This is a genomic window from Streptomyces sp. NPDC058877, assembly GCF_042742855.1.
Lineage (GTDB): Bacteria > Actinomycetota > Actinomycetes > Streptomycetales > Streptomycetaceae > Streptomyces.
In genome coordinates this window covers 1-50,993 of record NZ_JBHYMF010000035.1, presented here as the reverse complement: position 1 = coordinate 50,993, position 50,993 = coordinate 1, and the positions used below count along the sequence as shown (strand labels likewise).

Sequence of the window (50,993 nt, the reverse complement as noted above, 5' to 3'; positions counted from 1 at the left end):
GCGGTGAAGTCGCGGTCGACCAGGTCCGGCGGACGCGGCGCCGACGGTTCCGGAATCGTGGTCCGGCGCCGCCGGCCACGGATGACGCCCTCCAGGCCCAGCTCGGCCATCAGCCGCTCGACGGTGCAGCGGGCCACCCCGTGGCCCTTGCGCCGAAGCGCGCGGGTGATACGGCGGGCGCCGTAGGTGCCGCCCGATTCCGTGTGGACCTCTTCGATCAGCGGCATGAGCTGCTCGTCCCGGAGCCGTCGGGCCGACTTCGGCCGCTTCTTGCGGGCGAAATACGTCGACGGCGACAGCTCCAGCACCCGGCAGACGGGATCGACCCCAAGGCCCCTCTCGCGCAGGTGGTCGATCACCTGCTCGGCCTCGTCCGGGGACGGTCGATCTCCTGGGCAAAAAACACCGAGGCGGCTTTCAGGATCTCGTTCGCCCGCCGCAACTCCGCTACTTCTTTACGGAGTTGCTTGAGCTCGTCCAGCTCGGCGGTGGTGAGCCGGTCGTCCCGCTCGCCGCGGTCGGCCTCGGCCTGGCGGACCCAGCCTCGCAGGGCCTCCTTGTGGATGCCCAGGTCCTTCGCGACGTGCGCGATCGGGCGGCCGGTGGTGCGGACCTCGCGGATCGCGCGCTCGCGCAGTTCGTCCGGATATTTACGGGGTGCTGCCATGGTGCTGGTGGATCTCCTTCGCCAGGACCGTAACCCTGGCATCAGGGACTCCACAAATCTCAGTACAGCTCATCCTTCGCGCGCCAGCCATTTAACGCCTGGCGGCCACCTTCTCGCGCGACGCGCACAGCCCGGCTTCTCCCTATGGGAGGGCCGGGCTTCTTGCTGCTCGCGCCCCGTGCCCAGGCGCCGCCCGGTCAGGGCTGGTCCTGGTGCTGGTCCCGGCGGCATGTGCTGTTGAGCGTGTTGATCAACGCGAGGATGCCCCCGACGAGCAGGTCGGGGGCGTCCGTGGGTTAGTGCCGGTCAGGTGGTCGCTGTGGCCTTGGCGAGGGCCGTGCCGAGGTGGCGGTCGACCAGTGCCGGCGAGCCCGAGACGATCAACAGCAGACTGCCGTCACGGATCGCGGTCTGCTTCACCACGGTGCTCCGTCCTCCGGCGGTGAACGTCAGGAGCTGGCTCCACTGCTCGTCACCGAGACCGTGGGGCGCGGGCAGCTTCCGCGTGGAGACGTCGATCGGGGTCCCACCCGCGACGACCTGATAGCTCGGGCAGCCGGTCATGGCGTCGGAGATCCGGCTTATGCCGTCGGACAGCTTGTTCGCGCTGTCGCTGTACAGCTCCTCCGAGAGTTCGGAGGAGCCGTCGGCGTAGGTGAAGGCGGCCTTCGCCTTGCGCGGGAAGGCGAGCGTGCCGCCGGTCGCCGCGTCGCCGCCCAGCTTGCTCAGGGCCGGGCAGCCGACGACGGTGATGTCGTCGTGCTGGGCGGCGCGCTCCGGCTTGTGCACGTAGCCGCCACCGAGATCGCTCTCGTCGAGCAGGCGCCTCTCCAGGATGTCCGAAGACAGCAGAGCGGCGTTGCGGTCGGAGAGGGCCGGCTTCTCGGAGGGGACGGAGGAGGGGGTGTCGGACTTCGTGTCGGCGGTGGTGCTGGAGCACGCGGACACGGCGAGAAGAGCGGCGGTGATGCCGAGGGCGGTGGTGGCGACGCGAACGCGCATGACGGAACTGACCCCTTGGTGCTAGGCGACGGGTGGTCAGTGCGGGCCCGTGGGCCCGGTGGGGTTGTAGGGGTGGGGGTCAGTGGCCGAGGTGGCGCAGGCAGTCCTCGAACGTGGCATGCGTCGCGTCTGCGGGCCCGGCACTCCGGTTGTACCAGGCGGTGTCGAGGCGGTTCTCCTGCTGCTGGTGGCCCGCCGGGCAGCGCAGCCAGATCTGATCGCGGGTGGACAGGACGAGCCAGTTCCGGTACGCGCCGCACTCGGTGCAGGCGACCATCTCGTCGTCGAGGACGAGCGGCTGCTTCCAGGGCATCATCCTGCCGTCGAGCTGGTCGTGGCTGGGCACCCGCAGGTCCGGCGGAAGGAAGTCGTCCATCGGGGCGGCCTGCTCAGCGGGCTCGGGCTCGGTCGGCGGCCCCCCGATGCCCGGCGGGACCTGGTCCTGCAGCCGCGCCGACATCTCGAAGAATCGGCGCTGCGCCTCGCTGGGCTCCGCCGCCCGGCGGCGTATCCGGTGAAACATCCTGACGTCCTCCTCTGCCTCGTCCTTCTCGCGTCATGATCGTGCCCCACGCCGCCGGGAGGTTCAATTCACAAAGTCTCCAGTGGCCTGGAGGCGGCGGTGGCCCTGTTGCTGGCGGTGTGCTGGCACGGCGGTACGGCATGTGCTGGAGGGTTCACCGGGTCTTTCCGGCGGTGCCCTCCGCGCTGCGACGCCGGCCAGGGGCAGAGGGTCGGGATGCCGCCCGGCTCGTGGGGGACGAGCCGTCTGTTGTGCCGTACGCGGGCAGGTCCGAGGCGTCGGCGGGCAGATCGGCCATCCGCCGCATCCGCCAGACCAGCACGTCGCTCACTGACTCCGCGGTGTCGAGTTCGCGGCGCTCGACCGCGTTGGACAGCAGGGCGGCCGGGTCGTGGCCGGCGGCTTCGGCGTCCGCGATGGTCGCGGCCAAGGCGTACCAGCCGGGTTCGGCGAGGATCTGCTCGGCCAGGGCGGGCAGTGCCTCGCGTAGCACGACCGTCTGTCGCTGGAGCAGGGGCCGGTTCAGGCGCCGGCCTCGCTGGTAGAGCACGCCCAGGGGGTGGGCGGCGGCGGCCTGGTAGGCGGAGCGCAGGTGCTCGGCGGCCCGCGCGGCGGCGACGGCCTGCTGCGCGTGGCCCTTCTTCGCGTGCCAGTGGGCGGCGGTGGTGATCAGGAAGAACAGCATGTCGATGGCCATGGCGGTGGTGGCTCCGTCCTCGCCGCGGCCGAGGGCCGGACCGCCGTGGACGAGGTCGCGGGCGGCCTGGCGCAGGGCGCGGTCGTGCCCTCGCACGGCGCGGACGTGCGAGCGTGAGGCCCGTTCGAACGCGGTGGCGGCGTCACGCAGTTCGCTGCGGGTGTGAGCGGCAGACGTCTTCGCGAGGGCGTCCAGGATCTCGCCGGCCGCGGCGATGTGGGCGGCTGCGACCGCGTCGTCACCGTGCTCGATGACGAGCACGGCCTGCCACGCGGCCGATGCCGCCCGGCGACGGGCGCTAGCCGGGGTGCTCGACCCCGAAGGAGCCGCGTCCTCGCGTCGGGGAGCGGCGGCGTCCTGGGCGTCGCCGGACCAGCGCTCCCGGATACGGGGCAGTGAGAGGTCGGGGGCGAGGCGGGCACCGGGGTAGAACACCGGCTCGCCGTCCTTGTTCCGGTCGTCGGGCAGCGCGACCTTGTACCCGAGGAGGTCCCCGGAGGGCGCGGCGCGCTTGCGGATCAGCAGGCCGGCGTCGGCGAGCCGGTCGAAGAACTCCTCCTCGCTACTCGCCCCGGCCACCGCCCGCCGCACCGTCTCACGGAGTTCTTCGCGGGCGGTGCGCTCACGGCCCTGACGCTCGGCCTTGTGGCGTTCGGCGCTGGTGGGCCGCTGAGCGGCGGTGCCGTCCCCGGGCGCGACCTCGTGAAGGCCGAGTTCCTTCTCGATGAGCCGGGCTTCGGCCTGGGCGCGGGTGCCCGAGCGGAAGTCGTCGGGGCGTCGGCCGTCCTCGGCCACGAGCGTGGCCACGATGTGGATGTGGTCGTCTGCGTGCCGCACGGCGGCCCAGCGGCAGCCGGGCTGTCCGTCGCCGGGGTCGATGCCGGTGGCGGCGACGATCCGGCGGGCGATACCGGCCCATTCCTCGTCCGACAGCGTCCGGTCGCCGGGGTCTGCGCGTACGGAGGTGTGCCACACGTGCTTGGCCGGGCGGGCGTGCCTGGGGAGGGCTTGGACGGGTTGGTCCAGGAGCTGCTGGAGGGCCTTCAGCGTGGCGTTCGGGTCGCGACCGGGGTCGGGGGCCATGCCGTCGAAGGAGGCGACGAGATGCGGGTCGATGTGCTCCTCGTGCTTGCCGGGGCCGTAGAGGTAGGCGAGCAGGCCGATGGTCCGGTCGCCGGGGTTGTTGACGCTGGGGATCATGTTGCCTGCCGCTGTTCGAGGACGGCGGTCGCGGCGGCGTGCACGGCGTCGGCGGCCCGCCGTACGGCCGCGAGGCTTGCCTCCAGCTGAGGGATGGTGGCATCGGCACCGGTATTGAGGGCCTTCGTCATCTGGTTCAGGTTGCTGCCGGCCCAGCCGAGCTTGCGCCGGCTGTCGAACAGCGCGGTCAGGACATCGCGCTCGGTGGCGATCTCTGCGTCCGTTCGATCGAGATCTCGGGCCGCGGCGAGCGCGGCACGAGCGAGGAAGCCGCCGACGGTCAGGTTGCACTGGGCGGCGGCGGAAACGATCAGAGCGCACTCGGCGTCGTTGAAGCGGGTTGTACGCAGGTGACGGCGCTTCTTCTCGGGCGGCTGACGTGGACGCTGACGGGCAGAACGCTCGCGAGGCTCACGATTCGACTTGCGTTCCCCCTCAGGCTTCGATCCGCCCTCGGTCGAAGCCTCCAGGACCTGCGCCCCCCGGTGCAGGTCCTCTCCCGCCCCTTCAGGGGCGGGCTTGGCGGAAGTACTACTTCCGCCCCAACTTGCTCGCCCCGAGACCGAGTTGTGGTCGCGAGCAGGTTCCGGGGTGGTGCCGTTCTGGATCGGGTACGTCATCGGGATTCGGGCCTCGTGGAACGGATGTGGAGCTGGATGGCGGCGGCCAGTCCGAGGACGTCGGCCGGTCCCGCAAGGACGCGGACCGGGCCGTCGGGACGGCCCTGGACGAGCCACTGGCCGGTGGGCACGAGAGCAGCGGCGTGCACGAGCCGCCGACGGACCAGGACGTCCGCCCAGGCGCCGGCCTCGGCGACCGTGGGCTCGGATGACCGAGGAGAAGGCGGAATCACGGCGTACCTCCATAAGCGGGGCGGTGGCCCGGCGCGAGGCCGGGCCACCCATGGCGGATAGGGGCGTTGAGCTGCGTCTTTGCAGGCTCAACCGCACTCGGGGCAGCGCCCGACATGACCGCTGAGGGCCCGGGCCATCCGCTGCTTCGCCGATGCGGCCTGCTTCGCGCTGGACTTCGCCGCCGGACTGCCCTCGTGCCGCTTGGAATGGGCGAGCATGAAGCCGATCTCCCGCTCGAACTGCGTACGCATGCGGGTGAAGTAGTGGCAGGTCTTCATCGGACGGTGCTCCTTGTCGTGGTGACGTCTTCGGTGCGCAGCTCCTGCAAGACCAGGCCGAGCCGGTCGTTCCCGACCCCCGTCAGGCCCTGGCGGCGGATGATCTCGCGCAGCTGCACTCGGGTGATGGCTCCGTTGCCGTCGCGTTCGAGCAAGGCAGGGACATGGGGGCGCACTTCGTGGACGAGCTGGCGCTCGGACTCGCCCAGCTCACGTGCCGGGGGCTGCGACTGCTGGAGGCGGGTCCGGGCCCGCTTCTCCTTCACCTTGGTCCGGGACTTCCGGGTCGGCTTCCGACGGAGTGGGACCTTGTGTCCTCGGTCCTGGGTGGTGTCGGTCCCGGACCGGGGGGTGGTCGGTCCTCGGTCCTGGGTGGTGTCGGTCCCGGACCGGGGGGTGGTCGGTCCTCGGTCCTCGGCGGTGTCGGTCCCGCACTCCGAAGGGCTCGGTCCCCGGTGAGAATCTGGGTCCTGAGCTGCAGCTTCTCGTGCTGGGGCATCGGGACCGGCGGATTCGGTCCTCGGGACCGCGCCGTCTTCGGACGGCTCGGTCCCCGCGAGTGTTTCCGTTTCGCCGCCCGCGGTCCTCGCCCCGGGTTTGACGTCCCGGTCCGCGTTGCAGGGGACCGGTCCCCGAGAAGTCTTCGGTCCTCGGTCCCGGACCGGCTCGTCGGGACCGTGGCCACAGACCGACGCATTCGATGCTGGCTGTGCGGGGACCGTCGCTGCCGCCGTGCCGCTGTCCACAGCGGACCAGGGAGAAGGAAGCGGGACCGTGGCGAGCGCGAGCGCGTGTCGCCGAGCGGCGAGCTGGTCGAGCAGCTGTGCGCGTTGGAGGGGGTCGGTACCCACCGAGGCCCTGTCGATCGCCTTCGACAGACGCCGGGTCAGCCGCCGGCCGCGACGGCTGGCCTGCTGCTCTGGGGTGCGCTCGGCGAGACGGGCAGCGAGAGCGACTGCGCGGGAGGTGGCCCGGTCCCGGGTGATCTGCGCGGCGTCGCGGTCCCGAGCGGCGACGCCCAGCCGAGACAGCAGCCGCTCGCGTGCCTCTCGGCTCAGGACGGCGAGCACCCCGTTTGAGGCGGCGCCGGGGGTGTGAAGACGCAGCTCGATGCCCATGGCGAGGTGCCACAGCATGGCCGCCATGACCGGGCCGACGAAGGCCCGGACGGTACCGCCGATGGGACCGCTCTCGGCATAGGCGGGGATCACCTGCACCCCGGTGATCACCCAGACCAGGGTGCCGGGCAGGCCGGGGGCGCCCTGGGTGGCCAGGTTCTGGCGTGCCATGAGCGCGGTCGCGAACAGGGCCAGTTCCGCGGCGGCGAACATGCCGGCGCGCTCGGCGGTGCCGGCCATGTTGAGGTAGTCGGCCGCGAAGCGCCAGCTCGTGTCGGCGCTGTAGGCGGTGCAGCCCAGGGCAGCGAGGGCGGCGACCTTGACCGCCGGGCCGCCGAGGCGCTTTCGCGGGCGGCTTCCCCGGCGCCGGATCGTCCAGGTGATCAGCACCAGGGCGAAGGCGGCGGGGACGCCGGCGACGAGCAGGAGCGGGAAGTCCAAAGGGGCCCCCAGGGACAGGACGGGGTGGGTCATGCGGCCTTTCCGAAAGAGGCGGACGTCACGGTCGGCGCTGCCTGGCGGGGCACCGGCCGCCGGGTGCCGGGCTTGGCGGATACAGGGCTGCCTACTGCCGGAGCGGTCTTCTTCCGCTTCTTCTTGGGGCGGGGCACATCGTAGGTGCGGTCGCGGTCGAGGACCTTGTTGGCCGATTGCCGGAGGAGGTCACGGGCGTGCTTGGGGCTGATCTGCAGGCCGGCGGCGAGCCGGGCGGGTCGCCAGCCGCGGACGTAGGCGTGGTCGATGACGACCTGGCGCTCGGCCTCGGTCAGGTGGACGTCGCGGCCCAGGAAGAATCCAGTTATGCGCCGGTAGTCGAGGCGCTTGGGCAGCCCGTCGTGCCACGGGCGGCGCTCTGCTTCGGTGAGTCCGCCCCAGATGCCCTCTTTGAGGATGTTCTCCAGGGCGTAGTTGAGGCAGTCGCCGCTCACCGGGCACCAGCCGCACAGCTCCTTCGCCTCGGCGATGGCCTCGTGGTCCCGGGGGAGTGGGAAGAACACGGCGTCGGCGTCCTCGACGTCCATGCCGTGGCACGCCCCACGGGTGTGCCAGCTGGTGTCTGCGATGCCGCGCAGGCCGGAGGCCGGCGCGTCGTGGGTGGTGATGTTGCGCAAGGGGTTCTCCGATGTGCTGCCGCGTCTGCGGGCCAGGGCGGTGCCCGGCGGGCGCGGAGTCGGGTGCGGCGCGGGAGCGTGCGCCGTAGCCGAGGAAGGACGGTGGTGGCCGGTGGCGTAGGGAGCGGGGTGCGCCAGTCATGTACGCCGGTCAGGCCATGGCCGGCTGTTGCGCCTGCTGGGCGGCGGCGAGGTCGATCCGGCCGGGGTGCGGGGTGGCACGCGGGGCGATTCCCCGCACGCCGCTGTCCGGACCGACCCGGCGCCGACGGCAGGGCTCACCGGGCTGCGCCAGGCACCAGCTGCACCGGACGCCGAGAGGATCGGGCAGTCCCTGTGCGACAGCGGCCTCGCGTGCGGCTCGGGCGGGCCGGTAGGGCGCGAGGGCTGCTCGGGCGGCGGGCGGTATACAGGAGCCGATCTCCTGCAGCCGCGCCTTCAGCGCCGGCTCGATCCCGTCGCGACCGCTCGTGATCGCCCGGGCCTGCGCGGGCTGCGCGAGACCGGTGGCGACGGCGCGGCGGGCACCGATCAGCTCGGCGGTCCAGGCGGCCTGGTCGTCCGGGTCGACGGAAGGCGTGGGGTCGGAGTGCCGGGACAGGCGGTCGCGCCGGTAGCTCTCCCAGGGACGGGCCACGTCCGCGGGCAGGATCTGATACGGCGAGGTGCGGATGTGCTGGCGGGCGGCGACGCGGGCGTCCCAGCCGTGCGGAGTGGCCATCGGCACGTCGCCGAGCAGCTCGTGCCACTGGGCGAGCTGGTCGCGGGCCTCGCCCGGGTCGGTGCGGATGGTGCGGGGGTCGAGTCGGCCGATGTAGGCCAGCAGGGCGGCGGTTTCGCGGCGGTCCACGGTCAGCCCTCCGTTCCGGTCGGCTCGTCGAGGGCGGCGAGAAGGGCGGCGGTGTGGGCTTCGGCCCGCGTCATGCCGCCCGGGGCGGCAGGGGCTCCGCCAGGCACGGCGTAGAGGTTCGGACGGCTGGGGGCGTGCTCCCGGGCGACCCAAGAGCGCCAGTCGACAGCCCAGGCATCCGCCGGCCTCGGCTTCAGCGCCGCCCGGTGGGCGCGCCACTTCGCGTCGGCTGCCTGCAGACCGTCCTGGCCGAGGCGGTCGAGGTGCCCCTGCTGGCGGATCCAGGTGTGGGTGGCGGGGTCGACCTGCCACTCGCAAGCCGAGATGACGGCAGCACCACTGCTGTACCTACGGTTCAAAACCGGTTCACTACGGTTCTGTGTGCCGGTTTCCGGTACATCGCTGTGCCGGTTTCCGGTACGGCGGGGTGCCGGTTTCCGCCGGGGCCTGCCGGATTCCGGTACTGCCGGTTTCCGGTCCCTCGCGGGGGATTCCGGTACCTCGCGAGGCCGGATTCCGTACCGCCGCAGGACCGAGATCCGCAGGGCAGAGGCGGCTTCGGGCTCGCCCTCAGGCGCCCGGTCGGCGTCCCTATCCGCGTCCCGCGCGGTCTCTGCCACGGCCTGGGCGGCGAGGGGCAGGCGGTAGACGGTGCTGCGCTGCGGGCCGGTGAGGTCGTCGAGCTGCTCCAGCTCGCCGGCATGGACCAGGCGGTCGATGGCCTCGCGCACCGTGGAGACGGAAGCGCGGGTGCGCTTGGCGAGGCTGGACAGCGAGGCCCAGGAGACGCACTGCTCGTCGGCCACCCGGTCGGCGATCGACAGCAGGACCAGGCGCGCGGTCCCTCGGCTGGAGCTGTGCTCCCACACCCACTCGCGGGCTTCGCTGCTCATCGGCCGCTCCCGGTCACGGGGCGGCTCTGTCGGCTCGCCGAGGCCGGCATGAGGTGCTCCCGCCCGGGGCCCTGAGGCACCGGGGCGGAGATGGTTGCCGCGCAGGCCAGGCGAAAGGGCCTTTTGCGCAGGGCAGGAGACATGCGATACTCCTCGTTGCAGTGTTGCCACGCTGAAGCGCCCCTCGGAAGGACTCAGCGTGGTGATGGTGGGCAACCTCCGCCCTTGCCGGGGCGGACATGCCACTTAGCGTTCGGCGTCCGTGAGTTCCCGCTCTCGGGCGCCGTCGCTGTATGCGGACCTACACGATCTGCCGTGCTCCTCAGGTCCGACGTGCCGGGCAGGGTGCCCGGGGGACGACGAACATACGCACGGACCCGTGTCAAGATCCAGACTTGGTTCTTAAACTCTGTACTGGTTGCAGAGAGTCACGGGATGGCGCGCTCCTGTGCCTATTTGGGAGCGGGGGCTCATGCAGCGTCCGTCCGAGAGTTGCCGCTCTCGGCCTGACGGCCCCTTCTTGCCCCGCCGGGCGTGGCGCCCCTCGGCTGGGTGGCATGCCGGCACACCATGTGGCGTGCAGCTGGCGTGCGCGCATCGCCCCCATCCCCCTCTTTGACGTCATACTGGACATTTGGTGTAGCTTTGAGGTCTCGCGTTCGCCCCGCTGGCTCGGCGCCGAACGTGACGGCCGCTGGTCATCGGTGGTACTCCTGCTGGCCAGGCCGTTTCCTGTGGTGCGTTACGCAGTCGACGACGCGCTGTGCACACAGGAGCCCCCAGGCTGATGCCGTGGAGGGGTGAACCTCGGCCAGCTAGTGCGATACGAGAACGTACGCCAATTGCGAAGCCGTATCAACCCTGGGCTACAGTTACGGTAGACGCCGCCCCATCGCCGCCCCCGCAGGAGTTCATGTGCCACGTCAGTTCGACGGCAGACGCGTTCGCGCTGTCCGGCGAGGCAAGGACCTCCATCAGAAGGAGCTGGCCGAGATGGTGGGCGTCAGCGCCCCCTCGGTCGCGCGATGGGAGAGCGGCCAGGACTTCCCCAAGGGCGAGAAGCTCCCGGCCATCGCGGCTGCACTTGACCAGTCGCTCGACGTCCTTTTCCCCCACGACGGCCCGGTGGACCTGCAGCTCCTGCGCTGCGATGCCGGCCTTAGCGTGGCAGAGGCCGCTGCCATCATTGGTGCGAGCCGCGCGCCAGTGAGTAACGCCGAATCCGGCCGACGCCGCCTCAGCGATGCTTACGTGCAGCCGCTTGCACAGGCATACGGGGTGACCGAGCAGGAGCTGCTGGACGCCCAGAACTGCTCGTTTGGGCTTCGCTCCAGTGCCTCGCGCGACAGGCAGTCGTCAGCGCCCCGCACGGTCGGAGAAAAGATCAACTATCTCTTGGAGTACGGGTACGTCGGTCAGGAAGCGCCCTCTGAGGAGGAAATCGCCCGCCTCGTCAATGAGCATGCGGGCGTGACGGCCGTCACCGCCGACGGCATTGCTGCTCTTCGCGCGGGTGACACGACGGAGGCTTCCGATGTGGTGCGCGCCGGCCTTGCCCATGCTTTCCAGGTCGACATGCCGCTCTTCCAGGACGACGCCCAGGTCGACCCCAAGGTCCGCGAGTTCATGGAGGCGCTCCGCTTCCTCTCCTCGATTCACCGAGGGCAGATCCTTGGCCTGGCGGCCCGCGGTAACAGCCAGGGCCTGTCAGCCGAGATGATGGCCCACATCAACCAGCTCGTCGGCGAGCTCAAGCACAAACTGCCCGAGGCGCACGGCGGGGAGTAACACCGCTCAACGCTCGGGGTCGGGACGGCCACGACGTTTCCGCTCCGCCGACTCGGCGACCATGTGTGGGGCCAGACCGGAGCGGGCTGCTGCGCAGCGGCGGCGGTGGCAACGACAGCGAAGGGATACCTCGACGCCTCCTGCCGAGCCGTCGACGTATCCCTTCCTTGGTCCCCGCCACGGCGCTCCCAGGTCAAGGGCGGAGGCTGCTCTCTCAACGATCGCCGGCACCGTGACCGGCGGCGCCTGTGCGCAACGTCAGGGGTGCGCCGGTCCGCGACAGCCGCTCCCCGAAGGCGTCGTGGCCGGCATCCGGCGATCTTAGGGCGGCCAGCTGCCCGGCGATGCTCGCCCGCGCCTGGACATGATCCACGACGCGGAGGTCCCCGTGCTCGTCGCGTCCGGAGACCATGCGGCCGTGCTTAAGTGGACCTGCGATGCGCTTGCGGCTGCGCTACGCGGCGTGCCCCCAGCGCTGGGCACTTCGTTGCCGGGAACCAGGGTTCGTCGAACGGCTGGAGGGCTTCATACACACGAATGCCGTGTGGTCGCCCTCTTCCCGCAAGCGTGTACGGCTGCCGGACTAAGACGCGGCGAGGTCCACGCCGAGCAGCTCGGAGACAGCAGCCACCGTCTGCCGGGGGTCCTGGTTGTGAACGCCGGCGAGACCGAGCTGCTGTGCTGCCTGGACATACGCTTCGGTGTCGTCGACGAAGATGCACTCCTCGGCCGGCAGATCCATCAGCTTGAGCGTGATCTCGAAGAGCTCGGGGTCGGGCTTGCGCAGCAGGTGCTGCTCGGAGATCACGACGACGTCGTACAGTCGCTCAAGGTCGTAGCCGTCGTACAGGTCCCACGGGGCAAGCCCTACGCTGTTCGACAGGATGCCCACCTTGATCCCGGCCCGCCGCGCTGCAGCAGCCGCATTGATGATCACCGGCTCGGGGCGAAGGCCGCCGAAGATGCGGCCCATCAGGTTGTCGGCAGGCACTCCCAGCATCTTGCCCGCGAATTCGTTCCACTCGGTCTGGGAGACCGCTCCGCGCTCCAGGTCACTGGTGATCCGGACGCCCTCCTCGTCCTTGTACAGGGCAGCGAGGCAGGCACCTTGCGGGAGGCCCTCACGCTGCTCGAACGCGAGCACTGCCGGCAGCAGCGGAGTGGTGAGAACGCCTCCGAAGTCGAGAACGAGGCCCGTGCGGCGGTTGGACATGCGTGAACTCCAGATTGCTGAGACTTCGAACGCCTATCCAGACCGGATAGCGTCACGGCCCGGCTACATGGCGCGACGCAGATAGCTGTGCGTCGCGGGCCGGGATGCACTTACAAGGCGGAGCAAGACCGATCAGTCCGCATGACCCACGGTACCAGCCCAGCCCATTCGGTGGACGGTGCCAAATCTCACCCGCTGACCCGCTCCAGGATCGATGTGTCGCCTATCTTCCCGACCGAGGGGAGAGCAGGCCAAGGGTGAGATGGCGTAACACATTGCTGCCTACCGATGCGGCTCTGATTCCAATCGGCCGACGTTCAGGAGAAGCTCCCGAGCCTGATCCCGGGTGCCGCACGAGTAAGCCGTGCTGACTCTTGCAAGCCAGAGGGCTTCGCTATAAGAGTCAACGAACGGCTTGTCTCTCAGTGGTGTGGTGGCGCAGGCGCTAGCGGGCGTGCTTTCAGCAGATAGGAGCGCGGCTCTAATCCAATAGGCTTCGGCGGCCGGCTCAGGGTCGGAGTGCGAGGCGGTAGTGTCCTCCGCGGCGAACATCAAGTCTTGTGGAGCGTAGTAGCGCAGCTTCTCGCAGGCATCAGCAATATCCTGAGTCCAGCGGTCCAGTCGGACGTCGATGGGGACTCGTATGTGCCTGAGCTCCGCTAGGCGCCGGCCTGGTGGATACAGGCTCGTCCCAGGAAAGGCTTTCACTAGATCGAACCAGAGCGGATGCATTGTGTACAGGGTGCGCCAGGTTTTCCAGCGGGCCATCGCAGCGCGAGTGGTGGGGATGCTCGCTCCTACGGCCACGATCAGGAAGAGCAAGTTCATCCAGATCACCGTGGCATCTATGAGGAGCTGCACCGTGGAACGGCTCAGTGGAAAAGCAACTGCAACCCAAAGGATGGTGATGCGCGCCAACGTGTGGGTAAGCCCCATCCACATCGAAATCCCCATCAAGCGCAGCCCAATGCGCATACTTGTGCTCTCGGCCTGTCGTGCAGCCCTCGTCCACTGGTACCCGCAGACTGCGGTGGTGACAAGCGGGAAGAAGTAGAAGACGGTCATGTAGACCGCGACTCCCCATTGTCCAGCGTGGTCGATCAGGAAGTTCTGACTCGGTGTGCTGCGGTCCACCACGGTGAAGAATAGGACCGTGAGGAGAGCGACGCCGGCCGCACCCGCTGCATAGGAGGCGCGGGCGATCCAGCGAGACACTGCTACGTGTCGGGGCACAGCTGCTTCCGAGCTCCTCCCGTAACTGATGGCGACGTAGGTCAAGGCAGCCATGATCGCCGCAGTGCTGGCGAAGTGCCTCAGGAGGGCACTCAGATCTACCACTGGAATGCGATTGGCCGCATGCATTGCTGCTGGCGTGTAGAGCCACAGTGCTACGGCGAACCCCGCGTAGCCGCCCCAGAGCGCCCGGCGGTGGGCGTCGGCGTACCGGACCGCGGGGAATCGCCATATGACGATGACGGTCATTACCGCCGCGGTTAGGTATTTGAGATAGTCGAACACGTGATTAGTGGGTTTCTGTATCGGCTGCGCGTTATGACGTGCCGGTCGGCGGGTTTATGGCAGTCCTGGAATCGGTGGGTGGAATGTGCGACGATGCGGAATCCGCCCCCTAACGGGCTGCTTCTGTGCGCCGGACGCTTGATCGCGGCTAACGTTGACGCCGCGGAGGAGCGACTGGGTGGGAAAGTGATACCTCCAGGAGGCTGATCATGTCGTCCCCTGCAACGGACTGGCGCCGCGCCAATCGCTTTATCAAAGACGCTGAAAGCTCGGCCTGTCGTTCCTCGGGACTGTGAAAGTCGACACGTCCCTGAACCAGGGGCGAAGGGAACCTCCGGAGTATCTCCTCCCGAATGCGTTCGGGGACGTACCGCTCTATCTCGGCGGCCGTCAAAGAGGTTCCGTGATTCAGCCATTCGTGCACGAGTTCATGGAGGATGATGTGCTCGGTCTGATTTCGACTCGAGCGGCGGCGATAGAGGATTACCGTGAACTCGGGCGCCTTTACTCGCAGGCCGCATGCCGCACCCAGGCCCCTGTCGGGATCATCCAGGGGAACTAGCCGGATCTCGCGGCCCAGTGCGTTCTCCATGTTCTGCACCAGCGCCTCAACGCTGAAAGGGGCAGGTATGGGCAAGTCGGCGAGTAGTCTCTCGCATTCCTTCACGAGGGCGCGTCGTGAAGAGTCCCTGCGCCAACGCATGGTCGCTCCAGTGAGGTTCCGCTGAGATGTTTACAGCCAGCCCCAGTCCCGCTGCTCGTGCATCAGATGCCGGTGATCCGGAGCATGCGCCCGAGGCGTGCGGTGGTCAGCCGACAAGCCGTGCCCATTGATCGTACAAGGCAAAAAACGTGATCTTTGCGGAATAGGGTGTCGTGAAGGTCACGGCGCCTACGGCCTCGATTTCAAGATCGAAATTCGGTAATTGAACTCTGAATTTCGCTGCACGGGGAGGGTTGCACTCGCTCGTGCCGCACGTCTTCCAGAGAGCGCAGCACGATCGCCAGGCCCCGGGGGGCGGGGGCTGGACTGCAGTAGTGGCCCGGCCGATCGCGATCTGCGCGGCGTCGAAGCCGGCGCGGAGGCATGCCTCCTGGAGGGCGGGCTGGGCAGGGCCACTGAGGCTTGGCGGATGAGCTACGAGGTGGCCGTCCAGGGCGGTCTGGAGCCGTACGGGACAGGGGTGCGGATGCATGGAGTGCGGGCGTTCGTGATCGGGTCAGAGCAGCCTGGGGTCGTCATCACCCGATAGGCAGCGAGGTCTGTTCCGCCGCCGGCCCCAGGTAAGTGAACTCGGTCGACCGTGCGATGCCCACCGAGTCGAGCCGTTGCCGGAAGCGGACCCGGAAATGGACGTTGTCCCCGAGTCCGGGATGCATACGTAGCAGCTCCTCGGCGTCCTCGAAACGGACGTTGTACGCGGGGGCGTTCTTGGCGGGGGCGGTCTTGACCTTCACCCAGCCGCTTTCGCGGAGTTCCGTGATGCGACCGGAGATCGTGATCTCCTGGTCCCTGTCCTGTGTCCGCCTGAGCCGTTCCACATGGCATCGACCACGTTCGGTCAGCTGGGCGCGGCGCGTGCCGCCATTGGCGTCGTACCAGGTCAGACCAAGGTCCAGCCGGAACTTGCCGAGGGCTCGGGAGAGCGAGTCCACGGCATCGAAGAGCGATGCCCACTCACGGACGTCGCCTTCGGCCTCCAGCGCCCTCAGTAGTTCGGTGAGCGCGCTCAGTCCTGTGCTAGCCGCTGACGTGGCTGGTACGTCGAGGACGTCCGCTTCCGCGGAAAGCACAGGGACGACCGGTCGGGCATGTACGACGGTGCTGCCCGCCGAGATGCCCGTGACCTCCAGCTGGACCGGGGTGCCGGCGGCGGCCGATACGGCGGCCTCCATTGGTTGCAGGAGCGCGTCGCCCCACTGGAACCGGAGCGCGCCGCCCGCAGTGTCCGGGCCGGTCAGACGGAGCCGGAGCTCCTCGTCGAGGCGGGCGTGCGGGCTGTACTCGCGAGCCGCCGCGAGGCGACCGGCCCGATGATCGGCCTCGATCTCTTCGTCGTCCCGGTCCTCGGTCCCCAGTTCGTCGAGAAGCCGAGACGCCCTCGCCTTCGCCACCGGGTCGCCGCTGAGGAGCGCGCGCCTGCGCACGCGCCAGCTGTCGCCGGTCACAGTCGCACCTCCAGATAGCCGCGTGCCGGGACGGCACTCTGTTCGGACGGTGAGCGGTCCGTCTGGTCGGCCAGCCGACAACGCTGCCACCAGTCGTCCCAAACACCTCTTTCTGTGAAGTATGTCCGCTCTTCCGGGGTGAAGCGCTCCGGCTCGAATACATGGGCAACACGGCGATACCCGATACGGACCGGCGAGACACCGAACTTCTCCCGCATGCTCTGCCGACTCTTGAAAGCGGTGGTCAGCCATTTGGAGCCTGGCCGGCCACGCACCGCACGCTCGGCGTCCGTGTCGATCAAGAGCGTCGCATCGATGTTGCCGGGGTCGCGCTTCGCGCTGACGAAGCTGCCGCCGAGCCACAGCCTATGGATGAGCGACATGCCAGCGAGGGCGTCCGCGTACTGCTCCTCCAGCTCGAGGAACGGGTCGAGGTAGTCGAGCAGCCCGTCCCACAGAGCCCTGCGGGACGTGGAGTCCTCGAATTCCGCCGCGCTGACCAGCATGGACTCGGCCTCGCTGAAGGAGACGGAGTGCCGACCCAGGGGGAGGAATCCGTCGGTGGCGAAGGTGGGCACCACGTGAGGTCCTCTCGTCTGTAGGCAGAGCGTCTTCTGGTCGGGCGGGCTGAGGCGATCCGCATCATCTTGCCGGGAAAGGTTCCGGGGCGTCGAGGCTTTCGCCGATTACCCCACTGATGTGCGTCCGCCGCAGGTGCCGGGTCCCGGTGCGCGAAAGGCAAGGTCGCAGACGTCGCAGGTCTGGAGCGAGTGTCGGACGGACAGCTCCTTGCGGGGGCGGAAGGGCAGTAGAGGCGGGAGCCAGGACGTGAAGTGGTGGGCCAGGAGGGCAACGGGGCGCTGGAGAGGCTTGGGGGCGTCGGTCAGGACGCGATGGACGGCTTCGGCAGGGACGCCCCGTTCGAGCCAGACGGCGACGCCCGGGGCCAGGCGGTCGACGTCCTTGGCCGAGAGGGGCTCCTTGCCGTTGTGCCTGAGAGTTGCCGCTCATCGGGCGTGCCTCTTCTTGGTCGAGTGGTAGCTGGGGCGCTGGAGGGCGGGCGCATCCTCTGTCTCGCGTCTACAGGCGTGGACGATCTGACGGGCGGTGCGGAACATCTCGGCGCCGTGGGCCTGGACGGGGAAGCGTTCGACGACGCGGTGATGCACGTGCTGTCGGTAGGCCAGTTCGGTCAGGCCGCTGAAGACCCTCATGTCGAGCTGCTGCTGGGAGGCGAAGCAGGCCAGTGCCGCCCGCTTGGCGGCCAAGAGGCCAGGGGTGCCGACGAAGTAGAGGTTCGGCTCGAAGTTGCGGCTGTAGGGGGAGCGGAAGTGGATTAGGTCGGCGGCCTCGCGCATCGCGACGGTGGTGGCCTCCTCGCCGGTGACGGCGTGGTCTAGGTGCTGGTCGTCGGGGTAGTGGGTGTAGACGACATCGGGCCGCTCGGCCGCGAAGGCGTCGAACAGGGCCGTGTTGATCGCGCCGCGGTGGTCGGTGAACCGGGTGTCGGGGATCCGAGAGAAGGTGTAGCCGCCGATGCCGAGGATCTTCGCGGCGGCTCGACACTCGTCGCGGCGCGCAGCGCCGTCGTCCATGCCGACGCGCCCAGCGCTCAGGCAGTGAACACGGACGCGGTCGCCGGCGAGGACGTGGTCGCGTATGCGCATGCCCATGGCGAGCTCAGCGTCGTCGGGATGCGCGACGACGACCAGGACGGACCGGGGAGTGGTCAACGGGACTCCTCGTTGGGGCTGATCTGCAGAGCGCTGTGCAGACGGCGGCCGTCGAGGCCCTGCCAGCGGAAGGGCTCGTGCTCGTGGCGGGGCCAGCGCAGGTAGTGGAGGCTGCCGATGGCATCCACTGGTCCGCGGCCGTGCCGGTAGGCGATCTTGGAGGTCTGGCCGCCGTCGAGGTGGAACACTGCCGTCGGGTCGTGGCCGGCCCGCTCGCACAGTTCGGCGGTCTCCTGGACGGTGACGCCCTGGAACGTGGGGGCGAGCGGTGCGCCGTCCAGGACGGTCAGGGTCAGATGCCGGCCGTCGAGGGCGAGCAGGGTGCGGGCGTAGCGGGCGTCGGGGCGGAAGGGGCTTGTGCCCAGACTCTGGTCCCAGGCGGTGGTCAGGCCGGTGGCGGCGTCGGCGGCGGACGGCCCCAGGGAGAGGGCGCTGCCGACGTCGGCGGTGGCGAAGGCGTCGATGGCCGTGACGTTGACGGGCGCGCCGGGGACGAGGTGGTCGGGCCAGGGCCGGTGGCTGCGCAGGACGTAGGCGCCGGCAAACAGGTCGGCGCCGCCGCCGGGGTGCACGGCGGTGATCCGCGCCCCGGCAGGGGTGGGAGCGACGGTGCAGTCGAGGGCAGCCGGATCGCGCGGTGTGGTGTTGGCGGCCGGGTTGACGTCACGGCGAAAGCCCGTGCGGGGGTCGTTGTGGTAGCGGATGCGACAGTTCGCCGCGCCGTACACGGTGAGGTGGCCGGGCGGGGCCGGGTGCGGAGGAGGTTGCTTGGAGCCGGTCCAGGTGTGCGGGTGGCCGGCGACGGTGAGGGTGCCGGTGGCGGGCAGGGTGCGTACGACCAGGCGGCCCTGGTGCATGAGGAGGGCGGGCTTGGTGACGGTGGGCAGGCTGGCGGCGTGGTGGTCTCGGACAGCGAGGTCGAGGCAGGGCTCGGCGGGCTGGTAGTCGGGGTCGTCGGAGATGTAGGCGAAGGCCCCGGAGACTGCGGCGACGACGGGGTCGGCGACGAGCTGGCGCAGGTGGAATCCACATGGAGAGGACACCGGCTGGCACAGGGCGCGGTCCAGGTCGACGGTGAGGGTGTAGGCGTTGGTGAGGCAGCCATAGCTGAGGTCGATCGGACGGGCGGTGAGGACGACGCCCGGTGCGAGGTGGCAGGTCCAGGTCGATGTGGGGCGGGCGAACGGGCTCTGGTCACAGGCCAGCGACTGGATGCTGGGTGCGTGGATGCCGCGGGCGCTCAGTTCGGCGAGCGGGACCAGGTCCGGATGCTCACCGGGAGGGGTGAAGGGGACGTTCATGCCGTCACCGGTCCGGCGGCGGCGTCCAGCAGGTCGGGGACGGTGAACGGTCCGGTGTCCAGCAGTTGGCGCAGGGTGTGGCGCAGCCGGTCGCAGGTGGCGGGCGGGGCGGTCGCCGGGTAGGGGACGGTGCGGGCCTCCAGCCGGTACAGCAGCACTCCGGCGGTCACCGTCGCGAGGAGGTCGTCGCCGCGCCAGGGCCGGGCGGGGCCGGGAGGGGTGTAGGCGTCGAGGAACGCGGAGGCGAGCGGGTGCAGGAGTTCGGGCCGGGCCGCGTGGTGCAGGACCACGTGCGCGAGGAGGTAGGCGAGATCGAACAGCGGCGCGCCCGTGTGCACGTTGTCGAGGTCGACGAACGCGGTGCGGCCCGCCGCGAGGCTGAGGTTCTTCGGGCAGACATCGCCGAGGACCAGTTGCCGGCCGGGCAGGGTGTCCAGGCGGTGGCACGCCTCGTCGAGGGCGCGGTGGCCGCAGGCGCGCAGGCAGTAGCCGTAGGCGTGTTCGGCACGGAAGAGGTCGTCGCCGTCGCCGTCGCCGTCGCGAAGCGGCGGCAGGCCGGCCGTGGCGTGGTGGATGCGGGTCAGGGCGGTGCCCAGGCGCGTGCACTCCTCGACGGTGGCGGCGCGCTGGTCGAGGTGCTCGCGCCAGGTTCGGCCGTCGGGGAAGACGTCGGTCATCACCATGGCGTGCGCCTCGGGCAGGAACGCCAGGACCTTCGGGAAGAGGTCCGGCAACAGGCTGTGGTGGATCGCCAGGGCACGGTGTTCGACCGAGATCAGTGCCGGGTCGGTGGCGATGTGCGCGATGCGTGCGAAGCGGCGACCGCGGATCTTGACGATGACGGTGCCCGCCTCGCCATGGAGGCGGAACACGTGGCTGACGCTTCCGCCGGTGCACGCCTCGATGCGGGCGGGGCGTCCGGTGTGCGGCCGGCAGGCGGCGAGGACCTGGGGCAGGTGCGTGCCGAGGACCGTTCGCAGGTCGGGCTCGGCGTGGTCGGTGGCGAGAAGGCCGGTCATCGCGTGGCTCCCAGGGCGGCGAGGGTGCGCGGGGTCGGGGCCGGGGCTACGGCCGGGTGGAAGTCGAGCACGGCGGGGGCGGCGGGCCGGTCGGCAGCGGACCATCGCCGGGACATCGACAGGTAGGCGCCGGCCATCAGGCGCGCCGGGCGCCGGTGGTCGTCCAGGTCGGAGGCCATCTCCGTGCGGGGTATGTGTCCGGCGAGGTAGGAGAGGAACTCGGTGATGGCGCAGGTGCGTGCCGAGCGCTGGGTCGGGAGCACCGCGGTCTCGCCGCTGCCGTGGACGAGGTCGGCGAAGCCGAGCGCGCGGTGCCGCTGCCAGTCGGGTCGCAGCCGGTTGTTGCGGAAGACGTGGAGTTCGATGTGGTCGGCGCCGCCGGCCGCCTGCCTGTCGATCCCGTCCTCGTTGCCGTGGAGGGTCTGCAGGACGTGCAGGTGCAGGGCTTGGAAGGGCCCTTGCTGGATGATGTGGGTTTCCTGTCCGATCCGGCCGTTGCCCTTGTAGAGGCCGCCGGGTACGGGGTGAAGGGCGCTGCGCTGGGAGAAGGTGGTGTGGGCGAGGTTGTGGCTGCCGAGCGTCAGCACCCGCCCGCGGCTGCGGTAGGCGACGTTGAGGAACACGTCGACCTCGCCGAACCCGGCGGTGAGCCGGTCCAGGTCCTGCCCGGTGTACGGGTTGCGGTCGGCGAAGCCGGGCAGCAGCCGGGCGTGGTCGGCGACGGTGAGCTGGGCGAGGAAGTCTGAGGGCCTGGTGCACGCGGCGTGGACCTCGATCTCGTCGATCTCCTTGCCCGGACGCTCGCCCGCGGCCAGCCACCACGGCACGATGTCGAAGTGGTGGTACCCGGAGTGCGCGGCCTTGCCGTAGCCGCGGTCGAAGCCGTGGTAACCCAGGTCGACGAGTTCGTCCGGCAGCCGCCACTGGCCGTCGCCGTGGCTGGACTGGACGGAGGTGACGGCGCAGTTCGTGGCGTCGGCGACCTCGGCGATCAGCTCCCGCACCCGGCGGAAGGCGGGGTGCCAGCGTCGCTGGCTCAGAACGCTGACCACCATCTGCGGATCGCGCCGTCGTGCCGCCCTGTAGGCGTTCAGCAGGGCGTCGAAGTCGTCGGCGACCGCCTGCGCGGCCTCCGGGTCGGTGGACGCGCCCGGATGCACGGTCAGCGGCTTGTCCAGCAGCACTGGCAGGCCCCGCTCCATCGCCCACAGGGCGTAGGGCAGGTGCACGGACGGTGCGGTCGCCACAACGACCGCGCCGATCCGCTCCCGCTCCACCACGTCCTCCAACACGCGCCGCACCCCGTCGGGCAGGGACCGCCGGGAGACGGGGAACGGCTGGACGGGAACGACGGGCATCCGCCGTGGCCGGCCGGGCGTGCCGTACTCGACTGCGGTGGCAGCCACGTCGGGCAGGTCGGCACCGGTGACGGTGCCGGCGAGGCCCGCGTTCTGCGCGACGGCCAGCGCGGGCAGGTGGTTGAGACGGGTGTGCGGGCCGACCCCGACGACCAGCACGTTCACGGCACCGCTCACCTGCCCACCACCGCGCGGCCGATGCCGGCGCCGAGCAGCGGCAAGACGCCCTCGCCGACCTCGTACGCCTCTTCCAGGTGGGGGAACCCGGACAGGATGAACTCCGTGATGCCGAGATCCGCGTACTCGGCGATCCGGTCGGCGACCTCGCGGTGCGAGCCGACCAGCGCGGTGCCCGCGCCGCCGCGCAGCAGCCCCACCCCCGCCCACACGTTCGGCCACACCTCCAGGTCGGAAGTCCGGCCGCTGTCCCGGAAGGCCGCGTGCAGGCTGCTCTGCCGGGCCTGCCCGGTGGACTGACTGTCGGCCAGAATGGTCTGCACCCGCGCGACGTGCTCCGGGTCGATCCCTGTCAGCAGGCGCTCGGCGGCGGCCCACGCCTGCTCGCTCGTGTCACGGGCGACGACGTGGAACCGGATCCCGAACCGCGGTGCGCTGCGCCCGGCGTCGGCGGCCAGGGCGCGGATGCGGTCCAGCTTGGCCGCGACATTGGCCGGCGGTTCGCCCCAGGTGAGGTAGACGTCCGCGTGCCGGGCGGCGACCGGGGCGGCCTCGGCGGAGGAGCCGCCGAAGTACACGCCGGGCAGCGGGTCGGGAGGCGAGAACACTGCTGCGCCCCGTACGTCGTAGTGCGCACCGGTGAAGTCGAACGGCTCGGGGGCCCAGGCGCCACGCAGGACGGTCAGCCACTCGTCGGTGCGGGTGTAGCGGGCGGCCTTGTCGAGGTGGTCGCCGAAGCGGGCCTGCTCGGCCTTATCGCCGCCGGTGACGATGTTCAGCAGCAGCCGGCCCCGGGTCTGTCGCTGGAACGTCGCGGCCATCTGCGCGGCGAGGGTCGGGGATATCGAGTCCGGGCGCTGTGCGACCAGGAACTTCAGGCGCTCGGTGGCCTGGGCGAGGGCGGCGCAGGTCATCCACGGGTCTTCGTTGAAGGTGCCGGCGGGGGTGAGTATCGCGTCGAAGCCCATGTGCTCGGCGGCCTGTGCGATCTGGGTCAGGTAGGGCAGGTCGGGGGCGCGGTGCCGGTCGGCGCCGGGGCCGGCTGCCGTGGTTGTGTCGTGGCCGGGCCCGTGGACCCCGCGCATTCCGGTGGTCAGGGTGCGGCCGTCGCTGCCGGTCGGCAGGAACCAGTGGAACTGCAAGCGGTTCAAGGGGGTCTCCTGGTGGTCAGTCGGAGGTGAAGTCGCCGGCCGCGCGGGCGGACAGGCGGGCGAGGAGCGGGCCGGGGACGGGGACGGTGCCGACTCGGCGGGCGGCGGCTTCGCGGGCGCGGCCCTGGTCGCCGGGGACGCGCCAGGTGCCGTCGGCCGCCGCTGCGGCCCGCAGCTGGTCCGCGAGGCGTGTGTTCGCGGCGGCCGGGTCCTTGTCGGGTGCGGCGAAGGTGGGGTCGAGGGCGATGAAGGCGTAGCCGGTGGTCCAGGTGGAGTCGACGTCGCTGCCCATGGGGAAGCCGAACAGGGAGCCGGTCAGGGACTGGACGAGCAGGGAGAGCGCGAGGCCGCGGTGCTCGCCGAAGACGATCGCGGAGGAGGCGGCGTGGGGGTCGCGGGTGGTGCGGCCGTCGGCGTCGACGAAGCACTCCTCGGGCAGAGGCCGGCCCGAGCGGCGGTGCTCCCACAGCACGCCCATCGGCGCGAGGGTGGTGCCCATGTCCGCGCTCAGGGGCTCGCCGAGCGTGGGCAGGGCGAAGGAGAGGGGGTTGACGCCGAGTACGGGGGTGGAGCCGCCGGCTGGGACGGCTTCGGCCCGGGAGGTGTTGGCGGCGATGCCGACCAGGCCGTGTGCGGCGATGGCCTCGGTGAAGGTGGACAGGACGCCGTAGCGCTGGGTGTTGATGATCCCGACCAGACCGACGCCGAGACGGCGGGCCCGCTCGATGGCGGCGGCGGTCGCGAAGTCGGCGCTGAGCGGTCCGATCTCGCGGTGCGCGTCGACGACGGCGAACGCCCCGCGCTCGCGGACGATCTCGGGCGCGGCCTGCCGTTCGGGGAAGAACCGGGATTCGAAGGCGAACTTCGCCAGCCCGTGGGAGGGCTTGCCGCGCAGTTCTCCGGTCAGGAAGTGCTCGGCCACCCGGCGGGCCGCGCTGTCGGGGACGCCCACGGCCTGGCAGGTCCGGGCCATCAGGTCCCCGAGTTCGGCGATCGGCACCGGCACGCGTGCCGGTTCGGCCGGCGCGGGACCGCGGGTGGAGATGGCGGTGTTGGACATGGTTCTCCGTTCGACGGTGGCGGGAGAAGGTGGGGAAGGAGGGGGGTGGTTCAGGTACGGGTGCGGAAGCGGCGCCAGGTCATGACGGAGCGCATCTGCCCCTCCCGCTCGGCGCGGCGTGCGGGAGGGCAGGTGGCGGCCTGCTCGGCGCGTCGCCGGGTGAGCGCGGTGACAAAGGTGTCGGCTGCCTCGGTAGGGGCGGAGGCCCAGCTGGGCAGCGCCCGGCGGGCCCACGCCTCGGCGTCGGCCGCAGGGGTGCCGGCGTCGATCAGCTGCGCGAGCAGAAAACCGGCGCTGAGCCACCCGGCGCCGCGCCCGGGCCAGGCCCAGTCCAGCAGGACGGCACTGCCGTCGCCTCGGACGAGGATGTTCCCCTCGTTCAGGTCGGTGTGCACGAGCCGGTCGCCGGCCAGCAGGCCGAGGTCCAGGTCGGCGCCGAGGTGCGCCCAGCGGTCCTCGACCCGCACTGCGGCGGCGGGGGCCGACAGGGTCGCGAGGCGTCGCAGCGCGTGGGCGGCGGCGTCACGGTCCGCCGAGCCCGGGGACAGGTCGGCGGCCCGGCCGGGGACGTGCTTGAACAGCAGCCACCGCCAGGCGCCGGCGGTGCCGTGGTGCAGCAGCCTGGGCGCGAGCGATCGGACAGCGGGTGCGAGGCGTGCCTCGGTGTCCAGGGTGAGCGCCTGGCGGTGGGACAGCGGAGTGGCCTTGAGGAACAACCGGCGCCCGGGGACGTCCAGGGACAGGCGCAGCCGGGCGGTCCTGCCCTCCGCGGCCTCGACGGCGTCGAGGACGGGGCCGGCGGCGGCTTCGACGGCGGCGCGCAGCGGCTGCGGGACGCCGCTCCACACGGTGGTCGCGGCGAGGGCGGGCAGGTCGGGGGTGAGAGTCATCGGGCAACTCCTGATCCGGATCGCTGCGGCAGGGGAGGACGCGGACCCGGCCCCAGGGCCGTGCCGGATCCGCGCGGGGTTTGTGCTAGGGCTGGCGGGCGGCCATCCGGTCCAGGACGAGGTGGCCGCGCGTCACGAGCTCGTCGCGGTCCTTGGCCAGGCCGTTGCGCAGGTAGGACACGCCGAGGCGGACGGTCAGCAGATGCAGCAGGCGGTCCTCCTCGGCCGTCAGCGGCCGGCCGTAGCCCGTGAAGTACGCCTCGCGCAGCTCCGGGCGGACGGACCAGACCGCACCGCACAACCAGGCGAACTCGGATGCGGCGACGCCGTGCGCGGCCATCGCGAAGTCGATCAGACCGTGACGACCGGTGGCCTCGTCGTACATCCAGTTCCGGGTCTCGTAGTCGCCGTGTCGGTAGACCAGCGGCAACTGCTCGGCGAGGCCGGGGAGCTCCTTCGACGCGGCCTCGACCAGGGCGAGCCGGTCGGCGGCCAGGTGCGGCGCGACATCCTCCAGGCAGTCGGCGGCTTCGTGGGCTTTGGCCTCCATGTCGGAACGAACCGCGGCGCGGTCCGCGTCCGTGCCGGGCTCGGACGCGTCGTGCCAGCGGCGCAGCAGCCGCCCGGCGTCCTCGTACAGGCGCAGCTCGGTGTTGGTTTCCAGGGGCAGGTCCCGTACGACGCGGCCGGGCAGCGGCGTGCTGAGGATCGCGCGCAGGCCCGGGTCGCAGGCCAGCAGCCGCGGCGCCTCCGTCTCGCTCAGGTGCGCCGCGGTGAAGGCGTATCCGGCGACTTCGCGCTCGAAGTCGAGGTCACTGGGACTGATCTTCACGTAGGCATCCCGGCTGGCCGCGCTCACGCACCACACGAGGGAGGTGCTGCGAGGCCAGGAACGGTCTTCGTTCGCGTCCAGGCCAGAGAGGTGGCCGACGACCCAGTCGCGCAGCTCGGGCGGGAAGGGCTTGGTGGGCTTGGCGGTCGTCATGAAGATCGGTCTCCGAACGGGGGTGTAGCGGGTGGATTAGGTGGGGCCGTGCACGCGGGTGCGAGGGGCGCGCTGCGGTTCCCGCCGGTTCAACGGCCGGATAACGGGCGGGGTGCGAGGGTCAGAAGTAGTCGGCGAGCCACGGCTCCCGGTCGGCGGTGGCGGCGAGCAGGCGGGCGAGGACGGAGTCCTCCCCGCGCAGGCCCGCCAGTGCGGCGGTGGCCGGACTGCGGTAGCCGCCGGCGTACCAGAGCGAGAACTGCCCCATGGTCAGCGTGACGTCGGCGGTACGGCCGCGCTGCGCGCCGCCGGGGAGGAGGCGGGCGCTGCCAGCACTGATACTCAGGGTCTGGCGGCTGAAACCGGCGCCGTTCAGGTCGGCGAGGTCGAGCACGAACTCGTCGTCCACGTGCTCGGGCCAGCCGCGCAGTTCGACGGCACGGGCGGGTTCGAGGACGCGCAGCATCCACGGATGCCAGGCTCTGGCCGTCGCCGTGCCGACGCTCGCGAGGCGCTGCTGCAGCAGCGGGCCGGGCGGCAGCCCGGTGCGCTCGAACATCACCGTGGGGATGCGGCCGTGGTGCCGTCCGAGGAAGGCGAGCATCGCGTCCGTGGCCGGCGCGTCGGCGGCCCAGAAGTCGTGGACGACCAGCTGTCGGCCGCCCGGGGTGCGCTGCGTCGCCGTCGTCAGGACACCCCTCGTCTCCCGCCCGTGCGCGGCGAACGCGTACGTCTCCAGGTCCGGATGCCGTTCCTGCTGCCAGGTGCCCCACCAGGCGGGCCGCTGCCACGGCCCGTTCCACCGCCCGGCCAGCCGGTCCCGCAGGTCCGCGAGCTGCGCGGTGTCGCCGTGGGTGATCTCCATCGTGTCGGCGGCGGCCTGCTTGAGGGCGGCGGTGGGCACCGTCCAGGAGAACACCTGTGCCGGGGCCTCCCAGCCCAGCCGCCGCACGTAGCCGTTGGAGGCCGTCCACAGCGTGGCAAGGACCGCGCCCTGGTCCTGCAGGGCGCGCACCCTCTCCTGCACGAGGTGGGCGGCGAGTCGGCCGCCGCGCTCCTCCGGGGCGACGCAGCCGCAGCCCATGCTCGCGGCGGGCACCGGCCGGCCGCCGAACCACTGCGGCACGAGCATGCCCATGCCCCCGGCGACGACCCGGCCGCCGCGCAGCGCCACCCGCCGGTCCGCGTACGGTCCCAGGCGCGTGATGTCGGGCACCGGCTGGCCGTAGGCGCGGCGGGCCAGAGCGTCGTACTCCTCCCACTGGGCGTCGTCGGCCTCGGTGAACTCCACGTCCATGGTGGCTCCCCTTCTTCTAGTAGCCGGTGGCGTCGCGGACGACGTCCGGGTCGGCGGGGACGAAGAAGGTGCGGGTGCCGGTGACGACCAGCTCGCCACGCTGGTTGAACCCGTCGACCCGGCAGGTGACGATGCCCTGGTCGGGGCGGCTGTTCGAGCGGCGGGCGGACAGGACGGTGCTGCGCGCGGACAGGGTGTCGCCGACGTGGACGGGCTTCTTCCAGCTGACCTCGTCCAGGGCGAGGTTGCCGGTGGTCATGCCGCTGGTGGTGCGGACCGTCATCCCGAGCACGATGTTGAGGGTGAGCATCCCGCACACCAGAACCCGCGGGTGGCCGGTACGGCGGCAGTACTCGGTGTCGGAGTGGACCGGCGCCTCATTGCCCATCAGCGCGAGGACCTGCACGTGCTCGGCCTCGGTCACCGTCCGGGCCGGCCGGTGCTCGATGACCAGGCCGGGCACGAGGTCGTCCAGGCCCAGGCCGACGACCTCCCGGAGGCGGCCGTCCTCCACCTGGCGGAACCCAGCCGGGACGGATGACGGGGGCTGCTGCTTCTGCATCATCAGCTCGCTTTCGTGACAGAGGTGGTGGTGACGGCGGGGCGATGGCCGGCTCGGCGGACGACGGCGAGGGCGGCCTCGACGAGCGGCGGCCCCACCATCACGCCGTCCGCCGTGGTGATGGCGCCGCCCGCCTTGGCCACCGCGGAGGCCGCGTCGAGCACCGCACGAGCCGCCTCGAGCTCGCGCGGGCTCGGAGCGAACGCCTGCGCGATGACGCTCAGCTGGCGCGGGTGGACAGCGACCTTGCCCGCGAAGCCCAGCTCGACCGCCTCCAGGGCGTCCCGGCGCAGCCCGTCCTGGTCATCGAGAGAGAAGAAGGGCGAGTCCACGGCCGGAATCCCGGCAGCGGCGGACGCAGTGACGAGCTGAGCGCGCGGGTACCACATCGCCCGGGACGTGAGCTGGCACCCAGCCGCCGCCGCGTAGTCGGCGGCGCCGAAGAGCACGCCCGCCAGACCCGGTGACTGCACGATGCAGGACAGTTCGACGATTCCCCGCGGGGACTCGATCAGCGCCCAGACCTTCGGCGCTGTCTGCGCCCCGCGCGCGGCCTGCACGACGGCCTCGATCTCGCGGCCCGACTCAACTTTGGGCACTACGACGAGGTCCGGCCGCAACCTCCCTTCGTCCATGGCGGCAAGGTCCCGCAGGCCCTCGGCGCCGTCCACCGCGTTGATCCGCACGCCCAGCAGCGGCCCGCCGGCCCCCCGCGTGCGGGCACCGGCGAACGCCAGGACGGCCGCTCGGGCATCGGCCTTGGACCCGGCCGGCACCGAATCCTCCAGGTCGAGCAGCACCACATCGGCGCCGGAGCCGACCGCCGTGTCGAAACGCGCGGGCGCGATACCGGGAGTCACCAGCCAGGTCGGCCCACTGGGCCCGGCAGGGTAGGGCGGCGCGGAGTTCGCCCGATTCAGCTGCACGTCGATCTCCTCTCGAACGGTCGACCGGCCCGGTCGCTGCCCGTACGAGCACGACGGACCGGAAGCAGGAACAGGGATTCGGGCAACGGCACCCGGGCGGTCGGACATCGAGCGGGGGTGGCAGTGCGCTGTGCGCTCTGGCCGATGCCCCGAACCATCACTCGCGGCTCAGCTCGCCGAACTAGCCTAGGAAGACCGTGTTCTGAAGAAGACTCACTCCCGGTACGGGTTTGTCTGCGCGGGCGGGCAGGGGGCACAGCCGGGGTCGACCGGAAGGAACCGACATGGGGACCGGGAGCCGGAGCTGGGCCGCTACCGGCGTGGTCTCGGGGTTCATCCTTCGGATACTGCGCGAGAGCATCCCCCTCCCGCAGACCGTCCTGGCCGAGCATCTGGATATCGACCTCGGCACCGTCCAGGGCTGGGAGAGCGGGCGCCGGCCGCTCGGCAACGTCCGCACGATGGACCTGCTGCAGTTGCGCCGCCGCCTGGCGCTCCTGGGCGCCGACGGATCCCTGCTCGGCTGGCTGGAGGCCGCGATGGACGCCGACCGGATCCTCACCGCCGTGCTGCACCCGCCGGCCGACCCCGCCGACCACCCGCTGGCGGGCTGGGTGCAGTCCCGCGAGACGGCGCACCTGGTCGCCTGGGCGGTACGCGGCATCATCCCGCCCGCCCTGCGGTCGCGCGCCACCCGGACGCGCCGCGGCCCCGTCCCCGCCGGACCGCAGCTCTCGGCCGCCGACCGGGCGGACTTCTTCGCCCAGCTTCGCCGGACCGCGGAAAGCGCCGACCGGGCGGGGGAGCGCGGGCTGCTCCTGCGCCGCCAGAGCCTCTACCTCGCGTCCTACGATCCGGCCCCCGACGCCGGGGACTGGGCTGAGGCGGCGCTGCGCACCATGCGCCCGGCTCTGGCCCTGCGCGACTACACGCCGCGCTGGATCGAGGCCCGCACCGCCGCGACGGTCGCTGCCCGCCAGGGCGACCCGGTTCCCCTGCGCGACTTCGTCGACGCCATGGCCGACGACCAGCACAGCGAGCTCGCCAACCTCGCCTACTGGGCCTACTGGCTTGGCTCCATGCCGCCCACCCAGCCGGACGACGGGTTCCTCCACCGGCCGGATCCGACCGCGTGGAGCCCGGTCCACCTGTTCCAGCAGCTGGCCGGCTCGCTCCACGACGCGCCCGGCACCGTCGACCTGTACGTGCACTCCCTCCACACCCTGCTCCACCTTCACCCCTGGCTGCCGCTCGCCGACCCCGCCGCCGCCCGGCGTCTGGGCGGGCGCGCTGTCGAGCTCCTCGACGCCGGGGTCCTGTCCCCGGTATCGCGACGCGACTTCGAATCGGTCCACTACCGTCTCTCGCAGCCGAACTGACGAACCGCCAGGAGAAACGACGTGCCCGAACACGCACCCACCGACGCCGAGACCGCCGCCACAGCCGCCTTGCTCTTCGAGGCCGGCGCCCTGCGCAACCAGCCGCGCACCGGCTGGCCCTACGACGGCGTTCCCCTCTCTGCCACCGAGACCGTCGCCGAGCACAGCCACCGCACCACCGTCATCGGCGTCGCACTGGCCGCGATGGAAGGCGCCGACCCCGCCCGCACTGCCCTGCTGTGTGCGCTCCACGATCTCCACGAGACCCGTGTCGGTGATCAGACGCCGGTCACCCGTCGCTACGTCGCGACCGCTGACCCGCGGAAGGTGACAGCCGACCAGGTGACCGGCGCGCACCCGTCCGTCGGGAGCGCCGTCACGGCGGCCGTCGAGGAGTTCGAAGTCGGGGAGACCCTCGAAGCCAGGTGCGCGCGCGACGCCGACAAACTGGACTGCTTTTACCGGGCCTTGGAGTACCGGGCGGTCGGCTACCGCACCGACGGCAAGATCGAAAGGTGCCGCGCCGCGTTGAAGACAGACTCCGCCCGCAGCCTCGCGGACGCCGCCGCCGCGATGGAACCCACCCAGTGGCAGCGCACGCTGCCCGGTGTACCGGCCGTACGCTGAGCTGCCCTCAGCTGTTCCAGTCCATTCCGCTGGTACGGGATCGGAATCCTCCGCTGGGCGGCGACGCAGGGGAGCGTCCGTTTCAGAGCAGTGGGCCTGCTGCTTTTCGCCGTTGTCGGACAGCTTCATTGAGCGCCCCCCTCGTCCTTGGCCGTCAGACGTCGGACGGGTGAGCGCCACAACATCCCCACGGGCAGCAGGAGGGCGATCACCCCGATGGCCATCACGGCGCGGACGCTGATGAGGGTGCTGAGGGCGCCGGCGGCAAGCGCGGTGAGCGGCAGGATTCCGGTGGTGAGCCACAGGCTGGTCTGCTGGACGCGAGAGCGGAGTCGTGCAGGGCTGGTCTGCTGCTGTATGGAACGCTGGGTCGTACCGATACAGGTCGCCGTCGCCCAATGGAGGAATCCGCTGCCGACGAGGATCGCGAGCCAGGCTGGGCCCGGCTGGGCGAGCATCGGGGGGACGTGCATCAGCGCGTAGACGGGCCAGGCGCAAAGGAGGACCAGGCCGGTCCCGTGCCGGCGGGCGAGCCTGGGAGCGAGGAGTGCCCCGATGAGCCCGCCGAGGCTGCCGGCGCCCATGATCATGCCGAGGCCCGTGGTCCCCTTCTGCACGGTGTGCAGAAGGTGGTAGGGCAGGAGCGGTGCGGTCAGCCCGTCCCCTACGCCAGTAACGGCCAAGGCCAGGAGCAGCGGACGCAGTACCCGATCGCTCGCGCAGTGGGCGACGCCCTCTCGAATCGCGAGGATCGCCGGCTGCCGCTCGGTCCGAACTTGGACGGGGGCGGACAGGGCGCGGATCCGGGCCGCGCACCACGCGGAGACGACGTACGACAGGGCGTCGACGGCGAAGGCCCGGGCTGCGCCGACTGTGGCCACGAGGAGAGTGCCCAAAGCGGCGCCGGTAGTGCCGGCGATGGTTAACACGGCAGTGAGGCGGGCGTGGGCCTGGTGCAGCTGTCCCGGAGCGGCCAGCCTGGGGATGGCCGCGAGCGACGTGGCCGAGTGCAGCGTCGATGCGGTGCCCAGGGCGAGGGCGACGGCGTAGAGGAGCGGCATCGACAGCCGGTCGAAGGCGGCGGCGAGGGGGATCACGCTCACCAGGGCAGCCGCGGTCAGGTCCGTCGAGATCAGTATGGTGCGCAGCGGGTGGCGGTCCAGAACCACGCCCGCGGGCAGCGCGACCACCAGAGCGGGGAGCCTCGCGGCGCAGGCCAGGAGGGCGACCTGCCCCGGGTCGGCGTGGAGGTAGAGGACGGCGAGCGCTGGTAGGGCGATGGCGTGCACAGCAGACCCCGCGTGACCGATGCCTTCGCCCATCAGCATCAGGGCGAACGACCGCTTCACGCCCTGGGCGCGGTTGAGGAAGGGCGGTTTGGTGTGGATCTCGGGTGCCGCTGTCACAGAGGGGCTCCGGGAGACAGAGAAGGGTGGTCGGGGACAAGGGAGTACGGTGCGGCCTTCGGGGTGAGCAAGGCGTCCGTGGGTGGTGCGGGTGACGGGCGCCTGCGCCACCCGGTAGGAACTGATGCCGCAGGCGGGGCTGGCCGTTGGCGGCCGGCTGGTCAGCGGGGGCCGTCGGTCGCCGCGCCGACGCCGACCGGGGGTCCCGGCGGAAGCGTCCGGGCCATGGCCAGGACGAAGTCCGTCTGGTATCCGGCGGTGTGGGACAGCGGAAGGGGCCGGGGGCGGAGGGCCTGTTCCGCCCGGCGGCACCAGGCGAGCAGGATGGCCTCGGTCTTGGCTCGCCGCTCGTGGAGCTGGTTGCTGTAGGGGCCGGTGGCGAGGGGCTGGTTGCTGTGGCGCAGGAGCATGCCCGCGGCGCGCGCCGGGACGAGGAGGACCAGGTCCTGCCCCTTGCCGGATCCGGGGCTCTGCTGGATCTGCCGGATCATCACGGGGAGGATCGAGAGAATCTCCTTCGCGGCGGACAGGAACACAGATTCCTCGTTCGGGACTGCGGCGTGCTCGGCGATGAGGTCGCCGAGCACGTGGCGGGCGTCTTCGAGGATGCCGATGGCTTCCTGGGGCGAGAGCTTGAGGGAGGTGGACGCCCACATCGGGACCTCTGTGAAGACGCCGAGGCCGCCGTGCCGGTCGGTGTAGTGGGCGCTGCTGGATCCGGCGGGCTTCCACTCCTGGTCGTCGCCCCTGCTGCTGTCGCCGTCCACCTTGGCGACGGCCGGAGGTGCCAGGAGGTAGGCGCCGGTCCCGATGGAGGGGAGGCCGATGCAGTCCGAGGGCGTCTCCTCGACGGGCAAGCCGTACCGGGCCGCCAGGTCCGCCATGACCGGAGCGAGGCCGGGCTCGGCACGGGAGGTCATCGCCCACACACCGCCGGAGTCGCTCCCGTGGAGCGAGACGGTCAGGGCCGGCCGCACGTCGTCGATCACGCTCATGAGGGCGCGGGTCTCCGGCAGGGGCGCGTTGAACGACTCCGTGGGGAAGGTCCACTCGGGCTGTGCGGCGGCCGTGGGCCGGTACAGGCCGCGGTGGTACGACGCCATTGTCGGAGGCCAGGTCCTCGACCACCAGTCCTGGTTGGCCGCGACGCCGTCGGGGTCGGCGCATCCCACGAGGTGCCAGGTGACCGTCTTGCGGTCCTCGGGGTGTTCGGCGATGTACCGGGCGAGCGCGGGGATCACCGCGAGCCCGATCGGTTCGTTCGGGTGCGGGGCGCCGATGACGAGGACGTGCTCGGGGCCTCCGGGGATGGTCAGCATGAGCATGGGACGGCCGGCGCGGGAGCGGCCGATCTCGCGGAGGGCGCAGGCCGCCGGGTGCTCGGTGGCGATCTTCTCCAGCTCCTGGTCCAGTTCCTCCAGCGTGGGCGGCCGGTCGCCGATGTATGGGGCGAAGGTTCCGCGGGTCACGACCAGACCTCCTTGCTGTGGTCGCCATCGTGGATCGGGACGGTGTGGTGGGCGGGGCCCAGCGCGTGGGGTTCGTAGCGGTAAATGTGGGTGCTGCTGGCCGTGGCGTTGGCCGCGTACTGCGGCTGCTCTTCGGCGTGCGGCTCCAGGTCCGGCGCGGACGCGGCGGCGCGTTCCTGGGCGCTGTCGATCTCGTGGGCGACCAGGCTTCCGGCCAGGGTGATACCGACGGCGTTCATGCCGAGGATCATGAGGCCGGGGATGGTTTCGAGGAGATCGAAGGCGGACCATCCGACTCGGGTGGCGGGGACGGGTAAGCGTGCCTTGTGGGTCACGGCTGCTCCTTTCCGGAGGCGGGGTTGAAGAGGCTGGGCAGGAGGCCCCAGAAGGCGGCCAGGGCGATGAGGTGCGGGTCGGTGCGGGCTCTGCACCGTTCGCGCAGCTCGTCGACGTGGTCGAGGAACGGGCCGCTGGACCGGAGTTCGTCTGGGAGGTCGTCGTCCGTGGCGAGGCCGGCGAGGACGCGCAGGACGGCGAGGTCGGCTGGGGAAAGCTCGGGGGCCAGCATCGACACGGCAGGGGGAGCGACGTGGCCGCCTGCGAGCAGGGCGGCGGCTTTGCGGACGGCGGTGGGCGCGCCGAAGTAGCGGCCGATCCGGCTCAGGTGCTGGCGGATGGTCCCGACGGGCATTCCCAGCTCCTCGGCCATCTGCGTGTCCGACGCGCCGGTGAGCAGCAGTCGCCCGACTGTCAGCTGGGCCGGGGTGAGCGGGCGCGGCTTGGACGGGGCGGTGACGCGGGCCGGTGCCCTGCTGGGGAGTCGTGGTCCCGTCGGGGCATGGGTGAGGACGGCAGGGAGAAGCGGGCCGTGCAGGACGCGGTGAAGGTCGGCGGGCGAGGTGACGCCCTGGCCGGGGGGCACGGCCCAGTGAACGTCCCGGCCGCCGGTCGTTGTCAGCGGCGGGATGCCTATGGGTCTGCCCTTCGGCATGACCCGGACGCCGTAGGGCCAGTCGTGCGGGAGGACGGAATCGGGCGGCAGCAGGAAGTGCCATGCTCGCGTGGTGCTGTTGGCGAGCACGGGTCCGGTGCGCGGGCCCAGCGCGGTCAGCGACGGGCGGGCGAGGTCGGCCGGGACGCGGACCGCGGTGAAGTCCTCGCCACAGCGAGCGCGGAGGGTCTCGCTGCTGCCCGATATCCAGGAAGGCATGTCCCAGCCGCCCACGAACGAGCGGGTGTGCGTCCAGGCCGTCACGACTCCGCTCCCACTAGGTGGGGCGAGCTGAAGGCAGGGAGGTCCGCGAGTGCGGCCGTCGCGCCGAGGTGACCGACGTGGCTGAACGCCTGAGGGAAGTTGCCGAGCTGGCGGCCGGTGGCCGGGTCGTACTCCTCGGCGAGCAGGCCGAGTCCGTTGCGGACGGCGAGGAGGCTGCCGAGGACGATGCGGGCCTCGTCGGGCCGGCCGATCAGGGCGAGGGACTCGGCGAGCCACCCGGTGCAGACGAGGAAGCGTCCCTCGTCGCCGGGGAATCCGTCGGCCCCGACATCGTCGCCGGCGGTGCGGTAGCGCAGGACGAGTCCGTCGTCGGTGCCCAGCTCACGCTGGACGGCCTCGATGGTGCCGATCACCCGCTTGTCGTCGGCGGGCAGGAAACCCACGAGCATGGCGTGCAGGAGCGAGGCATCCAGCTCCCGTGACCCGTACGACTGGGTGAAGGAGGCGAGGTCGTCGTCGAAGCCCTTCTCGCACACCTCGGCGTGGATCGTCTCGCGCAGCGCCCGCCACCGCTCCAGCGGCCCGTCGGCGTGGCTGGCCTCGATCGCGCGGACGGCGCGGTCGAAGGTCACCCAGGCCATGATCTTGGAATGGGTGAAGTGGCGCTCCGGACCGCGCATCTCCCAGATGCCCGAGTCGGGCCGGTCCCAGACCCGCTCCAGCTCCTCGGCGAGCGCGACGATGAACGAACCGAGCCACCGGGACCAGCTGCTGTCCGCCTGGGCGAGTTCGTAGAGCTCTACGGCGAGTTCGCCGTAGACGTCGACCTGGAGCTGGTCCGCGGCGGCGTTGCCGATACGGACCGGCGTGGACTGCTCGTACCCCGGCAGCCAGCCCAGCTCCCTCTCCGGCAAGTCCCTCTCGCCGCCGACCCCGAACATGATCTGCCGCCGGTCCTGGCCGTGGGTGGCCTGCACAGCCCAGCTCACCCAGGCGAGCGCCTCGCTCAGATAGCCGTACTTGCGCAGGGCTCCGGCGGTGAGCGCCCCGTCCCTCAGCCAGGCGAAGCGGTAGTCGTAGTTCCGGACACCGTCGATCTCCTCCGGCAGCGAGGTCGTCGGCGCGGCCACGATCGCGCCTGTCGGGGAGTAGACGAGGGCGCCCAGCGTGATCAGGGAGCGGACGACCGCCTCGCGATCGGGGCCGGAGTAGGTGCAGCGCTCCGCCCACGCCTCCCAGAAGTCCAGGCTGAACTTCAGCAGGGAATCGTCGACGGGCACGGCCCGCGGACTGTCCACGCCCTCGCGCCAGGAGAGGCCGAAGGCGACCGTCTGGCCGGCGGTGACGGTGAAATCCGAGACGAGGTCGGCGCGGTCGACGTGCACGGGGACGGTGGCGTCGAGCCACAGCCGGCCACCGTCGTGCTCCGGCAGGTCGATCGCGTGGTGCCCGTCGAACTCGACGATCCGGGGGACGATGGCTCCGTAGTCGGGGCGGGCCCGCAGCAGCGACCGCATGGTCATCGTGCCCGAGAGCCCGGTCACGACCCGCACCAGGCGCGGGGAGCCACCGCCGGGCACCATGAAGTCGGAGACGACGACGCTCGCCGTGGCGTGGCTCCATGTGGTCTGCAGGATCAGCGAGTTGCCCGCGTACTGGCGGCCGGAGGCGGGGATGGCGGTGCCGTCCATGAGCACGGTGGGCGCGATCTGCCAGAAGCCGTGCTCCTCCGTGCCCAGGAGGCCGGCGAAGACGGCCGCGTCGTCGAACCGAGGCATGCACAGCCAGACGATGCTGCCGTCCCGGCGGACCAGGGCACTGCCCTTCTGGTCGCCCAGCAGGGCATGGTCCTCGATTCGCGGGCCGACGACCGGCACGCGGTCGACCGCGTGCTGGTGCGGGATGGCGGGCAGGGCGCTCACGCGGCCACCGCCGCGGTCATGGGACGGTGCGGGGCGATGATCTGGCCGTCGGGCAGCAGCTCACCGGTGTCCTCGAAGAGCAGGACGCCGTTGCACAGAAGGCTCCACCCCTGCTCGGGGTGATGGGCCGAGAGACGGGCCGCCTCACGGTCTGCGGAGTCGGCGCTCGGGCACGGGGGTTGGTGCTGACACATGGTGGGAGTCCTTGTGGGTACGGCAGGAGACGGGAGCGGTGGACGAGCAAGCCGGCGGCTTCCGGTGGTCAGTTCCCGGGGGGCACGAGCGGAGATTGCCGAGCGCTCGGAGGCCGGGAGGAGCCAGGGAGCCAGACGGACGTTCGCTCTACTCCGTGCGTCGTGCGGCTATCAGTGGCAGGAATGAGCCGTGGGAGGCTCGCTGGCATAGGGATGCGGCGCGTGCGGAAATCGCGCAGTTTTAGGGGAGTCGGCGAGTGCGTGCAGAATCTCCGCGATGCACTCGGCCATGGGCTGTTGGGTGTCCACGACGATCTTCGGAGCCAGAATCGAACCCGCGCTCCCGGCGTCTCCCGGGGGCCCTTCAGCGTCCTTGTGGGCCTTTTGAGCGGGATCCTCCGACACAGGGGCTGTGCGGACGCATTCGATGACGTGAAGGCGGTGGCCTATACCGCCGGCGAGATGCCGGAGCGCTCGCACATCGCGGGCCCGTGTGAGGGGATGAGCATCGAGGACTACCGGGGAAGTGGGGCGCTGGTGGAGATTCCACACCGCGGCCTGCAACAGCCACTCGTAGAGGCGGGCCGCTTGCTCGTGCGAGGTGGTGCGGGACGTAGGGAACATCACGGTTCGCAGTTGGGCGAGGTCGAGCAGGACCCCGCCGATGACGATCGCGAGATGTCTGGCCAATTCCGACTTGCCCGTACGCTGCCGACCGCCGATGGCGACGATCACCGCGCCTCCACAGCCGTGCATCCGATCGAGGCGACCGCACGCTTACGAGCGGGTACCTCCGCCTCGCCCGGCCAGCGGAAGAAGGCCCACACTCCCTTGCCGACAACCTCTCCATCACGTGTCGCGGGAGCCGCCGTCCAGTGGTCGGCAATCGCGGAGACGAGCCGGAGACCGCGCCCACCGTCCGCGGTGTCGGGCCGGAACACCGGCGCGGGAACATTCGGCGAGTTGTCAGTCACCAGGATGCCGAGTGCCGCGCCGGGTTTGACGGAGAGCGACAGCCCGAGCGTCTCGGTCTCGCCCGCCGGCCGAGTTCGACCATGAAGCACGGAGTTCGTCACCAGCTCGCTGGCCACGAGAAGGACGCGGTCCGTCAGCTCGTCTTTGCGGCTGAATCCCCAGCCCATGAGCTCTTCCTGGAGGAACTGCCGCGACTGGGGCACGGCCTGTCCCGAGTTCGCGAGATGGATCGTAGCCAGTTCCGCCTCGACATCGTGCGCCAGGACAGCGAGGAACTGCCCGGTCTTCCGAGTCGACGTCATTGAGCGCACCCCCAATCCTGGATGGCGGGTGCCGCCGGCCGATGTCCGGAGCGCGGCGGCACCCGCAGGCTCACGAGCCAAGACCGTCAGGTGTCGTGGCCGGCGAGCGGCTTGTGGTCTCGGGAAGCCCGAGGAGGGCAAGAGTTGCCCCCGTGCACCACGAGCGGCAACCGTGACGGTTCACGTAAACGTGACTGGCTTGCGTGACGCTTCACGTATTCCAGGGCCGTACTTGACGGAGCCGCGTCTTCTTGACGCAGAGCGGACAGCATGTCAGTACGCTGGTCGGCGAGTTCGAAGGGAATCAACTCCATGCGACGTGGCCCTGGACCTCATCGTCCGTCCTGCGCAAAGCGGTTACGTGCGAGCGGTGCCGAACGCGGACACTCAACCGACGAGATCGCCCGTACAATTCAGGCGCACTGCTCCGTCTCCCCCTTGCGCGCACAGCGTCTGGCCAAGGGCCTCACCCTGACCGAGGCAGCGGACCAGATCCGCGAGCTCGTCTCTGACCTGGACAGGGGCCCCCGGGTCACCGTGGAACAGCTGCGGCTCTGGGAAACGGGAGGGCATCAACCGCTTCGCACCACCGTGCTCGTGCTCGCCGCCTTCTATGGCTGCTCGCCCGGGGATCTGGGCCTGGAAGACACCGAGGCCGTCGCCGGCATCGTCCTCCGGGCAGAGTCCCGGCATGGGCACCGCGCCGAGATCACCTCCATGTCCGCCATCGGCGAGCGGATCCCGACGGCTGCCGAGCACCTCTCGCACAGGGTCGACGCCGCGCGGCGTGCGGTGGACCGTACCCTGGCCTCCGCGACGGTCAACTCCAGCCAGCTGGACCACATCGACGAGATGGTCCTTTGGGCCAGCCAGGAGTACATCTCCACCCCGCCGGCCCTGATGCTCACCCGCCTTCTGGACCTCCTTGCCGAGGTCGAGGAGCTGGCCGCATGCCGACAGCCGGCCGCCGTCCAAGTTCGGCTCTCGGAGCTGACTGCGATGCTCTCCACGCTGACTGCCGACGCGCTCATGAAGCTTGGCGACCTCACGCGGTCGCGATCTTGGTACGCCACAGCGCGTACCGCTGCGGACGACAGCGGAAACTCGGAGCTTCGAGCTCGCGTCAGGGCTCAGGCCGCGATGCTGCCCTTCTACTACGGTCCGATCACCCAGGCGGTGAATCTGTGCCGGGAGGCCAGGGTGATCAGCAGCAGAGCACGAACCAGCGCCACGCACGCCTTCTCGGCAGCAGCAGAGGCGCGGGCCCTGGCCAAGCTTGGCGCCGAGGCCGAGGCCGAGGCCGCACTGCGCTACGCGACGAAGGTGTTTGAACAGTTCGGCGGAGACTCGGCGGACGATGCCTTCGCCTTTCCGGAGCGCCGCTACCTGCTCTACAAGAGCGGGACGCTGACCGCTCTCGGGCACACGCGCGAGGCCCGCCAGGTCCAGGAGCAGGCGCTCGTCCTCTACCAGGACAAGACAGGGATCGATCCTGCCCTCCTCCGGCTTGAAGCAGCCATCTGCTACGCGCGGGACCGAAGCCCTGACGAAGCGTGCCAGCTGGCCGGCGCTACCTTCCTGCGGATGGACCCCGCCCACCGCACACCGATCGTGGAGGAAAGAGCCCGCGAGGTTGTAGAGGTCCTTCCGGCGGTGATACGGACAGGCCGGGCGGCGCGCGAGCTTCTTGAGATCATCGAGCTTCCGCCAGGCCGGATGTGACAGGACGGGCCCGTGTCGGTAAGCCTGTGCGACATGACAATCACGCCGGCCCCGGGTGGGTTCGACGAGTTCGAGATGTACCAGGTACTAGAGCGGGCATGCGCGAAGGCCGGCCTCGACAGCCGTGATGCGCGTCTGCTGCGCGGTCACACCAACGCGGTTCTCCTCCTGGAGAAGGAGCAGGTGGTGGCCAAGATTGCTCGGAAGGGAACAGACGTCGAGAGCGTTGCGCGCACGGTCACCTTCGTACGCTGGCTCATCGAAGCAGGCTTTCCTACCGCCCCGCTGCACCCTTGCGATCAGCCGCTGATCGTCGATGGGCACTCTGTCACCTTCTGGACCTACCTGCCGCAACCCGAGCACCCGGTGGCGGCCGGGCAGCTGGCCGGTCCCCTCAAGGCGCTCCACTCACTGCCTCCGCCCCCGATCGCACTTGCTGAGCACGACAACATCCGTGCTATCCGCCGCTCACTGACCGCGATCACATGTCTCCCTGCCGCAGCCATCCGATACATGGAGGAGGAGGCAGACCGACTCGAGGGGGCATTGTGGGGAGTCGACTTCGCTCTTCCCCCCGGGCTGATACAGGGCGACCCACAGCACCGAAACGCGTTGCACACCACCGACGGATCTGCGGTGCTGTGCGACTGGGACACGGTCGCCCATGGTCAGCCGGAATGGGACCTCGTCACGGTCGAAGTCCACTGTCGGCGGTTCGGCTACGGCCAAGCTCACTACCAAGCCTTCGCGAGCACCTACGGGTGGGACGTAACGAAATACGCCGGCTACTCGGTTTTGCGTGATATTCGGGAGCTGCGCATGATCACCACTAACGCACGAAAAGTTCGACATGCTCCTGAGTCTTTGAGTGAGATCCGGCGGCGATTCGACGGGCTTAGGAGGAGGGACACGCAGCTCCCCTGGAACATCCTCTAGCCTCAATACCAGTGACTTAAGGGTCGCTGCTGGTAGCGTGGCATCCAGGAGGTGCCTGGATGCCACGCCCTGGGCAGGTCAAGCCGGAGACGGATGAGCGGTTGTCGGACCGGATCGCGGTCGGGCTGCTGACGCGTACGTTTCCGCCGGAGCTGGTGGACCGGGTGATCGCCGAGTCCGGTCGCTCGGGCCAGCGCACGCGGCTACTGCCGCCGCGGGTGGTGGTGTACTTCGTGCTGGCGATGTGCTTGTTCTCTGGGCAGGGGTACGAGGAGGTCGCGCGACTGCTCACGCAGGGGCTGACCTGGGCGAAGCGTTGGTCGGGCGCGTGGCAGGTGCCGACCACGGCGGCGATCTCGCGGGCGCGGGTGAAGCTGGGGCCGGAGCCTTTGGAGGCGCTGTTCGCCGAGGTTGCCCGGCCGTTGGCGACCGAGGGGACCCGGGGTGCCCGGTATGGGCGGTGGAGGCTGGTGGCGGTCGACGGCACGGTCTTCGACGTGCCCGACAGCGAGGCGAACGCCGCGTACTTCGGGCGGCCGAAGACCCATCGGACCGAGCGATGTGCGTATCCGCAGGTGCGGATGGTGGCACTGGCCGAGTGTGGCACCCACGCCATCACTGCCGCCGCTCTGGGGCCGCTGTCATCATCCGAACCGGCCCTGGCCCGCAGCCTGTTCGGTCATCTCGGCGTAGGGGATCTGCTGCTGGCCGACCGCGGGTTCACCGGCCTGGAGCTGTGGCGGGCGGCCTCGGCCGGCGGCGCGGACCTGTTGTGGCGGGTCCGCGCCCACCAGGTACTGCCGGTCCGTCAGGAACTGCCCGACGGCTCGTACCTGTCGGAGATCGTCACCGCGAAGGACCACCGCAAACGCGCCGACCCCGAGGTGGTGCGGGTCATCGAGTACACCCTGCAAGGCCCGGGCCTCCCGGAGCAGGATGCGCCCTACCGACTGATCACCACCATCCTCGACCCCGACGCCGCCCCCGCCACCGACCTTGCCGCCCTCTATCACGAGCGGTGGGAGATCGAGACCGCACTGGACGAGCTCAAGACCCATCAGCGCGGCCCCGCCCAGGTCCTGCGGTCCCGTTCACCTGAGGGCGTCGAGCAGGAAGTCTGGGGCCACCTGCTCGTCCACTACGCGATCCGCAGCCTCATGCACGTCACTGCGGACGCCGCCCAACTCGACGCCGACCGGCTCTCCTTCACCCGCAGCATCCGCCTCGCGCGCCGACAGGTCACCGCACAGGCGGCCTTTTCCCCCTGACCACCTGGCCGCAGCCCTGGCAGAGGGCCTGCACGAGATAGCCCGGCACCTGCTGCCCGCTCGCCGCAGACGCTTCAACCCCCGCGTCATCAAACGCAAGATGTCCGGCTTCGGCGTCAAACGCGACGAACACCGACGCCCTCCCCAGCCCGACCGGAGCCCAGCCGAGGCCGTCGCCATCGCCCCGCACTGGCGCACAGCCTCGATCAACCCACCGACGAAGGCCCCACGAAGCTGAGACCCGATCCTTTAAGTCACTGGTATTGCCTCTAGCCTCGAAGTTTCATGACGGTCCGCCGACGGAGTCGGTGGACCGTTTTCGTGCCGTGGGCTGAGGGTGTGCAGGCTGAGGGCCCGAGTGTCGCCTCGGGGTGGCGCCGGTTTCCACTGCTCCGGGCCGGTGGTGCTGTCGAAGGGACGGGGAATCCGCTGGTCAGTCAGGGGCGGGCAGTTGGGTGAGCCGGTCGAGGGCTGCGGTGATGTGACCGGTCCAGGGCCAGTGCCGGGCCAGGCGGAGGATTCGTCGGCGGCCGGTGGTCACGAGCTGTCCGGCCGCGGTGAACAGGCGGAGCCGTAGTCGGCGGGGCTCCCAGAGTCTGGCCTTGCCGGTCAGGGCGAGCATCGGCATCCAGGCCAGCAGGTCGAGAGCGATCTGCATGATCTCCAGCCAGAGCCGGTTCTGGGCCGTGCGGTGCAGGGGCAGGTTGCGCAGGCCGGTGGCCCGGGCGGCGCGGATGCGGTCCTCGGCCCGGGCCCGCAGCCGGTGACGGAGTTCGAGCTCGGTGATCGGCCGGCCAGGGGTGTTGGTGGCGAAGCAGGTCAGCCGCATGCCGTCCGCGTCCGTGAGCCGCAACTGGGCACCGGGGTGCGGCCGTTCCTTGCGGACGATCAGCCGCATACCCTTGGGCCAGCCGTCCAGAACGTCGCCGGTGAGTTCAGCGACCCAGGCGCCGTCGCGTATCTCGCCGTCGGCCTCGACGGCCGCCGTCCAGGCTGATGCCGGAACCTTCAGCACATGCTGATGGACCTGCTCGGTGATCACCATGCCGACCGAGTAGGACAGCCACCGTCCTCGCTGAGCGAGCCAGGCGACGAAGTCATGGGTGCCGCCCGCGGAGTCGGTGCGGATCAGGGTCCGGCGCCCGCGCCGGTGCTTCTTCGGCAGCTGGGCCAAGGCCAGTTGCGCGGCGGTGATGTGGTCGGTGGCCGTGTTCGATCCCGCGTTGCCCGGTCTGAGCAGGGCCGCGACCGGTTCACCCGTGCCGCCCGGTCCGTGGTCGACGAACCCCATCAGCGGGTGGTGGCCGTAGGTTCGCTTCCACGTGGGTGCGGCGTCCTCCTTCTCCGAGTGTGCGATCACCAGCACCCCGTCGAGGTCCACTGTCACCGTCCCGCCCGCATCAGGTGCCTTCCGGTCGGCCAACCGCCAGACACGCTCGCGGACGTCAGCCCGCGCGCCGCGAATGGCCCGCAGGGCCTTCTCCCCGGAGGCCGCGAGGGTGTCGATGAGGCGGGAGACCGTCGGGTCGGAGGCCACCGGTCCGAACACGGCCGGCTCGGCCCGCAGCATGGCGACATCCGCCAGGCAGTCCCCGCCCGCGGCGACCGCCAGGGCCACGTCCAGCAGGATCTTGCCCGGATCGTGCACCGCCCGCGACTTCCGCCACGGCGTCAGCGCCGCGGATATCGCGCTGTCCAAGCCGACCTTGCGGACGGTCTCGACCAGCAGCACGCCCCCGGCCTGCGAGACCACCGTCCGGCCGCCGCCCTCGATGCGGACACGCGGGTAGGACCCGATACGCTTCTTCACCTGGAGAGTGCTTCTTTCCGTGCAGCCAACAGGACCCTAGACAAGTCCCATCGTTGCAGGTCAGAAGCACTCTCCGCTTATTTGATCAAGCCTCGGACGCCCCGCCTCATGAAAGCGCGAGGCTAGCGTTCGGCCTGAGCCCTGCTCCCCCGGCAACGACCTCTGGCTGATCGACGGCCGTCTCGTGCTGTTCCACTGGTTCACCGGTGATGGCGAGCAGGGCTTGGGCGAGTTCCGGGGTCGGGCGGTTGGTCGGGCCGTGACCGGTTGGGGTGCATAGCGGAGCAGGCACGGGCTTCGTGATCATTGGGGTGTCGAAGCTCAACGATCATGAGGTGGCCCGTGCCTGCCGCTGCATCTTCTCTCATCCCGCCGGTGCTGGTGAAGCTGGGTCCGCTGGATGCCAGTCAAGTCGCTGACCTGCGGCCCTTTCTGGAGCGGGTGCCCGACCCGCGGGCGAGGCGGGGCCGCTGGTACTCGCTGACCGCGATCCTCCTCGTCTGTGCCTGCGCGGCCGTCTCCGGAATGAGGAGTGTGGATGAGATCGCCGAGTGGGCGGCACGGGCCCCGGACACCGTGCTGACGGCCCTCGGAGTCCGCCGGCATCCGCTCAGATGGCGCCGTGCCCCCTCGCGGACCACGATCGGCCGCGTGCTCGCGGCCGTCGACGGTGACGCCCTGGACCAAGCAGTCGGCGCCTACCTCACCGCCCGGAACACCGCGGGAACAGTCTCGGGGAAACGACAGGTGATCGCCGTGGACGGCAAGGCACTGCGAGGATCGGCCCGCCTGAACGCCGGCCGCAGACACCTGCTCTCCGCCGTCACTCACCACCGGGCCCTGACCCTCGCCCAGGCGGAGGTCGGAACCAAGACGAACGAGACCGCGCACTTCCGGCCCCTGCTCGAACCGCTGGACCTGACCGGCACCGTCGTCACCTTCGACGCCCTGCACTCGGTCAAGGCGAACGTCACCTGGCTGGTCGAGACGAAGAACGCCCACTACATCGCCATGATCAAGCGGAATCAGCCGACCGCCCACCGGCAGCTCGCCGCCCTGCCCTGGCCTGACATCGCCGTCCAGCACACCGCTTCCTCCACCGGACACGGCCGCCGGGAGTCCCGCTCGATCAAGACCTGCGGCATCGCCGACGAACTCGGCGGGATCGCCTTCCCCCACGGCCGCCTCGCCCTCCGCGTCCACCGACGCCGCAAACAGACCGGCGAGCGCGAGAGCCGCGAAACCATCTACGCCGTCACCAGCCTCGACGCCCACCAGACCACCCCGGCCGAACTCGCCGCCGCCGTCCGCGGCCACTGGGCCGTCGAGGCCCTGCACCATGTGAGAGACGTGACCTACGCCGAGGACGCCTCCACCCTCCACACCGGCACCGCACCCCGCGCCATGGCCACCTTCCGCAACCTCGCCATCGGCCTTCTCAAAACCCTCGGAGCCGTCAACATCGCCAAGACCACCCGCGCAATCCGCGACCAGCCCGAACGAGCCCTCCCCCTCCTGGGCATCACCAACAACCCGGACACCCAGGGAACTTGATCAAGCCCTGGCGGGAGACGGGTCGAGTAGCCACGTGTCTCGTGAGGTGAAGCGGCCAATGCCGGGCTGGTACCAGCGGGCGGCCATGTTGACGTCACCGGTGGTGGTGTCGGTCCAGCCGGACTGGTAGCCGACGGTGGGGTTGGTGCCGTTGGTCGCGGTGGTCTTGCCGAAGGGGTCGTAGGTACGGGAGGCCCGGACGGTGGTGCCCTCGGGGTTGAGGTTGGCGATCAGGTCGGTGTGCTGGTCGGTGACGGCCCACTGGGCCGTGGTGCCATCGGTCGAGGACAGCAAGGCACCGTCAGGGGTGCGGCCGTACTCCGAAGTTCCGTCGTTCAGCAGGTTGTTGGAGCCGCCGTCGTAGCGGAAAGCGGTCGGGCCGTAGGTCGCGACACGGTCCAGGGAGTCGTACGTGTAGGTGGCCGAGCCGTCGCTCACCTTGCGCTCGAAGGCGTCGAAGGCAAGGGCCCGTGTATCACTGCCTGTCCGGATGGCGGCAAGGGTGCCGCGAGATGTGTAGTCGTATGTCGCCTGGCCGTCGTTGACCAGGCGATTGCGCCCGTCGTAGGCGGCCGTGCTGGCACCTGCCCGCACGCGGTTGCCGGCCGCGTCCCAACCGTACGCGGTGGTGATGTTGTCCTTGGTCCACGAGATCAGTCGGCCGGCCAGGTCGTAGGTGTAGGTGTTCTTGCCCGCTCCCGCCGTGCCCGTTGTCTCCTTGGAGGTCAGACGATCGGCGAGGTCGTAGCCGTATGACGTGGAGAGGATCTCGGTGGCCTCGTCCGGGGTGGTGACGGCATCGTCGATGAGGCGGCCCAAGCTGTCATAACTGTAGGAGCGTCGCGCCGACTCCACCCACTCCCCGGACCCCTCCTTCTGGACCACATATGCCTGCGTGGTCGGGCGACCGGCGGCGTCCCACGTGTACCAGATGTCAGCGCCGGTCATTTCGTTCCACAGCCACTCCAGACGGCCCGCGCCGTCATAGCCGTACTCGGTGGTGTTCTGCGGGGTGGAGCGCTCAGTCATAGCGCCGTCGTTGTCGTAGGTGTAGCGCGTCTCGCCGGAAGGGCCTTGGGCGTGCAAAAGCTGGCCGCGGTCGTTGTAGGCGTAGGTATTCCCGGCGAGGGGTCCGTCGCCGCCAGCCTCGGTCAGGCGCCCGTCGAGGTCGTAGCCGAGAGTGCGCGGCTGGGTGGCCACGGCGGTGCCGGAGCCGGTCTCGCGGGTGAGGCGGCCGAGGCCGTCGTAGGCGCGCTGCCGCTTGACCCCGCCGGGCAGGAGCTCGGTGACGGGCTGGCCGGCGGCGTCGTACAGGGTGGTCCAGATGCGATTGTTCAGGGCCGAGTGCTGGGTGGTGACCGGTTCGATGGTGGACTCGGGCAGGCTCCAGGTGTTGAAGGTGTAGCGGGTGGTGTTTCCGCGGCCGTCGGTGAGGCGAGTGCGGTTGCCGTTGGCGTCGTACCCAAAGGTCGTGGTGATTGCGTCGGTCTCCGACACCTTTTCAGTCTGTTTGACCATCTGTCCCAGTGCGTCGTAGGTGAACGTGCTGGAGCTGCCGGTCGGTCCTGTCATCGAAACCTGGTTGCCGTCCTGATCGTAGGTGGCTTTGGTGGTGCGCAGGACAGTGGCGCCGTTGCCGTAGTCCTTCGTCTCGATGATGTTGTCCAAGCCGTCGAAGACGAACTGGGTCTTGCGGTTGGCCGCGTCGGTTGTCTCAGTCGTGCGGCCGAGGCCGTCGTAGGAGAAGCGGGTCACACCTGCGGCGGGAGCGGTAACGGTCACTGGTTCACCGGCCGCGTTGAACACGCCCGTGGCGGTCCGGCCAGCCGGCGTGGTGGACGCCGTCTGGTTTCCCGCATCGTCCCAGACGAAGCGGCTGGTCAGGTTCTGCAGAGCCGGATAGCGCTCGACCGCTGTCGCAGTGAGCTGGCGGCCGAGTTCGTCGTACGTGGCTTCGGTGCGCGCACCGGTCGGCGTGGTGGCCGAGAGCTGGAGACCGGTCGGGGTCCAGGTGTAACGGGTGATACCCGCGCCGCCCAGGTCGGTCTGCGCGGTTTCGAACGGGCTGGGCTCGTTCAGAGTGGTGGTCGTGGCGCCCGGGGCCGGGTCGGTCTGCTGGGTCAGGTTGCCAAGCTGGTCGTAGCTGAAGCGGGCGATCCGGCCGAGGGGATCGGTGATGGACGCGGTGCGGCCGAGCGCGTCGTAGGTGGTGTGCGAGACCGCTGCGAGGGCTTCGCTTGCACCCGGCGGGGTGTAGGAGGGGAGCGTCACGTCCGTCGGGCGGCCGAGTTTGTCGACCGAAGTACGTGTGACAGCGCCACGTGGATCACGGCCCTCCGTAGCGTCCCCAAACGTGTTGTAACCAACGAGGATGGTCGGACGCGTCGTAGTGGGCGTGGAGCCGTTCTCCTCCGCCTCGATGGGAGGTGCTTTGGTCTCGACGAGGCGGAGGAGAGCGTCGTAGCGGTAGCTGGTGGTGTGCGCGGTCGGGTCAGCTCCGGTGACGGTTCCGCGTGCGCCCACGGTGGACATGAGCATGCCCCGGTCGTCGAAGATGCTAGTTGTGGAGCGGAGGGTGCCGGTTTCGTCGGCGACGGAGGTGCGGACGGGGTTGCCGGCAACGTCATAGTCGGTGGTAGCCGTGGCCGTACGGCCTGTGGTGTCGACCGTCCGCGTCTCGCTCTTCACACGGTCGTCATTGTCGTAGCCGAACGTGGTCTTTCGTGCAAGGTTCTCGGGGTCGAAGACGCTCTGCGTGACACGGCCGACGACGTCGATGGTGTGGGCGACTGTTGCCTTGTCGCCGCCCGTGGATTGGCGAGTGAGATAGCCGGCGCCGTCGTAGGTGTTGCGCTCCAGGACGATGTCGCGACGGTTGCCGTCGGCCTGGGTCACCTGTTTGGCGATCGTAGTCGCGGCCAGGTTGTCGTCAAAGTAGGAGAATTGCGTCGTTGCGCCCATGGCATCCGTGGTGGATGCCAGTCGGCCTGCCGGATCGTAGGCATGGGAGACGAGGACGAGGTCGCGGGGCTGGCCGGAGGGGTCCCCGGTCCAGTTCTTCAGGGTTGTCTCGGAGAGCTGGCCGCGGGGCGTGTAGGCGTGAGCGAGGGTGTTGCCGAGTGTGTCTGTTTCGGTCGTGATGCGGTCGAGAGTGTCGTAGGTGTAGGTGGTGCTGTGGCTCTCGGCGTCGGTCACCAGATCGCTGCGTCCGAACTCGTCGTAGTGGTAGCTCGTGGTGCGTGCGATGTCGCCGCCGGTAGTGTCCTGGGTGGTCTCAGTGAGCAGGTTGCCGTCCGGGTCGAAGGCGCGGCTGATCTTCGCGGTGTGGGTCACACCGGTGATCTCGTTCTTCACTCCCGTGCCGGTCTCGCTGACGACGTTGGACATGGTGTCGTAGCCGTATGCAGTGGTGACACCGTCCGGGAAGGTGTCCGAGGTCTGGGTCTCGGAGGTCTTGCGGCCAATGCCGTCGTAGGTGAAGGAGGTGACGAGTCCGGAGGGGGACGTGACCTTCGCAAGGTCACCATTTGCGAAGTAGGCGTAGCGCGTGATGGCGCCGCCCGGGGTTGTCGTGGTCGCTACAAGGCCCGAAGGAGTCGTTCCGCCGGCGATCGCAGTTTCCGTTCCGGTGGTGTAGGTGGTCAGCGAGGAACGGCCGTCGGCAAGGATCTGCTTATCGAGAAGCCCGAGTGCCGTGTAGCTGCTCGTGGTCTTGTAGCGATCGTCGGTAGGCCCGGTGGAGCGGGCGTCACGCGAGGTCGTTAGCTTGCCGTTGCGGGGGTCGAGCGGATCCGCAGTGTTGTTGTAGTAGGCCGCGTAGGAGGTCCAGCAGGAGTTCGCGTCGCGGCAGGTCGTGCGGGAGACCGGGTTGCCTGCGGTGTCGTGGCCGGTGACGGTGGAGTGGCCGTTGGGGTCGGTAACGGTGTGGAGGTAGCCGCCGGTGTCGTAGCCGTAGCGGGTGACGCCGCCTTCTGCGTTCTCGGTGGCGACACGACGCTGGCCATGCACGACGTCGTATGTGGTGGTGGTCTGGTTACCCGCGGGGTCGGTGACCGTCACGGTGGATGCGAGAGCCGAGGTGCCGGCGAAGGTCCGTGCTGAGTGGTGGTCACTGATCTGGTCAGCGGTCAGAGCGTGCCGGTAGACGGCTGCCTCGTCGATCTGGCCGGTGAAGTAGCTGATGTCGGCGGGGGCCGATGGCCAGGTGCGGGCGAACCCCGCACCCAGGAAGGTTCGGGTGTTCGACTGGTGGTTGACCGGGGCGTTCGCCTTGGTCGCAACGGCGGAGCCGTCGAGGTAGAGGGTCTGGGTTCCGGCGTTCGCAGTGATGGCGGCATGGTGCCACTGGTTGTCCGTGACCGTCTCGGCGGACGCGTTGGACGGGGTGATCCCCGGCGAAGGGTACTCGCCGTGCAGTTTGCCATCGGCTCCGACATAGAGGACGGGCGTCCAGGTACCAGACGTCGTGGTGGCGCCGGCGAGCGCCGCGCTCTGGTCACTCAGCAGAACGCCGGGCTTGGCGGTCTTGAACCACAGTTCTGCGCTGACGTTGGCACTGCCGATGCCGACGCCGGGCACTTCGGCGTAGCCGTCTCCGTTGAACTGGACGGCTTGGTTGTCTCCGGTGCCGAAGGCGCCGGTCGCGCCGAGGGTCGTCTTGGTGTAGGTACCGGTGCCGTTGACAGCGGCGACCTTGCTGATCACCTGGGTACCGGTGGCCTCGTCCAGACGCCAGTAGGCGGCCGGGGTGTTCGCGGAGACTGCGGCGCGGTACTGGTCACCGTTGCCGGCGACCAACTTGTTCCGCGAGCGGTAGTGCTCCAGCACCGTCTGCGCGCTCAGTTCCTTCGTATAGAAGGCGGCCTCATCGAGGGCTCCCTGAAAGTACTTGACTGTGTACGTGGTTCCGCCGTCCCACCCTGGGCTGGAGTGCCCGGCGCCAAGGTAGGCGTGGGCCAGTGTCTGAGGCTTGACCGCGCCGCTGGCGGAGCCGACCTTGACACCGTCCAGGTAGAGCGTCTGTCCCCCGGTTCCCCCGGTGATCACAGCGTGATGCCACTCGTTGTCCGTCACCGCTGTGCCGCTGATGACCGCTGCGCCACTGCCCGTCGTGCGCCAGAAGTTGCCGCGGAGTTTGCCGTTGGCGTCGACGAGGAGGCTCGGATTGTACATCTGCGGAGTGGTGCCGAGTTTAGTGTCCTGAAGGCCGAACAGCACACCTTGAGGGCGATCGGTACGGAACCACAGTTCGACCGAGAGGGCGGTGGCTCCTTCAAGCGAGTCCGCCGGCACTTCTACAGCGGCTTCCGCTCCATCGAAGCCTGCAGCACCGTCGTCCCCCACGGAGAACGTCCCTGTCTGGCCAAGCGCAACGCCATCTTGGTAGGAGCCGTCTCCGCCTGTGAGGATTTCGTTGTGGGCTGCAGCACCGCTTTTATCACCCATCCGCCAGTAGCTACTGGGGCCCGATCCGAGCACGGCAGTGGTGTAGCTCTGCGACCCGGAGGAGTACGTGGGAGCGGAGAGTTTCCAGTTTCCAGCCCCATCCGAGACGTCGGTGACGCGCTCGGTGTCGCTGTCGTAGGTGACCTGGGCGCTCGTTCGCCCGGAGGGGAGAGTAACCGTGGTGAGCCTGGAGGCACCGCTGCGAGCCGCGAAGTGCTCCTTCACCGTTCCAGCATCGAGGGCGTGATGGTAGACGGCGACCTCGTCCAGCGAACCGGCGAAATAGCGAGTGCCGGGTCCGTTGGCGAGCATGCGGCTGGAGTAGCCGGCGCCTAGTAGTGCTTGGTCAGGTTGGTGTGGTGCTTGGTATGTCGCGGTGGCAGGTGGGGCAGGCGCCGGTCCAGGTGGCGAGGAGGGTCTGCAGCTC

45 protein-coding genes are annotated in these 50,993 nt (G+C 70.2%); 7 read left to right on the top strand and 38 right to left on the bottom strand.

Annotation, left to right across the window (positions count from 1 at the left end):
* From ACFW2Y_RS11485 to ACFW2Y_RS11430, 12 genes are all read right to left on the bottom strand, one after another.
* Positions 1-359, bottom strand: a 359-nt coding sequence (locus tag ACFW2Y_RS11485) for an IS3 family transposase (RefSeq protein ID WP_384876626.1), incomplete at its 3' end; no start/stop codon positions are given.
* A complete protein-coding gene (locus ACFW2Y_RS11480) occupies positions 356-667 on the bottom strand; it encodes a transposase (protein WP_073772159.1) in 312 nt (103 codons plus the stop codon). The genes ACFW2Y_RS11485 and ACFW2Y_RS11480, both read right to left, overlap by 4 nt.
* Before the next feature lie 306 nt (positions 668-973).
* Entirely contained in the window at positions 974-1,669 is a 696-nt protein-coding gene (locus tag ACFW2Y_RS11475) for a hypothetical protein (protein WP_384876624.1), read from the bottom strand.
* 79 nt (positions 1,670-1,748) lie between these two features.
* Entirely contained in the window at positions 1,749-2,192 is a 444-nt protein-coding gene (locus ACFW2Y_RS11470) for a hypothetical protein (protein WP_384876622.1), read from the bottom strand.
* A gap of 154 nt (positions 2,193-2,346) precedes the next feature.
* Entirely contained in the window at positions 2,347-4,089 is a 1,743-nt protein-coding gene (locus ACFW2Y_RS11465; protein WP_384876620.1) for a relaxase/mobilization nuclease domain-containing protein, read from the bottom strand.
* Complete coding sequence (locus ACFW2Y_RS11460; RefSeq protein ID WP_384876618.1) at positions 4,086-4,709, bottom strand: hypothetical protein; 624 nt, start codon at positions 4,707-4,709, stop codon at positions 4,086-4,088. Before ACFW2Y_RS11460 ends, ACFW2Y_RS11465 begins: the two co-directional genes overlap by 4 nt.
* Positions 4,706-4,942, bottom strand: coding sequence for a hypothetical protein (locus tag ACFW2Y_RS11455; protein ID WP_384876616.1), 237 nt, complete (start codon positions 4,940-4,942; stop codon positions 4,706-4,708). The genes ACFW2Y_RS11460 and ACFW2Y_RS11455 overlap by 4 nt, the downstream gene beginning before the upstream one ends.
* Positions 4,943-5,029: 87 nt before the next feature.
* Positions 5,030-5,221, bottom strand: a complete 192-nt coding sequence (locus ACFW2Y_RS11450; RefSeq protein WP_384876614.1) for a hypothetical protein — start codon at positions 5,219-5,221, stop codon at positions 5,030-5,032.
* Positions 5,218-6,813: a hypothetical protein gene (locus ACFW2Y_RS11445; RefSeq protein ID WP_384876612.1), complete on the bottom strand. Its 1,596-nt coding sequence runs from the start codon at positions 6,811-6,813 to the stop codon at positions 5,218-5,220. Before ACFW2Y_RS11445 ends, ACFW2Y_RS11450 begins: the two co-directional genes overlap by 4 nt.
* Complete coding sequence (locus ACFW2Y_RS11440) at positions 6,810-7,451, bottom strand: WhiB family transcriptional regulator (RefSeq protein ID WP_384876610.1); 642 nt, start codon at positions 7,449-7,451, stop codon at positions 6,810-6,812. The genes ACFW2Y_RS11445 and ACFW2Y_RS11440 overlap by 4 nt, the downstream gene beginning before the upstream one ends.
* A gap of 151 nt (positions 7,452-7,602) precedes the next feature.
* Entirely contained in the window at positions 7,603-8,301 is a 699-nt protein-coding gene (locus ACFW2Y_RS11435) for a hypothetical protein (protein ID WP_384876609.1), read from the bottom strand.
* 2 nt (positions 8,302-8,303) lie between these two features.
* The gene (locus ACFW2Y_RS11430) at positions 8,304-9,194 is read right to left on the bottom strand and encodes a helix-turn-helix domain-containing protein (RefSeq protein ID WP_384876607.1); all 891 of its coding nucleotides are present in this window, start codon (positions 9,192-9,194) and stop codon (positions 8,304-8,306) included.
* Between the two features lie 915 nt (positions 9,195-10,109).
* Between ACFW2Y_RS11430 and ACFW2Y_RS11425 the strand changes: the two genes are divergently transcribed.
* Positions 10,110-10,982 carry a helix-turn-helix domain-containing protein gene (locus ACFW2Y_RS11425; protein ID WP_384876606.1) on the top strand — a complete coding sequence of 291 codons (873 nt, stop codon included), beginning with the start codon at positions 10,110-10,112 and terminating at the stop codon, positions 10,980-10,982.
* 583 nt (positions 10,983-11,565) lie between these two features.
* Here ACFW2Y_RS11425 and ACFW2Y_RS11420 read toward each other — a convergent pair.
* From ACFW2Y_RS11420 to ACFW2Y_RS11345, 16 genes are all read right to left on the bottom strand, one after another.
* Complete coding sequence (locus ACFW2Y_RS11420) at positions 11,566-12,195, bottom strand: HAD-IA family hydrolase (protein WP_384876604.1); 630 nt, start codon at positions 12,193-12,195, stop codon at positions 11,566-11,568.
* A gap of 282 nt (positions 12,196-12,477) precedes the next feature.
* Positions 12,478-13,713 (bottom strand): MAB_1171c family putative transporter, encoded by a 1,236-nt coding sequence (locus tag ACFW2Y_RS11415; RefSeq protein ID WP_384876602.1) that lies wholly within the window; start codon positions 13,711-13,713, stop codon positions 12,478-12,480.
* A 148-nt stretch (positions 13,714-13,861) separates the two neighbouring features.
* A complete protein-coding gene (locus tag ACFW2Y_RS11410; RefSeq protein WP_384876600.1) occupies positions 13,862-14,380 on the bottom strand; it encodes a hypothetical protein in 519 nt (172 codons plus the stop codon).
* Positions 14,381-14,955: 575 nt separating this feature from the next.
* Positions 14,956-15,882: a hypothetical protein gene (locus tag ACFW2Y_RS11405; protein WP_384876598.1), complete on the bottom strand. Its 927-nt coding sequence runs from the start codon at positions 15,880-15,882 to the stop codon at positions 14,956-14,958.
* Complete coding sequence (locus ACFW2Y_RS11400; RefSeq protein WP_384876596.1) at positions 15,879-16,463, bottom strand: DUF6932 family protein; 585 nt, start codon at positions 16,461-16,463, stop codon at positions 15,879-15,881. Before ACFW2Y_RS11400 ends, ACFW2Y_RS11405 begins: the two co-directional genes overlap by 4 nt.
* 426 nt (positions 16,464-16,889) lie before the next feature.
* Positions 16,890-17,615, bottom strand: coding sequence for a PIG-L deacetylase family protein (locus ACFW2Y_RS11395; RefSeq protein ID WP_384876594.1), 726 nt, complete (start codon positions 17,613-17,615; stop codon positions 16,890-16,892).
* Positions 17,612-18,916 (bottom strand): hypothetical protein, encoded by a 1,305-nt coding sequence (locus ACFW2Y_RS11390; RefSeq protein ID WP_384876592.1) that lies wholly within the window; start codon positions 18,914-18,916, stop codon positions 17,612-17,614. The genes ACFW2Y_RS11395 and ACFW2Y_RS11390 overlap by 4 nt, the downstream gene beginning before the upstream one ends.
* Complete coding sequence (locus ACFW2Y_RS11385) at positions 18,913-19,935, bottom strand: aminoglycoside phosphotransferase family protein (RefSeq protein ID WP_384876590.1); 1,023 nt, start codon at positions 19,933-19,935, stop codon at positions 18,913-18,915. Before ACFW2Y_RS11385 ends, ACFW2Y_RS11390 begins: the two co-directional genes overlap by 4 nt.
* Complete coding sequence (locus tag ACFW2Y_RS11380; protein WP_384876588.1) at positions 19,932-21,470, bottom strand: Gfo/Idh/MocA family protein; 1,539 nt, start codon at positions 21,468-21,470, stop codon at positions 19,932-19,934. The genes ACFW2Y_RS11385 and ACFW2Y_RS11380 overlap by 4 nt, the downstream gene beginning before the upstream one ends.
* Positions 21,467-22,555, bottom strand: a complete 1,089-nt coding sequence (locus ACFW2Y_RS11375; RefSeq protein ID WP_384876628.1) for an LLM class flavin-dependent oxidoreductase — start codon at positions 22,553-22,555, stop codon at positions 21,467-21,469. Before ACFW2Y_RS11375 ends, ACFW2Y_RS11380 begins: the two co-directional genes overlap by 4 nt.
* Before the next feature lie 82 nt (positions 22,556-22,637).
* Positions 22,638-23,681, bottom strand: coding sequence for an Ldh family oxidoreductase (locus ACFW2Y_RS11370; protein WP_384876586.1), 1,044 nt, complete (start codon positions 23,679-23,681; stop codon positions 22,638-22,640).
* Positions 23,682-23,731: 50 nt separating this feature from the next.
* Positions 23,732-24,571 (bottom strand): hypothetical protein, encoded by an 840-nt coding sequence (locus ACFW2Y_RS11365; RefSeq protein WP_384876585.1) that lies wholly within the window; start codon positions 24,569-24,571, stop codon positions 23,732-23,734.
* A gap of 85 nt (positions 24,572-24,656) precedes the next feature.
* A complete protein-coding gene (locus ACFW2Y_RS11360; protein WP_384876584.1) occupies positions 24,657-25,556 on the bottom strand; it encodes an aminoglycoside phosphotransferase family protein in 900 nt (299 codons plus the stop codon).
* Between the two features lie 121 nt (positions 25,557-25,677).
* Entirely contained in the window at positions 25,678-26,853 is a 1,176-nt protein-coding gene (gene eis / locus ACFW2Y_RS11355; RefSeq protein WP_384876582.1) for an enhanced intracellular survival protein Eis, read from the bottom strand.
* Positions 26,854-26,869: 16 nt separating this feature from the next.
* The gene (locus ACFW2Y_RS11350) at positions 26,870-27,418 is read right to left on the bottom strand and encodes a MaoC family dehydratase (RefSeq protein ID WP_384876580.1); all 549 of its coding nucleotides are present in this window, start codon (positions 27,416-27,418) and stop codon (positions 26,870-26,872) included.
* A complete protein-coding gene (locus ACFW2Y_RS11345) occupies positions 27,418-28,341 on the bottom strand; it encodes an HpcH/HpaI aldolase/citrate lyase family protein (protein WP_384876578.1) in 924 nt (307 codons plus the stop codon). Before ACFW2Y_RS11345 ends, ACFW2Y_RS11350 begins: the two co-directional genes overlap by 1 nt.
* Positions 28,342-28,625: 284 nt before the next feature.
* On the opposite strand from ACFW2Y_RS11345, the gene ACFW2Y_RS11340 reads away from it, so the two are divergent.
* Both ACFW2Y_RS11340 and ACFW2Y_RS11335 read left to right on the top strand, forming a co-directional pair.
* Positions 28,626-29,720, top strand: coding sequence for a helix-turn-helix domain-containing protein (locus ACFW2Y_RS11340; protein WP_384876576.1), 1,095 nt, complete (start codon positions 28,626-28,628; stop codon positions 29,718-29,720).
* Positions 29,721-29,741: 21 nt separating this feature from the next.
* The gene (locus ACFW2Y_RS11335; RefSeq protein ID WP_384876575.1) at positions 29,742-30,347 is read left to right on the top strand and encodes an HD family hydrolase; all 606 of its coding nucleotides are present in this window, start codon (positions 29,742-29,744) and stop codon (positions 30,345-30,347) included.
* A gap of 125 nt (positions 30,348-30,472) precedes the next feature.
* Here the strand turns inward: ACFW2Y_RS11335 and ACFW2Y_RS11330 are convergent, their stop codons facing one another.
* The 8 genes from ACFW2Y_RS11330 to ACFW2Y_RS11295 all read right to left on the bottom strand — a co-directional run bounded on the left by ACFW2Y_RS11330 (position 30,473) and on the right by ACFW2Y_RS11295 (position 37,831).
* Positions 30,473-31,753: an MFS transporter gene (locus ACFW2Y_RS11330; protein WP_384876573.1), complete on the bottom strand. Its 1,281-nt coding sequence runs from the start codon at positions 31,751-31,753 to the stop codon at positions 30,473-30,475.
* A gap of 161 nt (positions 31,754-31,914) precedes the next feature.
* Positions 31,915-33,222: a M14 family zinc carboxypeptidase gene (locus ACFW2Y_RS11325; protein ID WP_384876571.1), complete on the bottom strand. Its 1,308-nt coding sequence runs from the start codon at positions 33,220-33,222 to the stop codon at positions 31,915-31,917.
* Positions 33,219-33,557 (bottom strand): hypothetical protein, encoded by a 339-nt coding sequence (locus tag ACFW2Y_RS11320; protein WP_384876569.1) that lies wholly within the window; start codon positions 33,555-33,557, stop codon positions 33,219-33,221. The genes ACFW2Y_RS11325 and ACFW2Y_RS11320 overlap by 4 nt, the downstream gene beginning before the upstream one ends.
* The gene (locus tag ACFW2Y_RS11315; RefSeq protein WP_384876567.1) at positions 33,554-34,477 is read right to left on the bottom strand and encodes a helix-turn-helix transcriptional regulator; all 924 of its coding nucleotides are present in this window, start codon (positions 34,475-34,477) and stop codon (positions 33,554-33,556) included. The genes ACFW2Y_RS11320 and ACFW2Y_RS11315 overlap by 4 nt, the downstream gene beginning before the upstream one ends.
* Positions 34,474-36,360 (bottom strand): glycoside hydrolase family 15 protein, encoded by a 1,887-nt coding sequence (locus ACFW2Y_RS11310; RefSeq protein ID WP_384876565.1) that lies wholly within the window; start codon positions 36,358-36,360, stop codon positions 34,474-34,476. The genes ACFW2Y_RS11315 and ACFW2Y_RS11310 overlap by 4 nt, the downstream gene beginning before the upstream one ends.
* A complete protein-coding gene (locus ACFW2Y_RS11305; RefSeq protein ID WP_384876563.1) occupies positions 36,357-36,554 on the bottom strand; it encodes a DUF5999 family protein in 198 nt (65 codons plus the stop codon). The genes ACFW2Y_RS11310 and ACFW2Y_RS11305 overlap by 4 nt, the downstream gene beginning before the upstream one ends.
* Before the next feature lie 171 nt (positions 36,555-36,725).
* The gene (locus tag ACFW2Y_RS11300) at positions 36,726-37,289 is read right to left on the bottom strand and encodes an AAA family ATPase (protein ID WP_384876561.1); all 564 of its coding nucleotides are present in this window, start codon (positions 37,287-37,289) and stop codon (positions 36,726-36,728) included.
* Complete coding sequence (locus ACFW2Y_RS11295; RefSeq protein ID WP_384876559.1) at positions 37,286-37,831, bottom strand: ATP-binding protein; 546 nt, start codon at positions 37,829-37,831, stop codon at positions 37,286-37,288. The genes ACFW2Y_RS11300 and ACFW2Y_RS11295 overlap by 4 nt, the downstream gene beginning before the upstream one ends.
* A 438-nt stretch (positions 37,832-38,269) precedes the next feature.
* Between ACFW2Y_RS11295 and ACFW2Y_RS11290 the strand changes: the two genes are divergently transcribed.
* The 3 genes from ACFW2Y_RS11290 to ACFW2Y_RS11280 are packed head-to-tail and all read left to right on the top strand — an operon-like array spanning position 38,270 to position 41,757.
* The gene (locus tag ACFW2Y_RS11290) at positions 38,270-39,553 is read left to right on the top strand and encodes a helix-turn-helix domain-containing protein (RefSeq protein WP_384876557.1); all 1,284 of its coding nucleotides are present in this window, start codon (positions 38,270-38,272) and stop codon (positions 39,551-39,553) included.
* 12 nt (positions 39,554-39,565) lie between these two features.
* Entirely contained in the window at positions 39,566-40,489 is a 924-nt protein-coding gene (locus ACFW2Y_RS11285; RefSeq protein WP_381545078.1) for a phosphotransferase family protein, read from the top strand.
* A 59-nt stretch (positions 40,490-40,548) separates the two neighbouring features.
* On the top strand, positions 40,549-41,757 hold the full coding sequence (locus ACFW2Y_RS11280) for an IS4 family transposase (RefSeq protein WP_384876555.1): 1,209 nt from the start codon (positions 40,549-40,551) through the stop codon (positions 41,755-41,757).
* Positions 41,758-42,190: 433 nt separating this feature from the next.
* On the opposite strand, the gene ACFW2Y_RS11275 is transcribed toward ACFW2Y_RS11280, so the two are convergent.
* Positions 42,191-43,567: an IS1380 family transposase gene (locus ACFW2Y_RS11275; RefSeq protein WP_384876553.1), complete on the bottom strand. Its 1,377-nt coding sequence runs from the start codon at positions 43,565-43,567 to the stop codon at positions 42,191-42,193.
* Between the two features lie 375 nt (positions 43,568-43,942).
* Here ACFW2Y_RS11275 and ACFW2Y_RS11270 point away from each other — a divergent pair, with 375 nt between their 5' ends.
* Positions 43,943-45,121, top strand: coding sequence for an ISAs1 family transposase (locus tag ACFW2Y_RS11270; RefSeq protein ID WP_384876551.1), 1,179 nt, complete (start codon positions 43,943-43,945; stop codon positions 45,119-45,121).
* On the opposite strand, the gene ACFW2Y_RS11265 is transcribed toward ACFW2Y_RS11270, so the two are convergent.
* Positions 45,122-50,878, bottom strand: coding sequence for a LamG-like jellyroll fold domain-containing protein (locus tag ACFW2Y_RS11265; RefSeq protein ID WP_384876549.1), 5,757 nt, complete (start codon positions 50,876-50,878; stop codon positions 45,122-45,124).
* Positions 50,879-50,993: the final 115 nt, after the last annotated feature.

What these genes read in the sequence shown, in the direction of transcription:
- ACFW2Y_RS11390 (WP_384876592.1), bottom strand. Translation starts at nt 18,916, where the DNA reads ATGAACGTCCCCTTCACCCCTCCCGGTGAGCATCCGGACCTGGTCCCG.
- ACFW2Y_RS11265 (WP_384876549.1), bottom strand. Translation starts at nt 50,878, where the DNA reads ATGCTCGCCAACGGACCCGGCACTCGCTATTTCGCCGGTTCGCTGGAC.
- ACFW2Y_RS11420 (WP_384876604.1), bottom strand. Translation starts at nt 12,195, where the DNA reads ATGTCCAACCGCCGCACGGGCCTCGTTCTCGACTTCGGAGGCGTTCTC.
- ACFW2Y_RS11460 (WP_384876618.1), bottom strand. Translation starts at nt 4,709, where the DNA reads ATGACGTACCCGATCCAGAACGGCACCACCCCGGAACCTGCTCGCGAC.
- ACFW2Y_RS11385 (WP_384876590.1), bottom strand. Translation starts at nt 19,935, where the DNA reads ATGACCGGCCTTCTCGCCACCGACCACGCCGAGCCCGACCTGCGAACG.
- ACFW2Y_RS11445 (WP_384876612.1), bottom strand. Translation starts at nt 6,813, where the DNA reads ATGACCCACCCCGTCCTGTCCCTGGGGGCCCCTTTGGACTTCCCGCTC.
- ACFW2Y_RS11475 (WP_384876624.1), bottom strand. Translation starts at nt 1,669, where the DNA reads ATGCGCGTTCGCGTCGCCACCACCGCCCTCGGCATCACCGCCGCTCTT.
- ACFW2Y_RS11370 (WP_384876586.1), bottom strand. Translation starts at nt 23,681, where the DNA reads ATGTCCAACACCGCCATCTCCACCCGCGGTCCCGCGCCGGCCGAACCG.
- ACFW2Y_RS11360 (WP_384876584.1), bottom strand. Translation starts at nt 25,556, where the DNA reads ATGACGACCGCCAAGCCCACCAAGCCCTTCCCGCCCGAGCTGCGCGAC.
- ACFW2Y_RS11280 (WP_384876555.1), top strand. Translation starts at nt 40,549, where the DNA reads ATGCCACGCCCTGGGCAGGTCAAGCCGGAGACGGATGAGCGGTTGTCG.
- ACFW2Y_RS11375 (WP_384876628.1), bottom strand. Translation starts at nt 22,555, where the DNA reads ATGCGCGGGGTCCACGGGCCCGGCCACGACACAACCACGGCAGCCGGC.
- ACFW2Y_RS11365 (WP_384876585.1), bottom strand. Translation starts at nt 24,571, where the DNA reads ATGACTCTCACCCCCGACCTGCCCGCCCTCGCCGCGACCACCGTGTGG.
- ACFW2Y_RS11430 (WP_384876607.1), bottom strand. Translation starts at nt 9,194, where the DNA reads ATGAGCAGCGAAGCCCGCGAGTGGGTGTGGGAGCACAGCTCCAGCCGA.
- ACFW2Y_RS11340 (WP_384876576.1), top strand. Translation starts at nt 28,626, where the DNA reads ATGGGGACCGGGAGCCGGAGCTGGGCCGCTACCGGCGTGGTCTCGGGG.
- ACFW2Y_RS11295 (WP_384876559.1), bottom strand. Translation starts at nt 37,831, where the DNA reads ATGACGTCGACTCGGAAGACCGGGCAGTTCCTCGCTGTCCTGGCGCAC.
- ACFW2Y_RS11470 (WP_384876622.1), bottom strand. Translation starts at nt 2,192, where the DNA reads ATGTTTCACCGGATACGCCGCCGGGCGGCGGAGCCCAGCGAGGCGCAG.
- ACFW2Y_RS11465 (WP_384876620.1), bottom strand. Translation starts at nt 4,089, where the DNA reads ATGATCCCCAGCGTCAACAACCCCGGCGACCGGACCATCGGCCTGCTC.
- ACFW2Y_RS11350 (WP_384876580.1), bottom strand. Translation starts at nt 27,418, where the DNA reads ATGATGCAGAAGCAGCAGCCCCCGTCATCCGTCCCGGCTGGGTTCCGC.
- eis (WP_384876582.1), bottom strand. Translation starts at nt 26,853, where the DNA reads ATGGACGTGGAGTTCACCGAGGCCGACGACGCCCAGTGGGAGGAGTAC.
- ACFW2Y_RS11450 (WP_384876614.1), bottom strand. Translation starts at nt 5,221, where the DNA reads ATGAAGACCTGCCACTACTTCACCCGCATGCGTACGCAGTTCGAGCGG.
- ACFW2Y_RS11480 (WP_073772159.1), bottom strand. Translation starts at nt 667, where the DNA reads ATGGCAGCACCCCGTAAATATCCGGACGAACTGCGCGAGCGCGCGATC.
- ACFW2Y_RS11305 (WP_384876563.1), bottom strand. Translation starts at nt 36,554, where the DNA reads ATGTGTCAGCACCAACCCCCGTGCCCGAGCGCCGACTCCGCAGACCGT.